The sequence below is a fragment of the Streptomyces sp. NPDC090798 genome (assembly GCF_044768965.1).
Lineage (GTDB): Bacteria > Actinomycetota > Actinomycetes > Streptomycetales > Streptomycetaceae > Streptomyces.
Window position 1 is genome coordinate 1 of record NZ_JBIVXA010000002.1, and the last position, 55,183, is coordinate 55,183.

General features: G+C 71.7%; 52 protein-coding genes and 2 pseudogenes (1 of these 54 cut by a window edge). 23 read left to right on the plus strand and 31 right to left on the minus strand.

Annotated elements, in window-relative coordinates; translation table 11 throughout:
• The 6 genes from ACIQTP_RS04190 to ACIQTP_RS04215 all read right to left on the minus strand — a co-directional run.
• A partial coding sequence (locus tag ACIQTP_RS04190; RefSeq protein WP_403396108.1) for an IS701 family transposase occupies nucleotides 1-671 on the minus strand: 671 nt, incomplete at its 3' end.
• A 101-nt stretch (nucleotides 672-772) separates the two neighbouring features.
• Nucleotides 773-2,698, minus strand: coding sequence for a ricin-type beta-trefoil lectin domain protein (locus ACIQTP_RS04195; RefSeq protein WP_403396110.1), 1,926 nt, complete (start codon nucleotides 2,696-2,698; stop codon nucleotides 773-775).
• 541 nt (nucleotides 2,699-3,239) lie between these two features.
• The gene (locus tag ACIQTP_RS04200; RefSeq protein ID WP_355431836.1) at nucleotides 3,240-3,617 is read right to left on the minus strand and encodes a toxin Doc; all 378 of its coding nucleotides are present in this window, start codon (nucleotides 3,615-3,617) and stop codon (nucleotides 3,240-3,242) included.
• Between the two features lie 3 nt (nucleotides 3,618-3,620).
• On the minus strand, nucleotides 3,621-3,866 hold the full coding sequence (locus ACIQTP_RS04205) for a hypothetical protein (RefSeq protein ID WP_168514408.1): 246 nt from the start codon (nucleotides 3,864-3,866) through the stop codon (nucleotides 3,621-3,623).
• A 183-nt stretch (nucleotides 3,867-4,049) separates the two neighbouring features.
• The gene (locus tag ACIQTP_RS04210) at nucleotides 4,050-4,679 is read right to left on the minus strand and encodes a hemerythrin domain-containing protein (RefSeq protein WP_403396113.1); all 630 of its coding nucleotides are present in this window, start codon (nucleotides 4,677-4,679) and stop codon (nucleotides 4,050-4,052) included.
• Nucleotides 4,676-6,301 carry an MFS transporter gene (locus tag ACIQTP_RS04215; RefSeq protein WP_403396115.1) on the minus strand — a complete coding sequence of 542 codons (1,626 nt, stop codon included), beginning with the start codon at nucleotides 6,299-6,301 and terminating at the stop codon, nucleotides 4,676-4,678. The genes ACIQTP_RS04210 and ACIQTP_RS04215 overlap by 4 nt, the downstream gene beginning before the upstream one ends.
• Nucleotides 6,302-6,474: 173 nt before the next feature.
• On the opposite strand from ACIQTP_RS04215, the gene sigJ reads away from it, so the two are divergent.
• Nucleotides 6,475-7,488: an RNA polymerase sigma factor SigJ gene (gene sigJ, locus ACIQTP_RS04220; protein WP_403396117.1), complete on the plus strand. Its 1,014-nt coding sequence runs from the start codon at nucleotides 6,475-6,477 to the stop codon at nucleotides 7,486-7,488.
• Nucleotides 7,485-9,032 carry a cytochrome bc complex cytochrome b subunit gene (locus ACIQTP_RS04225; protein ID WP_403396119.1) on the plus strand — a complete coding sequence of 516 codons (1,548 nt, stop codon included), beginning with the start codon at nucleotides 7,485-7,487 and terminating at the stop codon, nucleotides 9,030-9,032. Before sigJ ends, ACIQTP_RS04225 begins: the two co-directional genes overlap by 4 nt.
• On the opposite strand, the gene ACIQTP_RS04230 is transcribed toward ACIQTP_RS04225, so the two are convergent.
• Nucleotides 8,943-12,041 carry a glycoside hydrolase family 2 TIM barrel-domain containing protein gene (locus tag ACIQTP_RS04230; protein ID WP_403396121.1) on the minus strand — a complete coding sequence of 1,033 codons (3,099 nt, stop codon included), beginning with the start codon at nucleotides 12,039-12,041 and terminating at the stop codon, nucleotides 8,943-8,945. The two genes, ACIQTP_RS04225 and ACIQTP_RS04230, sit on opposite strands and share 90 nt — an antisense overlap.
• A gap of 254 nt (nucleotides 12,042-12,295) precedes the next feature.
• On the opposite strand from ACIQTP_RS04230, the gene ACIQTP_RS04235 reads away from it, so the two are divergent.
• The 3 genes from ACIQTP_RS04235 to ACIQTP_RS04245 all read left to right on the plus strand — a co-directional run bounded on the left by ACIQTP_RS04235 (nucleotide 12,296) and on the right by ACIQTP_RS04245 (nucleotide 16,604).
• The gene (locus tag ACIQTP_RS04235; protein WP_403396123.1) at nucleotides 12,296-14,680 is read left to right on the plus strand and encodes a SpoIIE family protein phosphatase; all 2,385 of its coding nucleotides are present in this window, start codon (nucleotides 12,296-12,298) and stop codon (nucleotides 14,678-14,680) included.
• 98 nt (nucleotides 14,681-14,778) lie between these two features.
• The gene (locus ACIQTP_RS04240; protein WP_403397242.1) at nucleotides 14,779-16,035 is read left to right on the plus strand and encodes an arsenic transporter; all 1,257 of its coding nucleotides are present in this window, start codon (nucleotides 14,779-14,781) and stop codon (nucleotides 16,033-16,035) included.
• A gap of 35 nt (nucleotides 16,036-16,070) precedes the next feature.
• A complete protein-coding gene (locus tag ACIQTP_RS04245; RefSeq protein WP_403396125.1) occupies nucleotides 16,071-16,604 on the plus strand; it encodes a universal stress protein in 534 nt (177 codons plus the stop codon).
• Here the strand turns inward: ACIQTP_RS04245 and ACIQTP_RS04250 are convergent.
• Complete coding sequence (locus tag ACIQTP_RS04250; protein WP_403396126.1) at nucleotides 16,525-17,490, minus strand: helix-turn-helix domain-containing protein; 966 nt, start codon at nucleotides 17,488-17,490, stop codon at nucleotides 16,525-16,527. The two genes, ACIQTP_RS04245 and ACIQTP_RS04250, sit on opposite strands and share 80 nt — an antisense overlap.
• A 64-nt stretch (nucleotides 17,491-17,554) precedes the next feature.
• Between ACIQTP_RS04250 and ACIQTP_RS04255 the strand changes: the two genes are divergently transcribed.
• Nucleotides 17,555-18,364 carry a phytanoyl-CoA dioxygenase family protein gene (locus ACIQTP_RS04255; protein WP_403396128.1) on the plus strand — a complete coding sequence of 270 codons (810 nt, stop codon included), beginning with the start codon at nucleotides 17,555-17,557 and terminating at the stop codon, nucleotides 18,362-18,364.
• 118 nt (nucleotides 18,365-18,482) lie between these two features.
• On the opposite strand, the gene ACIQTP_RS04260 is transcribed toward ACIQTP_RS04255, so the two are convergent.
• Both ACIQTP_RS04260 and ACIQTP_RS04265 read right to left on the minus strand, forming a co-directional pair.
• Nucleotides 18,483-19,406 (minus strand): alpha/beta fold hydrolase, encoded by a 924-nt coding sequence (locus ACIQTP_RS04260; RefSeq protein ID WP_403396130.1) that lies wholly within the window; start codon nucleotides 19,404-19,406, stop codon nucleotides 18,483-18,485.
• Between the two features lie 21 nt (nucleotides 19,407-19,427).
• Nucleotides 19,428-20,033 carry an NADPH-dependent F420 reductase gene (locus ACIQTP_RS04265; RefSeq protein ID WP_403396132.1) on the minus strand — a complete coding sequence of 202 codons (606 nt, stop codon included), beginning with the start codon at nucleotides 20,031-20,033 and terminating at the stop codon, nucleotides 19,428-19,430.
• Between the two features lie 355 nt (nucleotides 20,034-20,388).
• Here ACIQTP_RS04265 and ACIQTP_RS04270 point away from each other — a divergent pair, with 355 nt between their 5' ends.
• Together ACIQTP_RS04270 and ACIQTP_RS04275 are read left to right on the plus strand one after the other, a co-directional pair.
• Entirely contained in the window at nucleotides 20,389-21,189 is an 801-nt protein-coding gene (locus ACIQTP_RS04270; RefSeq protein WP_403396135.1) for an endo alpha-1,4 polygalactosaminidase, read from the plus strand.
• A 114-nt stretch (nucleotides 21,190-21,303) separates the two neighbouring features.
• Nucleotides 21,304-22,995 (plus strand): phospholipid carrier-dependent glycosyltransferase, encoded by a 1,692-nt coding sequence (locus ACIQTP_RS04275; protein WP_403396137.1) that lies wholly within the window; start codon nucleotides 21,304-21,306, stop codon nucleotides 22,993-22,995.
• Between the two features lie 10 nt (nucleotides 22,996-23,005).
• Here the strand turns inward: ACIQTP_RS04275 and ACIQTP_RS04280 are convergent, their stop codons facing one another.
• Together ACIQTP_RS04280 and ACIQTP_RS04285 are read right to left on the minus strand one after the other, a co-directional pair.
• Nucleotides 23,006-23,539, minus strand: coding sequence for a flavoprotein (locus ACIQTP_RS04280; protein WP_403396139.1), 534 nt, complete (start codon nucleotides 23,537-23,539; stop codon nucleotides 23,006-23,008).
• A gap of 55 nt (nucleotides 23,540-23,594) precedes the next feature.
• On the minus strand, nucleotides 23,595-24,053 hold the full coding sequence (locus ACIQTP_RS04285; RefSeq protein WP_403396141.1) for a nuclear transport factor 2 family protein: 459 nt from the start codon (nucleotides 24,051-24,053) through the stop codon (nucleotides 23,595-23,597).
• Between the two features lie 117 nt (nucleotides 24,054-24,170).
• On the opposite strand from ACIQTP_RS04285, the gene ACIQTP_RS04290 reads away from it, so the two are divergent.
• Nucleotides 24,171-24,752 carry a TetR/AcrR family transcriptional regulator gene (locus ACIQTP_RS04290; protein ID WP_403396143.1) on the plus strand — a complete coding sequence of 194 codons (582 nt, stop codon included), beginning with the start codon at nucleotides 24,171-24,173 and terminating at the stop codon, nucleotides 24,750-24,752.
• A 54-nt stretch (nucleotides 24,753-24,806) separates the two neighbouring features.
• Here ACIQTP_RS04290 and ACIQTP_RS04295 read toward each other — a convergent pair whose 3' ends face one another.
• A complete protein-coding gene (locus ACIQTP_RS04295; RefSeq protein WP_351693652.1) occupies nucleotides 24,807-25,001 on the minus strand; it encodes a ferredoxin in 195 nt (64 codons plus the stop codon).
• A gap of 19 nt (nucleotides 25,002-25,020) precedes the next feature.
• Nucleotides 25,021-26,208: a cytochrome P450 gene (locus ACIQTP_RS04300; RefSeq protein WP_402033161.1), complete on the minus strand. Its 1,188-nt coding sequence runs from the start codon at nucleotides 26,206-26,208 to the stop codon at nucleotides 25,021-25,023.
• Nucleotides 26,209-26,613: 405 nt separating this feature from the next.
• Here ACIQTP_RS04300 and ACIQTP_RS04305 point away from each other — a divergent pair, with 405 nt between their 5' ends.
• A complete protein-coding gene (locus ACIQTP_RS04305; protein WP_403396146.1) occupies nucleotides 26,614-27,243 on the plus strand; it encodes a LysE family transporter in 630 nt (209 codons plus the stop codon).
• Nucleotides 27,244-27,366: 123 nt separating this feature from the next.
• On the plus strand, nucleotides 27,367-27,810 hold the full coding sequence (locus tag ACIQTP_RS04310) for a nitroreductase family deazaflavin-dependent oxidoreductase (protein WP_403396148.1): 444 nt from the start codon (nucleotides 27,367-27,369) through the stop codon (nucleotides 27,808-27,810).
• A 165-nt stretch (nucleotides 27,811-27,975) separates the two neighbouring features.
• On the opposite strand, the gene ACIQTP_RS04315 is transcribed toward ACIQTP_RS04310, so the two are convergent.
• Complete coding sequence (locus tag ACIQTP_RS04315; protein ID WP_403396149.1) at nucleotides 27,976-28,962, minus strand: cation diffusion facilitator family transporter; 987 nt, start codon at nucleotides 28,960-28,962, stop codon at nucleotides 27,976-27,978.
• Nucleotides 28,963-29,073: 111 nt separating this feature from the next.
• On the opposite strand from ACIQTP_RS04315, the gene ACIQTP_RS04320 reads away from it, so the two are divergent.
• The gene (locus tag ACIQTP_RS04320; protein WP_403396151.1) at nucleotides 29,074-29,391 is read left to right on the plus strand and encodes a DUF4235 domain-containing protein; all 318 of its coding nucleotides are present in this window, start codon (nucleotides 29,074-29,076) and stop codon (nucleotides 29,389-29,391) included.
• 82 nt (nucleotides 29,392-29,473) lie between these two features.
• Here the strand turns inward: ACIQTP_RS04320 and ACIQTP_RS04325 are convergent, their stop codons facing one another.
• The 3 genes from ACIQTP_RS04325 to ACIQTP_RS04335 all read right to left on the minus strand — a co-directional run bounded on the left by ACIQTP_RS04325 (nucleotide 29,474) and on the right by ACIQTP_RS04335 (nucleotide 31,168).
• Complete coding sequence (locus ACIQTP_RS04325) at nucleotides 29,474-29,866, minus strand: VOC family protein (protein WP_402033170.1); 393 nt, start codon at nucleotides 29,864-29,866, stop codon at nucleotides 29,474-29,476.
• Between the two features lie 76 nt (nucleotides 29,867-29,942).
• Complete coding sequence (locus ACIQTP_RS04330) at nucleotides 29,943-30,404, minus strand: pyridoxamine 5'-phosphate oxidase family protein (RefSeq protein WP_403396153.1); 462 nt, start codon at nucleotides 30,402-30,404, stop codon at nucleotides 29,943-29,945.
• Nucleotides 30,401-31,168 (minus strand): TetR/AcrR family transcriptional regulator, encoded by a 768-nt coding sequence (locus ACIQTP_RS04335; protein ID WP_403397244.1) that lies wholly within the window; start codon nucleotides 31,166-31,168, stop codon nucleotides 30,401-30,403. Before ACIQTP_RS04335 ends, ACIQTP_RS04330 begins: the two co-directional genes overlap by 4 nt.
• Nucleotides 31,169-31,296: 128 nt before the next feature.
• Between ACIQTP_RS04335 and ACIQTP_RS04340 the strand changes: the two genes are divergently transcribed.
• On the plus strand, nucleotides 31,297-32,790 hold the full coding sequence (locus tag ACIQTP_RS04340; RefSeq protein ID WP_403396156.1) for an APC family permease: 1,494 nt from the start codon (nucleotides 31,297-31,299) through the stop codon (nucleotides 32,788-32,790).
• Between the two features lie 12 nt (nucleotides 32,791-32,802).
• A complete protein-coding gene (locus ACIQTP_RS04345) occupies nucleotides 32,803-34,461 on the plus strand; it encodes an amidohydrolase (protein WP_403396158.1) in 1,659 nt (552 codons plus the stop codon).
• A 61-nt stretch (nucleotides 34,462-34,522) separates the two neighbouring features.
• Here ACIQTP_RS04345 and ACIQTP_RS04350 read toward each other — a convergent pair whose 3' ends face one another.
• Nucleotides 34,523-36,244, minus strand: a complete 1,722-nt coding sequence (locus ACIQTP_RS04350) for a fatty acyl-AMP ligase (protein ID WP_403396160.1) — start codon at nucleotides 36,242-36,244, stop codon at nucleotides 34,523-34,525.
• Between the two features lie 348 nt (nucleotides 36,245-36,592).
• Here ACIQTP_RS04350 and ACIQTP_RS04355 point away from each other — a divergent pair, with 348 nt between their 5' ends.
• The gene (locus ACIQTP_RS04355) at nucleotides 36,593-37,906 is read left to right on the plus strand and encodes a PucR family transcriptional regulator (RefSeq protein WP_403396162.1); all 1,314 of its coding nucleotides are present in this window, start codon (nucleotides 36,593-36,595) and stop codon (nucleotides 37,904-37,906) included.
• Between the two features lie 3 nt (nucleotides 37,907-37,909).
• Here ACIQTP_RS04355 and ACIQTP_RS04360 read toward each other — a convergent pair whose 3' ends face one another.
• Nucleotides 37,910-39,502 (minus strand): oxidoreductase, encoded by a 1,593-nt coding sequence (locus ACIQTP_RS04360; RefSeq protein WP_403396164.1) that lies wholly within the window; start codon nucleotides 39,500-39,502, stop codon nucleotides 37,910-37,912.
• A 175-nt stretch (nucleotides 39,503-39,677) separates the two neighbouring features.
• On the opposite strand from ACIQTP_RS04360, the gene ACIQTP_RS04365 reads away from it, so the two are divergent.
• Together ACIQTP_RS04365 and ACIQTP_RS04370 are read left to right on the plus strand one after the other, a co-directional pair.
• Nucleotides 39,678-40,040, plus strand: coding sequence for a DUF1304 domain-containing protein (locus ACIQTP_RS04365; protein WP_054234260.1), 363 nt, complete (start codon nucleotides 39,678-39,680; stop codon nucleotides 40,038-40,040).
• Nucleotides 40,037-40,591, plus strand: a complete 555-nt coding sequence (locus ACIQTP_RS04370) for a TetR/AcrR family transcriptional regulator (RefSeq protein WP_403396166.1) — start codon at nucleotides 40,037-40,039, stop codon at nucleotides 40,589-40,591. Before ACIQTP_RS04365 ends, ACIQTP_RS04370 begins: the two co-directional genes overlap by 4 nt.
• A 20-nt stretch (nucleotides 40,592-40,611) precedes the next feature.
• On the opposite strand, the gene ACIQTP_RS04375 is transcribed toward ACIQTP_RS04370, so the two are convergent.
• Nucleotides 40,612-41,469, minus strand: coding sequence for a hypothetical protein (locus tag ACIQTP_RS04375; RefSeq protein WP_403396168.1), 858 nt, complete (start codon nucleotides 41,467-41,469; stop codon nucleotides 40,612-40,614).
• Between the two features lie 70 nt (nucleotides 41,470-41,539).
• Complete coding sequence (locus ACIQTP_RS04380; RefSeq protein ID WP_403396170.1) at nucleotides 41,540-42,496, minus strand: GlxA family transcriptional regulator; 957 nt, start codon at nucleotides 42,494-42,496, stop codon at nucleotides 41,540-41,542.
• Between the two features lie 69 nt (nucleotides 42,497-42,565).
• Between ACIQTP_RS04380 and ACIQTP_RS04385 the strand changes: the two genes are divergently transcribed.
• A complete protein-coding gene (locus ACIQTP_RS04385) occupies nucleotides 42,566-43,516 on the plus strand; it encodes an NADP-dependent oxidoreductase (RefSeq protein WP_403396173.1) in 951 nt (316 codons plus the stop codon).
• Between the two features lie 57 nt (nucleotides 43,517-43,573).
• On the opposite strand, the pseudogene ACIQTP_RS04390 reads toward ACIQTP_RS04385, so the two are convergent.
• Nucleotides 43,574-44,679: pseudogene (locus ACIQTP_RS04390) on the minus strand (NAD(P)-dependent alcohol dehydrogenase).
• A gap of 153 nt (nucleotides 44,680-44,832) precedes the next feature.
• Between ACIQTP_RS04390 and ACIQTP_RS04395 the strand changes: the two are divergent.
• Both ACIQTP_RS04395 and ACIQTP_RS04400 read left to right on the plus strand, forming a co-directional pair.
• Nucleotides 44,833-44,994 (plus strand): annotated as a pseudogene (locus ACIQTP_RS04395) (MarR family transcriptional regulator); the annotation flags it as partial.
• 164 nt (nucleotides 44,995-45,158) lie between these two features.
• Nucleotides 45,159-45,539, plus strand: a complete 381-nt coding sequence (locus tag ACIQTP_RS04400) for an anti-sigma factor antagonist (protein WP_403396175.1) — start codon at nucleotides 45,159-45,161, stop codon at nucleotides 45,537-45,539.
• A 44-nt stretch (nucleotides 45,540-45,583) separates the two neighbouring features.
• On the opposite strand, the gene tuf is transcribed toward ACIQTP_RS04400, so the two are convergent.
• Entirely contained in the window at nucleotides 45,584-46,777 is a 1,194-nt protein-coding gene (gene tuf, locus ACIQTP_RS04405) for an elongation factor Tu (RefSeq protein ID WP_403396177.1), read from the minus strand.
• Between the two features lie 114 nt (nucleotides 46,778-46,891).
• Nucleotides 46,892-47,845 carry a ribose-phosphate diphosphokinase gene (locus ACIQTP_RS04410; RefSeq protein WP_403396179.1) on the minus strand — a complete coding sequence of 318 codons (954 nt, stop codon included), beginning with the start codon at nucleotides 47,843-47,845 and terminating at the stop codon, nucleotides 46,892-46,894.
• Nucleotides 47,846-48,092: 247 nt separating this feature from the next.
• On the opposite strand from ACIQTP_RS04410, the gene otr(A) reads away from it, so the two are divergent.
• Nucleotides 48,093-49,949 (plus strand): tetracycline resistance ribosomal protection protein Otr(A), encoded by a 1,857-nt coding sequence (gene otr(A) / locus ACIQTP_RS04415; RefSeq protein ID WP_403396181.1) that lies wholly within the window; start codon nucleotides 48,093-48,095, stop codon nucleotides 49,947-49,949.
• 185 nt (nucleotides 49,950-50,134) lie between these two features.
• Nucleotides 50,135-50,797: a DUF4230 domain-containing protein gene (locus ACIQTP_RS04420; RefSeq protein WP_402033245.1), complete on the plus strand. Its 663-nt coding sequence runs from the start codon at nucleotides 50,135-50,137 to the stop codon at nucleotides 50,795-50,797.
• A gap of 15 nt (nucleotides 50,798-50,812) precedes the next feature.
• Here ACIQTP_RS04420 and ACIQTP_RS04425 read toward each other — a convergent pair whose 3' ends face one another.
• The 6 genes from ACIQTP_RS04425 to ACIQTP_RS04450 are packed head-to-tail and all read right to left on the minus strand — an operon-like array spanning nucleotide 50,813 to nucleotide 54,605.
• Nucleotides 50,813-52,594: a complex I subunit 5 family protein gene (locus ACIQTP_RS04425; protein ID WP_403396183.1), complete on the minus strand. Its 1,782-nt coding sequence runs from the start codon at nucleotides 52,592-52,594 to the stop codon at nucleotides 50,813-50,815.
• Nucleotides 52,594-52,941: a sodium:proton antiporter gene (locus ACIQTP_RS04430; protein ID WP_402033249.1), complete on the minus strand. Its 348-nt coding sequence runs from the start codon at nucleotides 52,939-52,941 to the stop codon at nucleotides 52,594-52,596. Before ACIQTP_RS04430 ends, ACIQTP_RS04425 begins: the two co-directional genes overlap by 1 nt.
• Before the next feature lie 45 nt (nucleotides 52,942-52,986).
• Nucleotides 52,987-53,727 (minus strand): MnhB domain-containing protein, encoded by a 741-nt coding sequence (locus tag ACIQTP_RS04435; RefSeq protein WP_403396185.1) that lies wholly within the window; start codon nucleotides 53,725-53,727, stop codon nucleotides 52,987-52,989.
• Nucleotides 53,724-53,981 carry a hydrogenase subunit MbhD domain-containing protein gene (locus tag ACIQTP_RS04440; protein WP_403396186.1) on the minus strand — a complete coding sequence of 86 codons (258 nt, stop codon included), beginning with the start codon at nucleotides 53,979-53,981 and terminating at the stop codon, nucleotides 53,724-53,726. Before ACIQTP_RS04440 ends, ACIQTP_RS04435 begins: the two co-directional genes overlap by 4 nt.
• Entirely contained in the window at nucleotides 53,974-54,426 is a 453-nt protein-coding gene (locus ACIQTP_RS04445) for a monovalent cation/H+ antiporter complex subunit F (protein ID WP_402034210.1), read from the minus strand. The genes ACIQTP_RS04440 and ACIQTP_RS04445 overlap by 8 nt, the downstream gene beginning before the upstream one ends.
• Complete coding sequence (locus ACIQTP_RS04450; RefSeq protein ID WP_402033255.1) at nucleotides 54,423-54,605, minus strand: hypothetical protein; 183 nt, start codon at nucleotides 54,603-54,605, stop codon at nucleotides 54,423-54,425. The genes ACIQTP_RS04445 and ACIQTP_RS04450 overlap by 4 nt, the downstream gene beginning before the upstream one ends.
• 229 nt (nucleotides 54,606-54,834) lie before the next feature.
• Here ACIQTP_RS04450 and ACIQTP_RS04455 point away from each other — a divergent pair, with 229 nt between their 5' ends.
• Nucleotides 54,835-55,183: the 5' portion of a VanZ family protein gene (locus ACIQTP_RS04455; RefSeq protein ID WP_403396188.1), read on the plus strand. It continues 233 nt past the right edge of the window; 349 of the gene's 582 nt are visible here — the first part of the coding sequence; its start codon is at nucleotides 54,835-54,837; its stop codon lies off the right edge, out of view.

Below are 55,183 nucleotides of genomic sequence, written 5' to 3' on the forward strand. Positions count from 1 at the left end.
CCGTTCAGGGCCAGGACATAGGACAGCCCTCGCTCCTCGAGACCGAGCCGGAACGGGGTGCTGACGCCGTAGCCGGCATCAGCGACCACGACTGGCGCCTTCAACTGCCAGTCGGCGAGTGTGTCCAGGAGGCCGAGCGCGAGACGCCACTTCTCCCGGTGCACCACGTCGTCGGGGACTCCCGCCCTGCGGCATCGGTCGGGCTCGTCCGTCCACTCACGCGGCAGGTACAACTGCCACTCCAACGGGCACGAGGCGGTGTCGGTGGCGGCATGGACACTGACCGCGACCTGGCAGTTCGCCCGTTTGCCGACCGCTCCGCAGTACTGGCGGGCCACCCCGGCCGACGCCTTGCCGCACTTGGGGAACGACACGTCGTCGATCACCCACACCTCGGGCCTGACAACTCCGGACAGCCGCTCGGCGATCCGCTGTCTGACCGGCAGCGGATCCCACGGCGACTGGTTCACGAACTGCTGCAGGGCCTGCATGTTCCCGTCCGGCAGACGCTCGGCCATCGGCTGGATCGACTTGCGCCGGCCGTCGAGCATCAGGCCCCGCAGATAGCACTCGCCCCACCGCTGCTGATCCCGCCGCGGAAACGACCCGAACACATCGGCAACGAACTCCGCCAACTCGCCCCGGAGCCGGTCCACTTCCCCCAACCTCACTCCGGGAAGCTGCCCACGATCAGCCGAGATCACTCAACGTAACGAAGCACTACTAGGCCCTGTCCGGCGGATCATGCCGCAGACGGGGCTTGGCGCGCTCGCTACAGCCCCAACCCCGCCACCAGGGAGGCGAGTTGCGTGGTCAGCGGCTGCGCCGGCTGGGGGCTCGTGCGGTCGCCGACGGTCACGGAACGGGGCTCGGCGGAGGACTCCGAGGGGGTCGTCGACGGGTCGGCCTGGCCCTCCGTCGGCGGCTCGCTGGGCGACGCGCTCGGCTCGTCGGCCGTGTCCCGCGGGGACGGCTGCTTGCTGACCGGCCGGGTCGAGGCGCTCGCCGTCCCCGCGATCGACAGCGACCCGGGGTCGGCCGAGGCGGAGTCGGTCCGCCACCGCTGCGCGTCGGAGCCGTCCCGGTCCTTGACCACGATGTCGGCGTTCGGATCGGTGGAACCGGGCGTGACCGCGAGTCCCTCGCGCGAGCGGGACAGCAACTCGCCCCGCACCGTGAGGTCGTAGCGCACGTCGCCGCCCCGCGCGGCGCTCTTCGGGACGCAGCGGTCCAGGGCGACGACACCGTCGTCGGCGTGCGAGTCGAGGCACAGCGCGGGGTCGGCGACGCTGCGCAGCAGGCCGTCGTTCTCGTACGACCACTGCTGGGTCCAGGCGGACGAGCAGACGGCCAGCTCGGCCTCGGCACCGACCTCGGCCTTGCCGCCCCGGATGTCGAGGCAGAGGTCGGCGGCGAGGTTGCGCAGCCGGGTCTGCTCGGTGCTGGTGGGCAGTCCGGCCGAGGTCGGGGGCGAGGAGCCGGCGGAGGGGCCCGGGGCGACCGGGCTGGGCGAGACGGTGTGGCTGCTGCCGACCCCGGTGGAGGCGGCAGGATCGGCGCCACCGTCGCCGTGGGACCACAGGCTGATGGTCAGCACGGTCACGAGCAGCACCGCCGAGGCCGTGCCCGCCCCCGTGAGCAGGACCTTCGAGTGCTTCTGCGCGATCTGGGCCAGCCGCCCGGGGGCGGGAATCTGCGCCAGCAGCCGATGCCGGCCGGTACTCCCAGGACGCTCACCGGTCCCGGGACGCCCACCGGAGCCGGGACGCTCACCGGCCCCGCGACGCCCGCCGCTACCCGCGCGTCCGCCGGCCCCCGCCCGTCCGCCACCGAACGCGGACTCCTCCTCGGGGCGCATCGCTTGCCGTACGCGCCCCGGGCGTGCGTCGAGGTAGCGTCGCGCGCCCCAACCGAGCACCGCTTCGGCGAGCAGAATCCCCAAGCCGCCCTCGAAATAGCCGAGTTGCTCGGCCGCGTGCCGGCAGTGGCGGCACTCCCCCAGATGCTGTCGGACATCCGGCAGCAAGGCGCCGCCACGACGAATCGGGACGTCCAGCAGCCGGTTGTAGAAGCCGCATTCCTTGCTCGGCGCGAGTTCCCGGTGGGCGCGCACACATCCGTGGCGGAATTGCTCACGGGCCTGCTCCAGAGCGGCCGACGCGGTGGCGAGGTCCAGGCCCGACAGACCGGCCGGTACGGAAATGTCCTCGGCCTCGACCTCGGTGTGCCACAGCAGGCACTGGGCGAGGGGCGGCAAAGCATGGAAAGAGCGCTCGGCGAGCTGCCGATTTTCGGCGGTCATGGACTGCGCCGCCCGCATACCCCGCCCCCCGGCGGGTTTCCTCAAATCCGGCAGAACACCGGATATCCGGCCCTCACCGGCCCACTCGTTGACGGTGTCCCGCACGGTCACGAGGAGTCGGGGGCGCAGGGCCGCTCCGGACTCGCCGCGTATCAGGCAGTCGAGCGCGTAGTGGAAGGAGGTCGCGGCGACCATCGACGCGACATTCGAGGAAGAGGCGAGGCAGATGGCCGCATAGTCGTAGGTCGGCTGCCAGTGCCGCGCCATCAGCAGGGCGACGGACTGCGTGGCCTCGCCCTCCGTCCGGCCTCTCAGCCGCGCGGCGAGGCTTTCGTCGGATTCCCCGGAAGCACCGCCGGGAGGATAGGACGGGCGAGGGGGGTGGGGGGTGGGCACAGAGCGGGTTCCTTCCACGGTGCAAGGTGGTGCACAGAATTTCCTTGGTCGCCGAAAAGGGAGCCCCTGCCTGGTGCACACCTTTTTGACGGAGCGCCGGGAAAATGGCCGCCGGCCCGGAATAATGAACACCGATTTCATACCCGGCCATTGACCCGCGCGGTAAGTTCACCCTCGCACAACACGCTCATGACCAACAAGGCACTTGAGCAACATCCGCATATTGAAAGATAGTCAGTAACTGCGCCAACTCACGTCACTCGCACCGGCTTTCGAAATTACCCGCACCACGTTCACGCGCCTCGCCAGGCACCACGTTCATACGCCATGTGCGCTCACACGCCCCGTGTGAACCGCGCGCTCGCTCCGGAGCCCGTCGCACGCTCCCGGCGCACGGAGCTCCGTAGTCCACTGGAACCCGGCCCTTCTCGGAGGCCCCGCGCAGGACGGCGGCTCTCCCGCGCGAAACCGGCCGCCGGCCCCGATCCTCCCGCCCTCGGCCGGCGGCCTCGGGGAGCGACAAGAGGCCACGCGGCCGGTCTCAGATCTGCCAGGAGCGCAGCCGGTCGGCCGCGCCGTAGACGTCGGCCTTGCCGGAGATCAGGTCACGGGCGAGATCGACGAGCGCCCCGTAGGGCGGGTCGATCCCCACACCGCTGACGAACATGTACGCCACCGCCGCCGAACAGGCGAAACGGGCGTTGGCGGCCGGTAGCGGCTTCAGCAGGGCCAGGGTGTGCAGGAGAGCGGCGGCGCGCCAGGCCGGGTCGGAGTCGACCCCGAGGCGGGGCGGGTCGACGCGGTGCCGGGCCACGGCGGCGACCAGGGCCGAGAAGTCGTTGACCGTGGGCTGGTCGGGCAGCACCTCTTCGTGGCGCTGCAACAGCCACGGCACGTCGATATGGATGACGGGAGCCATCGCTCAGGCGGCCCGTCCCTCGCCCCTCCTGGGAGGTTCGTCCTCGGGGAAGGCGGCCGCGAACTCGTCGGCGTGCGCCGTGAAGAAGCGGCGGAACACCTCCGCGCCCTCCTTCAGTGCCCGGTGCCGCACGATGTCGGCCGCGGCGGCCTCGCGCACCAGGGCCTTCATCGACGTACCGCGCTCTTTGGCGATCTGCCGGAGGTCCTCGAGTTCGCGGTCACTGAACTCCACATTCAAGGCTGGCATGCCGCCACGGTACCGCGAGGGTACTTACTCGTAAATATCACCTGCTCAAGAGGTATGCGCAGCGGTACCGCGAGCCGGTTCGGCGAGGCTGCTCGCGGGCTGGCTCCGCAGGCTGCCCGAGCCGGCCCGCGGGCCGCACCGTGAGGGCTCGCGCGCACCGTGAGGGCTCGCGCTTCCGGGCTCTCAGGCCCCCCACAGCCCGCGCCTGCGGTAACCCGCCTCCCAGAACAGCTTGTTGAGGACCCGTACGGGCGGGGGCAGCGCGCCGAGGAACCGGGCGCGATCGGCGGGCGGCGCTCCGTCGACGATCCACGGCACGAAGAGCGCGGCCCCCCGAACGCCCTGCGTCTTTCGGATGCGACCGGTGAACGCGCCCCAGTCCGCGGGCGTCAGCACCTCCCGGATGAGTGGCAGGGCGCTCTCCTCCTCATGGGCGAGGTGCTCGACGAGGTCTGACGCCAACGAGCGGACCAGCAGGGGGAGTTCGGCCGACCGGTCCTTCAGGGCCGCGTCGACGGCGGTGAGCTGGGGGTCGAGGAGGGCGTGCTCCGCCTCCATCTCGGCGAGGAGGGCGACGTCCCGGGGCCGGCCCGCGACCTTGCGCTCCACGCGCGGCCACAGATCGCTGTCCTCGGCGGTGTGGTGGATGTGCAGCTGATGCCTGAAGTTGTCCCAGCCCGCGCGGACCTGGGGGGTGAAGGCGGTGCCGTCTGCCGCCGCGTCGCCGAGGCGTTCCAGGTCGCGGCGGAAGGCGTCGTGGGCTGCGTACATGATGGTGAGGTCGACGGTGCCGGCCGCGGCTTCGGTGGTCATGAGGTCGCTTCCTCCAGTTCGGGTTCGTAGACGGGCAGGGCGTGCGGGTTGGCCGACGGGCCGCGGTGACGGCGTACGGCGAGACAGGCGAGCGCGCCGGTCAGCAGGACGGCGGCCGGGACCAGGACGGCGGGACCCATGGCGTGCACGAAGCCGTGGCCGAAGACCTGGGCGCCCAGCGCGCGCATGCGGTCGGCGATGTCGTGCGGTACGCCCTCCGGCAGCCGCGCCGCCTGCCGCGCGTTCACATCGGTCCCCGCCTGGGAGAAGCCACCGACGAAGCCGTCGCGGTACGCGGCGGGCAACTGTCCGGCGCGCTGTCGGGCCTGGTCGGTGAGCGAGGAGGCGAGCTGGGCCTGGAGCACGGCGCCGACGACGGCGCCCGCGAGCACCGAACCGACCTGCCGCAGCGCGTTGTTGACGCCGGACGCCGCTCCGGAAAGCTTCGCCGGTACGTTGCGCATGACCTCCGTGGCCATCGGTGCGAAGGTGCAGCCCGCACCCAGACCCGCGAGGAAGAGCGGGAAGGCGACCGCCGTCCAGCTCGACCCGACGTCGGCCGCGGCCACGATCCACACCAGGGCCGCCGTCCAGGCGAGCAGCCCGGTCATCAGGAGAAACTTGCCGCCGATCTTGTCCGCGAGGACTCCGGCGGGGCCGGCCGTCACGAACGAGCCGAGCGCGAGGGGCAGCAGCACGAGCCCGGACTTGAGCGCGCTGTAGCCGAGTACGGACTGCAGGTAGATCGTCAGCGGCAGGACCATCCCGACCACGCCGAAGGACACGGTGACGCCCACGAAGTTGATGAGGGTGAAGTTGTGGTCCTTGAAGAGTGAGAAGGGGACGAGTGGCTCGTCGCCCTGCTGGCCGCGCTCATGACCGAGGAAGGCGGCGAAGAGGAGTGCCGCGGCGCCGAACAGCGACCAGATCCAGGCGTTCCAGTCGTAGCGCTGCCCCTCCGTCAGACCGAAGGCCAGGCAGAACAGGGCTCCTGAGGCGAGCAGCACGCCCAGCGTGTCGAAGCGGTGGCGTACGGTGCGCCGTGAACCGGGGATGATCGCCGCGGCGAGGCCCAGCACCACGACCCCGAGCGGCAGGTTCACGAAGAAGATCCACCGCCAGTCGAGGTGGGTGATCAGCGCGCCGCCGATGATCGGGCCGAGGGCGCCGGAGACGCCCGCTACCACGCCCCAGACGCCCATCGCGGCGCCCCGCCGGTCGGCCGGGAACACCTCCGCGATGATCGACAGGGTCTGCGGCATGAGCAGCGCCGCCCCCAGGCCCTGGACCGCGCGGAACGCGATCAGCTGCGCCGGGTTCTGAGCGAGGCCGCAGGCGAGGCTCGCGAGGGTGAAGAGGGCGACGCCCGCGAGGAACAGGTTGCGTTTGCCGCGCAGGTCGCCGAGGCGGCCCGCGGTGATCATCAGGACGGCCAGAGCGAGGGTGTAGGCGTTGACGACCCACAGGATCTCGTCGAGGGAGGCGTCGAGGTCCCGGCCCATGTCGGGGATCGCGATGTTCACGATCGTGAGGTCGAGCAGGGTCATGAAGAAGCCCAGGGAGAGCGTGATGAGGATCGCCCATGGGTTGCCGTGCCACTTGTCGTGCCACTTCTTGAACACGGTGTCTGTCTCCTTGTGTCGAGGCATCGGACTCGCGTTCAAGAGGGCGTGGGCCTCGACCGGTGTGACGCCCGGCAGGCCCCGTGAGACGTACGTCACTTTTCACCCTCGGGACGTCACATTCGGGCCCGCTTCTCCCCTCGCAGTAGTGAGCGCACCAAGGGAGGCAAGTCATGTCCGAAAGCCCCGCGCCCGGGACGGACGACGGCGCGACGCAGGTGTTCGTCGACCACCGCGAGCTGCTCTTCGCGATCGTCTACAACATCCTGGGCAGCGTCGCCGACACCGACGACGTGCTCCAGGAGACCTGGCTGTCCTGGACGGGCCGCGCGCACCGCAGCCCGCTGGAGGGCATCACCAACCCGCGCGCCTATCTCGTACGCATCGCCGTGAACCACGCGCTCGCGCGGCGCGCCGCGATCACCCGCCGTCGCGAGACGTATGTGGGCCCCTGGCTGCCGGAACCGCTGCTCGACGAGCCCGCCCCCGAGGACTCGGCCGACGACCGGGCCCTGCGCTCGGAGTCGGTGTCGCTGGCGATGCTCGTGGTCCTCGAGTCCCTCACCCCACTGGAGCGCGCGGTCTTCGTCCTCAACGAGGTGTTCGGCTACGCGCACACCGAGATCGCGGAGGTCATCGACCGCAGCCCCGCGGCGGTACGCCAGCTCGCCCACCGCGCGCGGGAGCACGTGCACGCCCGTCGGCCGCGCTACCAGGCCCATCCGCGGGTCCGCCGGCAGGCGACCGAGCGCTTCGTCGAGGCCGCGCTCGGCGGGGACATCGCGGCGCTGATGGAGATCCTGGCACCGGACGTCACGGTGTGGACCGACGGCGGCGGGAAGGCCGCGGGCGGGCTGCGTCCGGTGCACGGCCGGGACAAGGCGGCGCGGCTGTTCGCCGGTTACGCCACCCGGCGCGGTATCGGCTTCGACCTCCGCTACCAGCGCGTCAACGGCGACGACTCCGCCGTGCTCTTCGCGGGCGAGTCGCCGTACGCGGTCATGGTCATGGACCTCACCGCGGACGGCGAGCGGGTGTCAGGCGTCTACATCGTCACCAATCCCGAGAAGCTCGCGCATGTGCGGCGCGACGAGGAGGACCAGGAGACCGGGGCCGACAAGGCCGGGGGCGAGGAGATCGGGGTCGAGGAGATCGGGGCAGGGGTCGCGGAGGGGGAGCGCGCATGACCGACACGGCCCACCGGCCCGCGAGCGCGTCCTCCGGCGAACGTGTCGCCGACTGGTTCGACGGCCGGCTCGGTGTGTACGCCCTCGGCAGGCGCTATCTGCGCAAGGTCTTCCCGGACCACTGGTCCTTCCTCCTCGGCGAGATCTGCCTCTACAGCTTCGTCGTGCTGATCCTCACCGGGGTGTACCTGACCCTGTTCTTCCACCCCTCCATGAACGAGGTGACATACCACGGCGGTTACGTCCCCCTGAACGGCATCCGGATGTCGGAGGCGTACGCCTCGACGCTGCACATCAGCTTCGACGTGCGCGGCGGACTGCTGGTCCGCCAGCTGCACCACTGGGCCGCGCTGGTCTTTCTCGCCGCGATGCTGACACACATGATGCGGCACTTCTTCACGGGCTCGTTCCGCAGGCCCCGCGAGGTGAACTGGGTGTTCGGCTGGACGCTGCTGCTCCTCGGTCTCTTCGAGGGCCTCTTCGGCTACTCGCTGCCGGACGACCTGCTGTCCGGGACGGGGCTCAGGTTCGTGGACGGGGCGGTCCTGTCGGTGCCGGTGGCCGGCACGTATCTGTCGTTCTTCCTGTTCGGCGGGGAGTTTCCCGGCCACGACATCGTGGCCCGCTTCTACTCGCTGCACGTCCTGCTGATTCCGGGGATCATGGCGGCGCTCGTCGTCGTGCATCTGATCCTCGTCGTGTACCACAAGCACACCCAGTTCGCGGGCCCGGGGAAGAGCGAACGCAACGTCGTGGGCACTCCGTTCCTGCCGGTCTACCTGGCGAAGGTGGGCGGCTTCTTCTTCCTGGTGTTCGGTGTCCTCGCGCTGATCTCGGCGGTCGCGACCATCAACCCGGTCTGGTCGTACGGCCCTTACCGCGCCGACCAGGTGTCGACGGGCGCCCAGCCGGACTGGTACCTGGGCTTCGCCGAGGGCCTGGTGCGCGTCATGCCGGGCTGGGAGATCAGCGTGGCCGGGCACACCCTCGTACTCGGTGTGCTGATCCCGATCGTCGTCTTCCCGCTGCTGCTGGTCGCCATCGGCGTGTACCCGTTCATCGAGTCGTGGGTCACGGGAGACCGGCGTGAGCACCATCTCCTCGACCGCCCGCGCAACCGGCCGATCCGTACGTCGATCGGAGCGGCGTGGATCAGCCTTTATCTGATCCTGCTCGCGGGCGGCGGCAACGACATCGTGGCGACGCGCTTCCATCTGTCGATCAACACCGTCACCTGGGCGGTGCGGATCTCCCTGTTCGTGGTCCCGGCCGTCGTCTTCGTGGCCACCCGCCGTATCTGCCTGGGGCTGCAGCAACGGGACCGGGAACTGGTGGCGCACGGCCGTGCGACCGGCGTCGTCAAACGCCTGCCGCACGGCGAGTACGTCGAGGTGCACCGCCCGCTCGGCCCGGCCGAACTCCACACGCTGACCGAGCACGAACACCGGGACCCGTCAGACCACCGGGACCTCCAGACGGCTGATCCGCAGCCCGCCCTCGGCGGCGCCCGGGTGTCCGCTCGCCATGAGGAGCCGCAGCCGTGAGCCGCGTACCCCGTCGAAGGTGATCACGGTCGGCGCGTCGGACGCGGTGGCCCAGTCGACGGCCGTTCCCCTCACCGGCACGTACCGCTTGCCGTCCCACAGCGCGACCTCGACCGAAGCGGGCAGTGTGTGCGTCGCGTCGACGGTGAAGGAAACCTCGACGCGGTCGACCGCGCGGGGACGGGCCCAGGCGACGGAGACCCAGTCCTCGGGGCGGGCCCCGCTGAAGGCGGGCAGCAGGGCCGTCGCCGACTTGTAGAAGGCGTTGGACCACCCCGTCGCCGCGTCGCCGTCGAGCATGGCGGCGGGCAGGGTGTCCGGGCGGCCGGAGTAACTGGCGTCCGCGAGCGGGTCGTTCGGGGCGCCGGGACCCGGGTCCGGCCGGAAGTCGGCGGGCGGGGTGGCCGCCTTCGAGCGTGCCGAGGTGGTGCGGACGGTGAGGGCGGCACCCCGCAGTCCCTCGCAGCGGGCCGTCACCTTCAGCGAGCCCGGCCGCGTGCCGGATCGTACGATCGCGAGTGCCTTGCCGTGGAAGGCCGTCCGGGTACTCGCCTGATAGCGCTCGGCGCTCTCCTCCCGGCCGTTGTCGAGCCCGGCGAGCGAGCCGCCGGCGACGTCGAAGGCGATCAGGTGTTCCGCGTCGGGCACGACCACACCACGGGCGTCGACGACCTCGGCCGTCACGAAGACCAGGGAACGGCCGTCGGCCGCGAGCGACTTGCGGTCGGGCGCGAGCCGTATCGCGTGCGGCGCCCCGGCGGTGCGCAGGACGTCCGTGGCGACCGTACGGCCGGCACGGCGCGCCACCGCCTTCAACTCACCCGGCTCGTAGGGCACTTCCCAGGTGAGGTGGAGCTTGCCCGCGCTGCCGTTCGGGCTCGTGTAGCTGCCCGGGTAGGGGCCCGAGGTGAAGGTCTTGTCGTCGCCGGTCGCCTCGGTGGTCTCCAGGTAGGTACGGCCGTCGGTGGTCGTCTTGGTGTCGAACTTCCTTGTGCCGAGGGACTTCCCGTTGAGGAGGAGCTCCACGGTGTCGACGTTCGCGTACGCCCAGACCTCGACCGTGTCGCCGGCCTCGTGGTTCCAGGTCATGGGTACCAGATGGACCATGGGCTCGCTCACCCACTGGCTCCTGAACAGGTGGTACATGTCCTTGGGGAAGCCCGCGGTGTCGACCGCGCCGAAGAAGGACGCCTTCACCGGGAACACGTCGTACGGCGTGGGCTCCCCGATGTAGTCGATGCCCGACCACAGGAACTCCCCCGCGAACCACTTGCGGTCCCGGTCCTTCTTGTGCCCGTACTCGCCGCTCATCGTCCAGGACGCCAGGTTGTTGTCGTACGAGGAGACCGCGCGCCGGCCCGGGGTGTGGTTCTCGCCGGTGTTGAGGTGCTCCGGCTCCTGATAGGTGGAGCGGGTCGAGGTCTCGGACGACGACTCCGACTCGAAGAGGAAGAGGTGCGGATAGGCGGCATGCAGGGCGTCCACCGACGTGGCGGTGTTGTAGTTGAGGCCGAGCCCGTCCAGCTTGGCGAGCATGAGGTCGGCCGCGGAGCCCTTCGTGGGCACGCGGCGGTATTTGTCCGACCCGATGACCAGCGGCCTGGTGTCGTCCGCCGCCTTGATCGCGGCGATGATCCGGTCCGCCATCGCGAGGCCCGGGGTGGAGGTGGAGTCGGGGATCTCGTTGCCGATGGACCACAGGACCACGGCGGGCGAGTTGCGGGCCGCGAGAACCATCTCGGTGGCGTCCTTCTCGCACCACTCGTCGAAGAACCGGCCGTAGTCGTACCTCGTCTTGCCGGTCCGCCAGCAGTCGAACGCCTCCACCATCATCACGATGCCCAGTTCCTCGCAGACCTGGATCATCTGCGGGGAGGGCGGGTTGTGCGAGGTGCGGAAGGCGTTGACGCCCATCGACTTCATGATGGTCATCTGCCGGCGCACGGCGTCGACGCTGATCGCGGCACCCAGCGCGCCCTGGTCGTGGTGCAGGTCGACGCCCTTGATCTTGGCGTGGACGCCGTTGAGGTGGAAGCCCTCGTCGGGGTCGAAGCGGAACGTGCGGATACCGAAGGGAGTGCGGCAGGTGTCGACCCTCGCGCCGCCGACCCGCAGTTCGGTCTCCAGTGTGTAGCGGTGGTCCGGAGTCGCGAAGTCCCACAACCGGGGCTCGACGACGGTGAGTTCATGGGTCTCGTCCGCGCGGTCGGCAACCGGGACCGTGGTGGACGTACGGGCCGCCGTACGGCCGTCGGGGTCGACGATCCGCGAGATCACCTGGACCTCGGCGGCGGCACCGGACTCGTTGACGACGGTCGTCCGCACCCGTACGACCGCCCGCTCCGCCGTGATGTCCGGCGTGGTGACATACGTGCCCCAGCGCTGGACGTGCACCGGTTCGGTGACCACGAGCCGGGCCTCGCGGTAGATGCCACTGCCCGAGTACCACCGGCTGCTGGGCAGTTGGTTTCGCACCTGCACCGCGATGACGTTCTCGGTGGTGCCGTCCGTGTGCAGCAGATCGGTGAGGTCGAAGGCGAACCCCGTGTAGCCGTAGGGGTGGCGGCCGGCCTCCTCACCGTTGCAGTAGACGTGCGAGTCCATGTAGACGCCGTCGAACTCCACGGAGATCCGCCGGCCGGCGAGGGCGGCCGGCAGCGTGAAGGTGGTGCGGTACCAGCCGAGGCCGCCCGGGAAGAAGCCGGTGCCACTGGTGGTGCCGTGCTCTGTTGTGGGGGTCTGTTCGATGCTCCAGTCGTGCGGAACGGAGACTTCCCGCCACGCCGAGTCGTCGTAGCCGGGCTGCGCTGCGCCCTCGTACGCGCCGGTGGGGTCGGTGATCCCACCCGGGTTGACCAGCGCGAAGCGCCAGCCGTCGCGCAGCTCGACCAAGCGGCGGCCCGCGGCGCGCTCCGGCGAGTCCGCCCAGGCGTCGGCAGCGCCCAGGAGCGATCCGGCCGAGGGTACGGCGGTTCCTGCGATCAATACCGATCTTCGAGTGACCGTCATGGCGGCTCTCCCTCATCAAGGGCCCACAAGTCATCACAACTGATCGTGAACAAACAGATTCTGACGGGGTGACACACAGCCCCGTCAAGGGTGCGGCACCCACTTCCGCCCCGCGCATCACATCGGCCGGAATCCGTCGCACCGATGTACCCCTGGGGCCGCCCGTGTGCCGAGTGCGGAACGCGCGTACGCACTAGGCTGGAACCCGAGTGACGCGCCTGTTCACTGTGAGTGTCCGCAATGGAGTGGCGACGATGAGCCCGGTCCACCCGCTCGACGAGGCTGCCACAGCACGGGCGGTCATCGACGGGAACGGCACCCTGCTCCGATGGAGCGAAGGGGCCCGCCGTCTACTGGGTCATGCCCCGGAGGAGGTCGAGGGCCGGCCGGCCGCCGATCTGCTGGCCGCGGACACGCCCCTACCTGCCGAACCGACCGGTAGCCGCTGGAACGGCAACCTCGACCTGCGCCACCGTGACGGACACACCGTCTCCGTGTGGCTCCTCGCCCACCGCAGGACTCCGCGGGACGGCGGCCCGGCCACCTGGCTGGTGGTCACCCCGCTGGAGGCCCGTGGCCCGCGCGCGCCGGACGACCCGCTGACGACGGCGGTACTGGCGCAGTCCCCGTGCCCGATGGCGGTCTACGACGACCGACTGCGCCTCTTCGGGGTGAACGACGCGATGGCCGACGTGATCGGCCTCCCCGAGTCCCGCATCCAGGGCCTGAGGTTCTCCGAGATCGGCGGCAAGGAGGAGAGCGAAGCCCTCGAATCACAGCTGCACGAGGTCCTCGTCACCGGAACCGGTCGTGACGTGGAGACTTTCATGCAGACCGGCGGCGAGTACCACGCGCACGCCTGGCTCGCCCGGATGGCCCCGCTCACCGACGCCGAAGGCCAGGTACGGGGAGTGTGCCTGGCCGCGCACGACTTCACCGAGCAGTACAACGCCCGGGAGCGGCTGCAGCTCGTCAACGAGGCCAGCGTGCGCATCGGCACCACCCTCGACGTCACCCGCACGGCCCAGGAGCTGGCCGACGTCTGCGTACCCGCCCTGGGCGACTTCGTCAGCGTCGACCTGCTGGACCCGCCGGAGCACGGCGGCGAACCCCACCCGGAGCCGCCGACCTTGCCGATCAGGCTGCGCCGCGCCGCCCACCAGTCGGTGAACCAGGGCTGCCCGGAGGCGGTCGTCAAACCCGGCCAGGTCGATGTCTACCCCGCCCGCTCATCGCAGGCGGCCTCCCTCACGACCTCCCGGACCATCGTCGCCCCCGACGACCACGCCACGCTGGCCGAGTGGCTCTCCTGGGACGAGGTACGCGGCGCCCGCATCGCCGAGTACGGCCTGCACACCAGCATGTCGGTGCCGATCAAGGCGCGGGGCCAGACCCTCGGGGTGGCCGTCCTCACCCGGTTCCGGCGCCCCGATCCGTTCACCCCCGACGACATTCTGCTGGCCGAGGAGGTGACGGCCAGGGCCGGCGTCTGCATCGACAACGCCCAGCGCTTCTCGCGCGAGCGCGAGACCGCCCTCGCCCTCCAGCGCAGTCTGCTCCCCCAGTCACTGCCCCGGACGGCCGCCGTGGAGGCGGCCTCCCGCTATCTGCCCGCCGCACGGGCCGGCGTGGGCGGCGACTGGTTCGACGTGATCCCGCTGTCCGGGATGCGGGTCGCCATGGTCGTCGGAGACGTCGTCGGCCACGGCATCCAGGCCTCCGCCACCATGGGACGGCTGCGCACCGCCGTCCGTACGCTCGCCGACATCGACCTCGCCCCCGACGAGCTCCTCACCCACCTCGACGACCTCGTCGTACGGCTCTCCGAGGAGGCCGGCGCCGAGGGCACCACCGGCGAGGTCGGCGCGACCTGCCTGTACGCGGTGTACGACCCGGTCTCGCGGCGCTGCGTCCTCGCCCGGGCCGGCCATCCCCCGCCCGTCATGCTCCCACCCGGCGGCGCGCCCCGGCAGATCGACCTGCCGGCCGGTCCGCCGCTGGGCCTGGGCGGACTGCCCTTCGAGTCCGTGGATCTCGCCCTGCCCGAGGGCACGGTGCTCGCGCTGTTCACCGACGGCCTGATCGAGAACCGCGAGCGGGACGTCGAGGCCAACCACGAGCTGCTGTGCCACGCCCTGGCAAAGTCCGCGGACTCCCTGGAAGGTGCCTGCCACGCCATTCTGCGGACCCTGCTTCCGGTGGGCGGGGCCCAGGACGACGTGGCGCTGCTGCTCGCCCGGACCCACGGGCTCGCGCCCTCCCAGGTGGCGACCTGGGACATTCCCGCCGACCCCGCCCTGGTCGCGCCGATCCGCAAGCAGGTCGTCGACCAGCTCGACGCCTGGGGGCTGAGCGCCGCGACGTTCACGGCCGAGCTCGTGGTGAGCGAGCTGGTCACCAACGCGATCCGGTACGGCGAGCCGCCCATCCGGCTGCGGCTCATCCACGACGCCGAGACCCTGATCTGCGAGGTCTCCGACAGCAGCCACACCGCGCCGCATCTGCGCCGGGCCAAGACCTACGACGAGGGCGGGCGCGGGCTGCTGCTGGTCGCCCAGCTCACCCAGCGCTGGGGCAGCCGTCACACGGCCGACGGCAAGACGATCTGGGCGGAGCTGACGCTCCTCGGGGAGTTCTGACGACGTCGGCGCAGGTCCGAAGGGGCGGTGAGCGGGACGGGGCGCGGCGTCTGATGTGATGGTCGGGCACCACGACTTGTGTCCCGGAGGACCGAACCCTGAACACCGCGCTCGCCGAATCCCTGTCCGTCGTCCTGCTCGTCGCCGTCCTCGTCTGCGCGGTGGTCCGCCCGTTCGGCTGGCCCGAGGCGGTCGTCGCGGCCCCGGCCGCCCTGCTGGTGATCGCCACCGGCGCGATCTCCTGGGACCACGCGAGCGCGGAGGCGGGTCACCTCGGGCCGGTGATCGGCTTCCTGGCGGCGGTGCTGGTACTGGCCAAGTTCTGCGACGACGAGGGGCTTTTCCACGCCTGCGGCGCGTGGATGGCCCGCTGGGCTGCGGGGCGGCCGGGGCGCCTGCTGACCGCGGTCTTCGCGCTCGCCTCGGCGATCACCGCGGTGCTCAGCCTGGACGCCACCATCGTGCTGCTCACCCCGGTCGTGTTCGCCACCGCCGCCCGGATGGGCGCCCGCCCGAAGCCACACGTGTACGCCTGCACCCATCTGTCGAACACGGCCTCGCTGCTGCTTCCGGTCTCCAACCTCACCAATCTGCTCGCCTTCACCGCGAGCGGTCTCAGCTTCACCCGGTTCGCCGCGCTGATGGTGCTGCCGTGGCTGGTCGCCATCGGGGCCGAGTACGTGGTCTTCCGGCGCTTCTTCGCCGGCGACCTGACCGCGGCCGTGCCCGAGCCGACGACCGGGGAGCCGCCGGAGCTGCCCCTGTTCGCGCTGGTCACCGTGGGCTGCACACTGGCGGGGTTCGTCGTCGCCTCCGCGCTGGGCGTGGACCCCGCCTGGTCCGCCGCGGCGGGGGCGCTGGTGCTCGCCGCCCGGGCCCTGCTGCGCGGGCGCGCCACTCCGCTCACCGTGGTGAGGGCCGCCGCTCCGGCCTTCCTCGTGTTCGTGCTCGCGCTGGGCATCGTCGTCCGGGCGGTGGTCGACAACGGACTCTCCGACGCCCTCGGGCATCTCCTCCCGGACGGCAGCGGACTGCCCGCGCTGCTCGGGATCGCGGCGCTCGCCGCCGTACTCGCCAATCTCATCAACAACCTGCCCGCGGTCCTGGTGCTGTTGCCGCTGGCCGCCACGTCCGGCGCCGGCGCGGTGCTCGCCGTCCTGCTGGGGGTCAACATCGGCCCCAACCTCACCTACGCCGGATCCCTGGCGACCCTGTTGTGGCGGCGTATCGTGCAGGAGCACGACCACGGCGTCGATCTGCGGGAGTTCACCCGGCTGGGTCTGATCGCCGTGCCTGCGGCGCTGGTTCCCGCCGTACTGGCACTGTGGTTCTCGCTCCACGTCATCGGGGGCTGAGCCGTCGCACACATGAGGGCCGGAGGCTGATGCTCATGCGGGTCGTCGTCTGGCTCGTCGAGGGGACCTGGCCGGCCTGCGTGGACGCCGTGCGCACGCACGCGCCGCGGGCGACCGAGGTCGTGCTGCTGCACGTCAGTGAACCCGGGGTGCCCGGACTGGCGCACGGCGCCTTCGCCGGGCTCCTCGGCCGGGGGCACGCCGAGCGCGATCCCGGGAACCGGCTGGAGGACCTCGGCGCCCGGTCGGCGGCGCGGCTGCTCGACGCGGCGGCCGAGCGCCTCGGCCGCGCCTGCACCCGTCAGGAACGCACCGGGCGCACGGAGCGTGAGGTGGTCGCCGCCGCCGAGGGCGCCGATCTGCTCGTGGTGGCCCGGGACGGCGACCGGGCCCGGCTCGGACCGCACAGCCTGGGCCGGGCCGGGCGGTTCGTCGTCGACCACGCGCCGTGCCCGGTGCTGCTGATCTGGCCCGAGGCCACGCCGGCCGTCACGACGATCCCGCCGCCTCCCCCGCATCCTCCGGATCCCCCACATCACCCACATCACCCACATCACCCGCACTCCTAGCAGTGCCCTTCCGGTAGGCGCCCGGTGGAGTCCCGTACCGCTGGCGGAAGACCCGGCTGAAGTGGAACGCGCTGGTGAATCCGGAGGCCACGGCCACCCGTTCCACCGGGAGCTCGGTGGCTTCCAGCAGCCGGGCCGCGTGCAGCAGCCGGGCCTCGCGCAGCACCCGCATCGGGGAACGGCCGAGCTGCTCGGTGAAGAGGTGGGCGAACCGCGACGGTGAGAGGGCGACCGCCCCGGCCAGCGAGCGGACGGTGTGGGGCGCGCCCGGGTCCGCGGCGATCACCGCCTCCGCGTGGCGGACGCGGGCGTCGAGATCGGGGCGGCGCCGCTCCGCCCGGGCGGCGGCGAGCAGCACGATCTCCTCCAGGGAGCACAGGGCCAGTTCCCGGGCGGCGGTGCCGTGCGCCACCGCGACCTCGCCCGGGGCGGGCTGCGCGCCCTCGGGCGGCGGCCCGTCCCCCGTCCAGCGGGCGTCGGCGAGCATCCGGCGGAACGCCGCTTCGATACGTTCCCGGGCGGCCGTGGGTCCGACGGCGTACAGGCCGTCGTCGAGGGCGTAGGGCCGCAGCCACCCGGTCCAGGACGGGCGGGCCTGGCAGTGCGCCCACCAGAACGCCCAGTGTCCGGCGCCGGGTTCGACGGCGTAGCGCTGCGGCACGCCGGGCCCCAGGACCACCAGGTCTCCGGCGTCGGCCGCCGTCCTGGCCGCTCCCTGCCGGAGCCGTCCCCGTCCGCCCGTCGTCCAGGTGAACAGCCAGCTGTCGCTGCCCCGAGGCCGGTTGACGCGGTAGCCCGGTCCCTGGTCGAAGCGCCCGACGGTCACCAGGCCCGGCGGCGGGGACGGGGCAGCAGGCTCGGGCAACTCCTCAGCACGCACGGGCATCCTCCCGGAAGGCTCGTCGACCTAGCGTGGAGCACCTGGGGCTCCGGTGAGAAGGGACGGTCGGATGACAGTCACGGAGATGAGCGGGCCACGGTGGCCGGACTTCGAGGAGAACGGGTTCGTGGTGGCGCGCGGCCTGTTCACCGGCGCCGAGATCGACGAGTTGTGTGCGGAGTTCGCGGCCCTGCATGCCGCCGGGCCGGTCCCGGGGCACTTCGAACCCCGGGCCACCGGGGCCGCAGGGCCGCCGGATCCGCTGGCCGCCCATCCACGGGTCATGCATCCGCACCGCATCAACGAGCTGTCCCTGCGTCGCCTCCTCGATCCCCGGTTGCGGCAGATCCTGGAGACCCTGCTCGGCGAGGAGGTCCTGGCGGCGCAGAGCATGTTCTATTTCAAGCCGCCCGGGGCACGAGGGCAGGCGCTGCACCAGGACAACTTCTATCTACGGGTCGAGCCGGGCACGTGCGTGGCCGCCTGGATCGCCTGCGACGCGATCGACCGGGAGAACGGCGGCCTGGAAGTGGTGCCGGGCACGCACCGCATGGACCTGTTCTGCCCTCAGGAGGCGGACGCGGAGCTGTCGTTCGTACGGGAGTACGTCCCGCCGCCGCCCGGTCTGGCGGTCGTGCCCGTCGACATGGCACCGGGCGACGTGCTGTTCTTCAACGGCAGTCTGGTGCACGGCTCCGGGCCCAACCGCAGCGCCGACCGCTTCCGCCGCTCCTTCATCGGCCATTACGTCGGCCGCTCCACTCATCGCATCGGCCGCCATTACCCCACGCTGACGATGGGCGGCGAGCCCGTCGCCCTGGCCGAGAGCGAGGGTGCGGGCCCGTGCGGCACGGAGTTCACCCCGGCGGCGCCGCACTGATGTCATTCCCCCGGCTCGGGCAGCGCGTCGCGGAGTTGGGCGCGGGAGGTGATGCCGAGCTTGGGGAAGATCCGGTAGAGGTGGAAGCCGGCCGACGATCCACTCGTCGCCCGGCGGGTCATGAGCGGGCCCCGGGGAGCGCGTCGGAGGTGAAGGCGAGAAGGGCATGGGCGACCGCTCCGGGGCTCTCCAGGAGCATCTCGTGCGTACCGTCGATCCCGACGACCCGCACGGTGGGCCGGCGCGCGGCAAGTTGGGCGAGATCCCGGGCGAGCCCCTTCCCGTACGCCGTCATCAGTTCGTCGAACCAGGGCAGGCCGGGGGCGGGCGGTGCGGGTCGCGCGGCCCGGCCGAGCAGCAGTGGCCGCCGCGTCCTCGCGAAGGCGTCGAAGAGGTCGAAGAGGTCGAGTGCGTCGACGGCGGCCAGCATCTCCAGCACGTGCGCGCGTTCGGGGCGCACCTCCAGCCGTCCGTCGGGTGCGGGCCGCACGGTGCGCAGCAGACCGGCCTCCAACAGCTCGTAGGGGATGCCCAGTTGGTCGGAGAGAGCGCGCTGCTCGGCGAGCAGGTCCTTGAGGCCGTCCGCCGGAAGCGGTCCGCCGGACACCGTCGCGGCCGCCGACTCCCGCACCTGGGTGAGGCGCTCCCCGACGTACGCCGGGTCGAGGCCCACGTACTGGTCGGGGCGGCCCCAGCCGTATCCGTCCAGGTTCACCGCGCCGGGTGTGACGCCCGGATGCTCCAGCGCGTACAGTACGGCGATCATCCCGCCGACCGAGTGCCCGACGGGCAGCGCGCCGGGCAGGTCGTACCGCTCGAGCACCCCCTCGATGTCGTCCAGTACCCGGGGCAGACTCCAGGTCCCCGACGGTGAGAGACCGTGTCCGCGCAGGTCCACGGCGAGCACCCGGTGCCGGGGGACGAGGAGGGGAGCCACGGCGGCCCAGTCGGCGAGCGTGCGCCTGGCTCCGTGCAGCAGAAGCAGGGGTGGGCCGTCACCACCGTGGTCGTGTACGGCCAGTTCGATGCGGTCTCCGGTCATGTCCAGACAATACGGCGTGGGTCAGGGCTCCAGGAGCAGATTGAGCGTCGGCAGAGGGCCTCCCGGGAACTGTTGCAGCCGTCCGCCGGACGCCAGCGGGCCCAGGTTGATGACCGCCCAGCCCACCCGCTTCGCCAGCCGCGTGACGCGCTCGTTGGCCCCGGGGTGGTTTCCCGAGAGGAAGATCACCCGCCGTCCGACGAAGGTGCGCGGATCGGAGCCGAGCACCGCCGGTGTCAGTGTGTTGAACGCCTTCACCAGGCGCGCTCCGGGTACGAGTTCGGCGACGGCCTCGCTGGAGGTGCGGCCGTGGAGGTCGGCGACCTTGAAGTCGGGCGGTCCGAGCGGGTTGGTGGTGTCGACGACGATCCGCTCCTGCCAGTCGAGGACGTCCGCGGCGGCCACCGCCTCGCTCAGCCGTCGCCACGGCACGGCGAGGACGACGATCTCCTCTCTGGCCGACTCCGCGACGGTGGCGGGCATCAGGGCCGGGCCGATCGAGGCGGCGAGGTCCCGCAGCGACTGCGGGCCCCGGCTGTTGCTGATGACGACCTGCTCGCCCGCCGCCACGAACCGATAGGCGAGGGCCTGTCCGATGGCTCCGGCACCGATGATTCCGATGGGCATGAGGTGTCCCCTTCCTCGAGTTCCGCGGCTGCGACGAGAGAGCGACCGCCAGCATCACGCCGCAGGTCACAGCGGCGCTTCTGTCATGTGACCGGGCCGGGTCCGTGACCCGCGCGGGTGCCGCGGGGCCGGCCTTGACGCGGGTGTCGTCCAGGCGATTTGATCCTGAGGTGCCCAGGCGCCGTGCCGGGCACGCAGAGGTGCGCCCAGCCGGTAGCGGACACCGTTCGAGTCCGGCCAGAGTCGCCAGGACCGCGGGAGCGTCCGAGGCGGGGTCGTACCCGCGATCGATGGAGCCGACATTCCCGCCCAACGTGTTTCCCGCGTCACCGGCCTCGGGGCAGCCGCCGCCCTGGTGGCGCTCGCGACGCTGGTGAGCTGTACGACCGGGTCGGACGGGGGGACGCCACCCCAGCAGGGTACGGCCTCCCCGCGGAGCCCGGAGGCCGTACAACTCCCCCCGCGCCACGCGGGCTTCGACTACCAGATCGGCGGCGCCTATCCGCCACCGTCCGGCGTCCGCATCGTCAGCCGCGACCGCTCGGACTCGCCCGCGCCCGGCCTGTACAACATCTGTTACGTCAACGCCTTCCAGGCCCAGCCGGAGGAGTCGAAGGCGTGGCCGGCCGATCTGCTGCTGCGGAACGCGCACGGCAAGGTCGTCATGGACCGCGACTGGAACGAGGCGCTCCTCGACCTCCGCACGCCGGCCAAGCGCAAGCGGGTGGCCGCGCGGGTCAACCGGTGGATCGACGAATGCGCCGACAACGGATTCGACGCCGTCGAGCCGGACAACTACGACAGCTACACCCGCTCCGGCCGCCTGCTGACGGCGAACGACGCCACCGCGTTCATCACCCTCCTCTCGGCCCACGCACACGCCCGGGGGCTGGCCATCGGACAGAAGAACACCGCGGAACTGGCCGAGCTCAGGTCGCGGACCAAGCTCGACTTCGCGGTGGCCGAGGAGTGCGGCCAGTACGACGAGTGCGGCACGTACGCAAAGGCGTTCGACGACCGGGTGGTGGACATCGAGTACACCGACAGCGGTCTGCGCAAGGCCCTCGCGAGCTACGGGAACCGGCTGAGCATCGTGCGCCGCGATGTGCAGGTGTCGACGCCGGGCAGTGCGGAGTACGTCCGCCGGACGCGCTGACGGACGCTGTCCCGGCCCGGGAGCGGTCACCGTGCATACTCGCACCGAAGCCGGGTGGATTCCGGATGAGCGGGTACGCACGGAGCGGACGTATCAAAGGGCATGTCGACATCCATGGCCAGCAGGCAGGGCGACCGCCTGCCCACGAGCACCGCCAGACCGCCGGGCCGGTTCGATCGGCTCCGGCGGCACCGGCGGTGGCTGCTCGCGCTGGCGGTGGTCGCCCTGCTGGCCCAGATGGCGGTCGCGATGGTCACGGCGGCCGCACGGCAGACACCGACGATCGACGAGCCGGTGTACGTGGGCACGGCGGAGACCTATGTGCGGGAACACAGCCTGCGCTTCAACCCCGAGCATCCGCCGCTGGGCAAGCTCATCATCGCGACCGGACTGCTGTTCGCCCATCCGCACCTGGACGCCCACTTCGCCGGCGATCAGACGGCGCTCGGACGGCGGTTGTTGTACGAGTCGGGCAACGATCCCTGGCGGGTGATGCTGTGGGCGCGGCTGCCGGTGATCGTGCTGACGCTGCTGTACGGTCTGGTCGTCCTCGCGTTCGCCCGTGAACTGGTCGGCGCCGTTGGCGGGTTGGTGGCGCTCGCGCTGTACGCGTTCTCGCCCGACGTCATCACCAACGGCTCGCTCGCCACGCTCGACGTACCGGCGGCCGGATTCCTGCTGACGTCGGTGTGGCTGACGTGGCGGGCCCGGCGCCGGCGGCCCCTGCTGCACCTCGCCCTCGCGGGGGCGGCGCTCGGCGCGGCGCTCGCCACCAAGATGAGCACGCTGCCGGCGGTGCCGGTGCTGCTGCTCCTGGTGTTCTTCTCCTACTGGCAGGCACGCCGCACGCCCGGCCTGGGCCTGCGCGCGCAACCACGGCTCGTCGGCCTGGGGGTGGCGGTGGCGGCCGGTACGGCGCTGGTGGCGCTCGCCGTCGTGTGGGTGACCTACCTGGTCGTCGACCCGCAGCTGCGGTGGACGGCTCCCGCGAACCTCCCGGCCGTGCACGGTCTGCGCGGGCTCGTCATCGACTGGCTGCCGGTGCCTCGGCCGTACCGCGACGGGATGCGGATCCAGTTCGGCTTCGAGAACGACGTGTGGACCGGCTTCCTGTTCGGACGGCTCTACCACGGCTCGCTCTGGTACTACCTGCCGGCCGCGCTGCTGGTGAAGACACCACTCGGCATGATCGCGCTCTGGCTCGTGGGCCTCGCGGTGATGGCCGCCGTGCCCCGGCTGCGGCCCGCCGCCCCGTACGTCCTGCTCCCCCCGGCCGTCCTGCTGGCCGTGGCCATGACCGGATCCCGGGACCTCGGCGTCAGATACGCCCTCTTCGTCCCGGTGTTCCTGGCGGTGGCGGCGGCCGGGGTCGTCGCCCTGCGCCGGCGCTGGGCCCACCTCGTCACGGCGGCGCTGGTCGGCTTCGTCGCGATCAGTTCGCTGCGCGCGTTCCCGTACTACCTGCCGTACTCCAACGAGGCGTTCGGCGGACCCTCCCAAACCCATCTGCGGCTGCACGACTCGAACGTCGACTGGGGGCAGGACCTGGGCCGCCTGGCCGACCGTCTGTCCGAGCGGTATCCGGACGAGCGGGTCTGGCTGGTCTACAAGGGCAGTGGTGTGCCCTCGTACTACGGGATCGAGGCGGCCGATCCGCGCAAAGTGCCGCCGAGTGAGGTGCACGGACTGCTCGCCCTGTCGGACACCGCCGTCGCGAAGGCCGACGACCGTCTGGCGGCGCTGCTCGACGGCGCCACGCCCATCGACGACGTCGGCCACTCGATCACGATCTACCGTCGCCCGTGACCTCCAGACGTCACGCGCGAGAAGTGAGCAGGTCCAGGGCCCGTCCCCAGGGGAACTCGGCGCGCAGGCCGTCCTCCCCCGGCTCCCCGGAGTAGCGGTCGCCGAACCGGACACCCATCCCGCCCAGCCGCTCGACGCTCCCCCGGTAGGCGGGGTGTGCCGCCAGCGCGTCGCTCACACAGGGCAGTACGGCGATCGGGACGCCGAGGCCGTACGCCTCGTTCAGCGTGCCGAGCGCGAGGGTGTCGGATATGCCGGCCGCCCACTTGTTGACGGTGTTGAAGGTGGCCGGGGCGACGGCCACCGCGTCGGGGGCCGGGAAGGGGCGCGGGTCGCCCGGGGCTCGCCAGGCGGACCTGATCGGGCGACCGGTCTGCGCCTCGACCGCCGGCGCGTCGAAGAAGCCGAGCCCCTGCGGGGTGGCGATGACGCCGACCTCCCAACTCCGTTCCTGTGCCGTGGTGATCAGTTTGCTGACGTCCTGCGCGATACCGGCCGCGCACACGACGACGTAGAGGAAGGGCTTTTCGGCGTGTTCGGTCACGTGGGAACCCTAAGGGTTGCCCTGCCTTCAAGGCCCTGACGGCCAGGTGGAACCCCTAGCGAACCGGGAAGGAGTCCCCGCGTTCGGCTTCCGGCCGTGGGCCGAAGATCCGGCGCTCGTGTTCCTCGATCCGTACGTCGTTGATGCTGGCCTCGCGCCGGTTCATCAGCCCGTGCTCGTCGAACTCCCACAGCTCGTTGCCGTACGACCGCCACCACTGTCCGTCGGCGTCGCGCGACTCGTACTGGAAGCGGACGGCGATGCGGTCGCCGTCGAAGGCCCACAGGTCCTTGCGCAGGGCGTACTCCCGTTCGCGCGCCCACTTGGCGGTGAGGAGTTCGACGATCTCGGCGCGGCCGGTGACGAAGGTGTCGCGGTTGCGCCAGACCGAGTCCTCGGAGTAGGCGAGGGCGACCTTGTGGGGATCACGGGTGTTCCAGGCGTCCTCGGCGGCCTGGACCTTCTGTGCCGCGGTCTCACGGGTGAAGGGCGGCAGGGGCGGGCGGTCGTTCATGACGGGGTGTCCTTCCAGGTTCACGCGCGTCCGGTCGACGCAAGCGGAGAACGCACGTTCTCCCTCTCGGCTGCTAACGTAGAGAACGTTGGTTCTCTCGTCAAGGAGCAGCCCCGTATGGACAGCACGGCCGCCCGCGAACAGGCCCTCGCCGCCGCCCGGGAACAGGCGTTGGACGCCGCGGAGGAGCTCTTCTACGCCCGTGGCATCCAGACCGTCGGCATGGACGACATCCGCGGCGCATCGGGGGTCTCCCTCAAGCGGCTCTACCAGCTGTTCCCGGCGAAGGAGCTCCTGGTCGAGGCGTACCTCGAGCGGCGCGACGTGCGCTGGCGGCAGCGGCTGGCCGAGCACGTCGACGGGCACGGGGAGCCCGGGCGGCGGATCCTGGCGGTGTTCGAATGGCTGGGGCGATGGTTCGCCGAGCCCGACTTCCGCGGGTGCGCCTGGATCAACTCCTACGGCGAACTCGGCGCGACCTCGCCACGCGTGGTCGCCCAGGTCCGCGCCCACAAGGGAGCGTTCAAGGACTACCTGGGCGGCCTCGTGACCGCCGCGGGGCTTCCCTGCGCCCTAACCGACCAGCTGTTCCTGCTGGCCGAGGGCGCCATGGTCACCGCGGGCATCACACGGACCACGGAACCTGCCGAGCAGGCGAGCGGGGCGGCACGGGTGCTCATCGAGGCCCAGCAGCGTTAGGTCCGGTCCGGCGGGGACGGCCGATGTGAGCCGGCCGTCCCCGTCGAGTGGTCCTCAGCTCTCGGAGACGGTGATGGCGCCCACCGGGCAGGCCCGCGCGGCCTCCCGGACCAGCGGGTCGCCGCCGCCGTCCGCACGGCCGGGCAACAACGCGCTGAAGCCGTCGTCGTCCTGGGTGAAGACGTTCGGTGCGGTCAGCGCGCACTGTCCCGCGCCGATGCAGACGTCCTTGTCGATGGCGATCTCGATACTCATGGCCGCCAGCCTCTTACCAGGTCACGGGGAGTTCCAGCATCCCCTGGATCGTGTCTCCCGATTTGAAGGGGATTTCGTCCGCCGGCACGGCCAGACGCAGTCCGGGCAACCGGGCGAAGAGTGAGAGCAGGGCGATCTCCATCTCGGCGCGGGCGAGGTTCTGGCCGAGGCACTGGTGGATGCCGAAGCCGAACGCGACGTGGTGACGGGCCGAACGGTGCCAGTCCAGGGCGTCCGGCTCGGGGAAGGTGCCCGCGTCACGGTTGATGACGGAGGTCGAGAAGACCACGCCCTCGTCGGCGCGGATCGTCGCCCCGGCCACCTCGATGTCCTCGGTGGCCACCCGCAGCAGCCCGTCGGCGATGGACAGGAAGCGCAGCAGTTCCTCCACGGCGGCGGGCATGAGTGTCGGCTCGGCGCGCAGTTCCGCCAGCTGCTCGGGGTGGTGCAGCAGGGTGAACGTACCGAGCGAGATCATGTTCGCGGTCGTCTCGTGCCCGGCGACCAGCAGGATCGTCGCCAGGCTGATCAGCTCCTCGCGGTCCACCGTCCCCTCGCGCAGCTGTTCGTGGATGAGCTCGTCGAGGAGCCCGTCCCCCGGGTCCTTCCACTTGCGGTCGATCAGCGCCCCGAAGTAGGCCTCCAGTTGGTCGCGCGCGTCCTGGGTGTCCGCGGCGGCCGGGCCACGCAGCAGCCTGCGGGACTGCTCCTCGAAGAAGTCGTGGTCGGCGTACGGAACGCCGAGCAGCGCGCAGATCACCATCGAGGGCACCGGCAGCGCGAAGGCGCTGACCAGTTCGGTGGGCGGGCCCTGCCGCTCCATGGCGTCGAGCAGCCGGTCGACGGTCTCCTGGATGCGCGGGCGCAGGGCCGCGGTCCGTTTCAGGGTGAAGCTCGGAACGAGCATGCGGCGCTGGGTGTGGTGGGCGGGGTCGTCGAGCCCGAGCAGCGCGACCCGCCGGTTGCGGGACTGGGCGAACCGCTCCGTGGGCATCGGGAACGCCGGGCGGGTGCGGTCGGAGGAGAGGCGGGGATCGGTGAGCAGTTCACGGGCGGTGCCGTGCTCGGTGACGACCCACACGTTGCGCCCGTCGAACAGGGAGACGCGCGACAGGGGGCGCGCCTCGCGCAGGGCGTCGTAGGCGGTGGGCGGGTGGTAGGGACACGTACGGTCCTGGGGGAAGGCAACGGGTTCTGTCATGAGTGACCTCGCAAGCGATGGTTCCCTCTTGCCGATCTTCATTAGATGCCCCAGGCACCTATAGGAGCCACGCGAAGTTCGGCCAGATGCCCCGGACGGACCATCTGGCCGAACGCCGTCGCCGGTCGGGACGGCCGCCGGGCTCCCACGGGCCTCGGTCGCCGCCCGGGTGCCGTACGTACGGCGCGTATGTGGCTCGATCCAACCGCTACCCCCACGGTACACACCCGCCTTTGGTGGCTCGGTGACGTCCTCGCGTAATTCGCTTGCACGGGCGACCCGACGGCCCCAGGATCTGCCCATGCCCACGATCGAAGCCCTCCTGCCGCCGACCTCCGCCGCCGCTCGTCCGGTGCGGGTCCAGCAGCAGCCCGGCCGTCCGCGGAGGCCCTCGCTTCCCCGGTCGTGACCGCCGCGCTCGTCGCGGGGCTTCTCGCGGGCTATGGCATCGCCATGCCCGTCGGAGCGGTCGCGACCTATCTCGTCTCCCTCACCGCGCGTACCTCCCTGAGAACCGGCGGGAGCGCCGCGCTGGGCGTCGCGACCGCCGACGGGCTGTACGCCCTGATCGCCGCCCTCGGGGGCGCCGCGCTCGCCGCCGCGCTGCGACCGGTGCTCGTGCCCTTGCGCTGGGCCTCCGGTCTGGTGCTGTTCGCCCTGGCCGTACGCGGCGCGGTCGTCGCGCTGCGCCAGTACCGCGAACAGCGACTCGCGGCCCGGTCCGTACGGGACCCCGTGCGCCCTGCGCGCGCGTACCTGACCCTGCTCGGGATCACCCTCCTCAACCCCACCACCGTGATCTACTTCGCCGCCCTGGTCCTCGGCAGCCGGACGGCCGAGGCGGTGCGCCCCCTGGAGCAGGGGGTGTTCGTGCTCGCCGCGTTCGTCGCGTCCGCGAGCTGGCAACTCCTGCTCGCCGGCGGCGGCGCACTGCTCGGCCGGGCGCTGACGGGACGCCGGGGACGGCTGGTCACGGCGCTCGTGTCGAGTGCCGTGATCATGGTCCTCGCGGTAGGGATGCTCGTCGCCTCATGATGAGTGCGCGACCCGTGCCGACGCCGCCGTCACCCGCGGGTCGAGGTGCGGATGATTCGCGTCCGCCCTGGTGTTGAATCATGCCGAGACAGGATCAGCACGAGCGACGATGGGACTGAAGTCATGCCTCTTGAGGGTGAGTACGAACCCAGCCCGACGCAGTGGGTGCGCGACCAGGTGGAGCTGTACGAGGGCTCCGGCGGCAGCAAGGGGGCCACGCTGATGGACACGGGACTGCCGGTCATCATTCTCACGACCCTGGGTGCCAAGAGCGGCAAGATCCGCAAGACCCCGCTGATGCGGGTCGAGCACGACGGACGTTACGCGGTGGTCGCCTCGCAGGGCGGCGCCCCCAAGCACCCGGTCTGGTACTTCAACGTGCAGTCCGAACCGCACGTGGAGCTCCAGGACGGCCCCGAGCGCCAGGACATGACGGCGCGTGAGGTCACGGGTGAGGAGAAGGCCCAGTGGTGGGAGCGCGCGGTCGCCGCGTACCCCCCGTACGCCGACTACCAGAAGAAGACGGACCGCGAGATCCCCGTCTTCGTGCTGGAGCCGACGGACTGACCGACCCGGACAGAAGATCCGTCCGACCGACCCGGACAGAGTCTCGTCCGAGCCCGGAGAGAGTCTCGTCCGAGCCCCGGGCTGACATTCCGGCCGGCCGGCTCGGGCTGAGACTCCTTGGAAAAAACGGCGCGCATGATCCGTCGCGCGCCGGGCACCCGTGCCTCAGGCCCCGCCGCGCTCCCCCGTCGCGGCGGGGCTTTCCGCTGCCCTGTTCCCGCGCGCCGCGGCCTGTGCCGCGGCCGCGTCGGTGACGTCCAGGAAGATCTGGTCGGCCTCCGGGACGGTGTCGGCGACGGAGCGTTTGATGCGGACGGCGACCTCCTCGACCTCCTCGCTGTCCAGGCCCGGCACGAGGTCGATCCGGGCAGCGACCAGGGTCGAGTCGAGGCCGAGCTCCATGGTGAGCAGCGCCTCCACGCTGTCGATCTCGGGCTGCGCCTCCAGCAGGGCCCGGATCCGACGGCTCGCCTCCTCGTCGGCGGCCCGCCCGATGAGCTGTTCGCGCGCGTCCCGGCCGAGCCAGTAGGCGACGCACACGAGGAGCGCCCCGATGGCGAGGGAGGCGCAGGCCTCCCACACGACCTGGCCGGTGACCATGTGCAGCACCATGCCGGTGATCGCGAACGTGACACCGAGCACGGCGGTGCCGTCCTCGGCGACCACCGTACGCAGTGCCGGGTCACGCATCCCGTCCGCGCCGCCGCCCTGCCGCCGCACCTGGTGCAGCGCCCGGAGCAGGGAAGCTCCCTCGGCGAGCAGGGCGACTCCCAGTACCGCCAGTCCGGCCACATAGCCGTGGAAGGACTCCTCGGCGCCGTTCCTCAGCGCTTCGACGCCCTGGAAGAAGGAGAAGCAGCCGCCCATCACGAAGATGCCGACGGCCGCGAGCAGCGACCAGAAGAACCGTTCCTTGCCGTAGCCGAAGGGGTGCCGGCGGTCGGCGGGACGGCGGCTGCGGCGCAGCGCGGCGAGGAGGAACACCTCGTTCATGCTGTCGGCGACGGAGTGTGCCGCCTCGGAGAGGAGCGCGGGTGAGCCCGCGAGGAGGCCGCCCACCGCCTTGGCCACGGCGATCAGCAGGTTGGCGCCCAGGGCGACCAGCACGGTGACGCGGGTCCTGCGGTCCGACTTGTTCGGTTTCCGATTCACCTCCGCCGGTTTCCCCGGCGTGCCTGCCTCACACTTCGGCGTACGCCCACGCCCTCTATCCGGCGTCCGGATTCGGTGACACCGTCGGCCTCGACCAAGAAGGAGGACCAGGTGTCCAAGAAGGTGTCCAAGAAGTCGAGGAAACTCAAACTCCCCCTCGCCTACAAGCCCTTCGGCTTCGCGCTGGGCTGGGCGAGCGGCGCCCTGGCCGGGGTCGCCTTCCGGGCGACGTGGAAGGCGATCCGTCACGAGGAGGACGCGCCCGACGCCCTGGACAAGGACCGCGGCTGGGGCGAGGTGCTGCTCGCCGCGGCCCTTCAGGGCGCTCTGTTCGCGGTGGCGCGCAGCGCCGCGGACCGTACGGGCGCGAAGGCCGTCGAACGTTCGACGGGGGTCTGGCCGTCCTCGGACAAGGGCGGGCGGCACTGAGGACGGCGGGCGGGGCTGAGGACCGCGGCCGGGACTGAGGACCGGCGACCCGCGCGAGACCGGCCTGGCGCGGGTCGGGCGGTCAGCCCTGTTTGGGTGTGGTCGACGGCAGGAGGCGCAGAGTGAAGGAGTGTCCGGACGGGTCGGCGTAGCCGCGTTCCTCGAACGGGCTCGACGGGTCGTTGGTCTCGATCGGGCGCCCGCCTAGGCCGACGATCCGGCGTTCCGCCTCGTCCAGGTCCGCCACCTGGAAGTCCAGGTGCACCTGGAGGGAGTTCTCGGGACGCGGCCAGCTGGGCGGCGTGGCCATCACATCGCGGCGGAACGCCATCCGGATGCCGTCGACGCCCCTGATCTCCACGCGGTTCGCGGTCGCGTCCGTCTCCTCGGCCTCGATCAGCTCCCTGTAGAAGGCGGCGAGCTTCTCGGGCTCGGCGCAGTCCAGCACCACGACGCCTGCGGTGACCAGTGCCATGTGTCCTCCGTACGGGTTCCGGGCGCGGGCGACGGCCGGCCGCCCGCTGTGTTCCCGGTTACCCCGTAGGGCGGATTCAGTCCGCCACGAGCCACTCCCCGTCGCGCATGAGCTCGCGCCCGGTGAGTTCGTCGGCCTCGCGCCAGGCCTGCACGCGCCACGGGGTGATACGGAAGTAGAGGTACGCCGTGGTGAGTCCGCGCGGGTCGAAGCCGGTCTTCTCGGCGAAGGCGTCGCCGGCTCCGTCCGGCAGCGCGGCGGGCTCCCACGCCTCGGCCGTTCCCTCGACGAGCACCACGTCGCGGGTCGGGCCGATACCCAGGCGCACCTTGCCGGTCGCGCGCAGGTTGCGGCCGGTCGCACTGGCGGCCGGGGTGGCGAGCAGCAGGGTCGTGCCGTCCCAGAGGAAGGACAGCGGGATCAGGTACGGCGTCTCCCCGGCGCCGTCGGCCGTGGACACCCAGCAGTCGACGTCGTTCTCCAGCCGGTGGAGGGTGTCGTGCTTGCGTTGCTTCGGGGAGCGGGCGGGCGGGTTCATGGGCGGGCAGTCTCCTGATCTTCTACTCGGGCGGGGGAAAGATCGGCGTGACCGGCATGATCGGCGACCTCTTCGAGGCAGGCCGCCGCCGCGGTCAGCAGCATGTCCAGCGCCGTCGGATAGGCGCTGCGGCGCATGTCCAGCAGCAGATGGCGGGCGGTCGCCGCGATGTGCGGGTGTGTGTCGGCGGGCAGCCGGGCGTACGTCGCGCGCCACACGTCCGCCTCCGCGTCGCGCGCGGCGCGCGGAAGCGCCAGGCTCGCCGCGTCGAGGGCGGCGAAGGCCAGGGACTGGTCGACGAAGGCATGGTAGATCCGCACCGCGTCCGGGTCCGGAAAACCGGCTCCGCGTAGCACGCCGAGGATGGTTTCGACGGCCTCGATCTCGTGGACCCGGCCGGTGACGCGGTAGGAGCTGAGCACCGCGGCCTGTGGATGCGACAGCGCCCCGGCGTGGATGCGCAGGCCGAGGTCCCGCAGGTCGGCGCGCCAGTCCCCGGCGGGGCGCCAGGTGCGCAGGGTGCGGCCGATGAGTTCGTCGGCGATGGCCAGGAGCAGGTCGTCGGTGTCGCGGAAGTACCGGTACAGGGCGGTCGGGTCGGCGCCTAGGGCGAGGCCGAGGCGGCGGACGGTGAGGGCGTCGGCGCCGTGCTCCTTGAGCAGCCGCAGCGCGGTCTCGACGATCAACTGCTCGGAGAGCACGACTCCGGTCTTGGTGGGGCGCCTGCGCCGCCGGGCGGCGGGCGGGACGACGCGGTCGTTCATGGACGTCATGGACTCTCCCTCCGGTGCGGGCACCTTATGTCAACGGCGTTGACCTGTTAAGGCCCGGGCAGTTTCATTTCCGGTCATCGGGCCGGAATCAGGCCCCCTGGGTGCGATCGGAGCAGGCCATGACGCAGCAGCCCTACGGTGCGGACCCCCCGTCCCTGCGCAAGTCGCTCGGCGTCGTGGACAGCGTCGCCATCGCCGCCTCCAGTACGGCGGCGACCACCAGCATCGGCATCGGGCTGGGTGTGACGGCCGGCGTGGTCGGGCTGCGTCTGCCCGCCATCATGCTGCTGGCCTTCCTGCCGATCCTCGGGATCGCGGGCGCCTACAGCCGGCTGAACCGGGTCGAGCCGAACGCGGGCAACGGCTATGTGTGGGTGGGCCGTTCGCTCACCCCCTGGCTCGGCTTCCTCGTCGGCTGGGTGAACATCGTGGCCACGGTGGCCTTCCTCGCGTACACCACGGCCGTGACCGGCTCGGCGATGCTCCAACTGGCGGGTGAGGCCGGGCTGCACAGGGTGGCGGGGCTGGTGCTGGACCCGGGTTCCACCGCGCAGACGACCGCGGTGGGCATCGTGGTCCTCGTCGCCGTCACCCTCACCGCGGTCACCGGGGTCAGGACCGCGGCCCGGCTGCAGAGCGGGCTGCTCGTCTTCGAGTACGTCGTGCTGCTGGGCTTCTGCGGCTACGGCATCGTCACCGGTCCGCACCCGTTCCGGCTGAGCTGGTTCGACCCGTTCGCGATTCCCTCGGCGTCGGCGCTGGCGCAGGGGCTGCTGCTGTCGGTGTTCTGCTACTGGGGCTTCGAGGCGGCGTTCACCGTGAACGAGGAGGTGCGCGACCCGCGCGACGCCTCACGGGCCGGGCTCATCACGCTGGTCACCATGCTGGGGCTGTTCCTCCTCGGCTCGGTCGCCTTCCAACGCGTGCTGTCCGAAAAGGAGTTGGCCGGGCACGGCGCGCAGGGGCTGGCGTTCTTCGGCGACCGGCTCGCCTCGCAGCCGCTGGCCGCGTTGCCGCTGGTGGCCCTGATGTTCTCGGCCGTCGCCTCGCTGCAGGCCGGGGTGATCCCGACGGCTCGCGGGATGTTCGCGATGAGCCGGGACCGTACGCTCGGACCGGTGTGGTCCAAGGTCAACGCGCGGTACGGGACTCCGGCGACCGGCACGCTGCTGATCGGCGCGCTGGCGACGGTGGTCGCCGCCCTCGCCCTGGTGATTCCCCGTCTCGCCGACATGATCATGGCGACGGTGAACGCGGTCGGGATCGTCGTCGCGCTGTCCTACGCGCTCACCGCCCTCGCGGCCGCCGCCCGCTTCCGGGGCCTGCTGCGGGAGGACTGGCGGCAGGGGGTACGGGCCGTGGTCCTGCCCTCCTTGAGCGCGGCGGCCCTGCTCACGCTCGGCGGCTATCTCGCCTGGTCCTTCTACACCTCCACCGACCACTTCGAAGTCAGCGCGGACAACGGCTGGTTCCTTCTGCTCACCCCCGCCCTGATGATCGCCTCCGGTTTCCTGGCCGCCGCGTGGGCGAAGTGGGTCCGCAAGTCCCCCTACTTCCGTACAGGACACGGCACCGACGCCGACGCGCCCCAACTGCTGGCCACATCCAACTAAGGAAAGAAGCACATGCACGCCGATCTCCTCTTCACCGGCGGCCCGGTTCTCACCCCCGAGAGCCGCGAGGGTCCCAAGGGTCCCGAAGGCCGTGGCGCGACAGCCGTCGCCGTCACCGGCGACCGGATCACCGCCGTCGGAAACTCCGAGGTCCACGACCTGATCGGCCCGAGGACGGAGGTGGTCGACCTGGCGGGTCGGCTGCTCCTGCCGGGCTTCCAGGACGCCCACGTCCACCCGGTCCCGGCGGGGCTGGAGCTCAGCCGGTGCGATCTCACGGGGGCGAAGACCGCCGAGGAGACCCTCGCCGCCGTACGGGCCTACGCCGACGCGCACCCGGAACAGGAGTGGATCACGGGCGGCGGCTGGTCCATGGAGGCCTTCGCGGGCGGTACGCCGACCAAGGAACTGCTGGACGCGGTCGTGCCGGACCGGCCGGTGTACCTGCCGAACCGGGATCACCACGGCGCCTGGGTCAACAGCCGCGCCCTGGAGCTCGCGGGTGTCACCCGGGACACGCCCGACCCGGCCGACGGGCGGTTCGAGCGGGACGCCTCGGGCGAGCCGAACGGGATGCTCCAGGAAGGGGCCATGCAGTACGTCGGGCGGCACACTCCCCGGGCCACCGCCGCGGACCGGCTCGCCGCGCTGCTGCACGCCCAGCGGGAGCTGCACGCGCTCGGCATCACCGCCTGGCAGGACGCGCTGGTCGGCGCGTTCGTGGGGATGGACGACCCGTCGGACGCCTATCTGACGGCGTCCCGCGACGGTTCGCTGACCGCACGCGTCGTCGGCGCGCTGTGGTGGGACCGGGAGCGCGGGGCCGAGCAGATACCCGAACTAGCCGAACGGCGGGCCGCGTTGAGCCACGGCCGGTTCCGCACCAGCAGTGTCAAGCTGATGCTCGACGGCGTCGCCGAGAACGGTACGGCCGCGCTGCTCGACCCCTATCTGGACCGGTGCGGCTGCGCCACCGCCAATCGGGGGAAGAGCTTCATCGATCCGGCTCAACTGCCCTCCTACGTGACCGAGTTGGACGCACTCGGTTTCCAGTGCCACTTCCACGCGCTGGGCGACCGGGCCGTACGCGACGCCCTGGACGCCGTGGAGGCGGCGCGGAGGGCCAACGGGCCGAGCGACACACGTCCGCACCTCGCCCATCTCCAGGTGGTGCACCCCGACGACGTACCCCGCTTCGCGCGTCTCGGTGCCACGGCCAACATCCAGCCCCTGTGGGCGGCGCACGAACCGCAGATGGACGAGCTGACCCTGCCCTTCCTCGGGCCCGAACGGGCCTCCTGGCAGTACCCGTTCGGGGCGCTGCTACGGTCCGGGGCGAGGCTCGCCGCGGGCAGCGACTGGCCGGTCAGCAGCGCCGACCCGCTCCAGGGCATCCATGTCGCGGTGAACCGGGTGGCCCCGGACGGGACCGGGCCGGTGTTCCTGCCCGCCGAGCGCATCGACCTGACGGCCGCCCTCATGGCGTACACGGCCGGATCGGCGTACGCCAACCATCTCGACGACACCGGGAGCATACGGACCGGGGCGCTGGCCGATCTCGTGGTGCTGGACCGCGACCCCTACGCCGGTCCGCCGGAGGAGATCGCGTCCACGAGGGTCGCCCTGACCTACGTGGGGGGTGAGCGCGTCCACACGGCGTCGGGGGCCTGACTCCTCCTGCGGCAGTACGAGTGCCGTCCGGCCTCCGGGCGGTACGCCGTACGCGTGGGGCTCACCGGGGATCGAACCCGCCGTCGAGGAAGCGGGCCCGGCAGGCCGCGCGGGCCACCTTGCCGCTGCTGGTGCGGGGCACGGAGCCGGGCGGGACGAGCAGCAGCGCGGCGAGCCGCAGTCCGTGGCGGGCGAAGACCGCGGCGCGTACGTCGCGTTCCCGCGCGCGGATCTCTTCCTCGGCGGGGTCGGTCTCGTGGCGGTGCTCGGCGACCACGACGAGTTCCTCACCCGTGTCGTCGGCGCGGGTCACGCCGAAGGCGGCCAGCCGGTCCCGGCGGACGAGGTCCACGGCGCTCTGGACCGTCTCCTCGATGTCCTGGGGGTAGTGGTTGCGTCCGTCCACGATGATCACGTCCTTGAGGCGGCCGGTGACCAGCAGCCGTCCCTCGTGCAGGGCGCCGTAGTCGCCCGTGCGCAGCCAGCCCTCGGGGTCGCGCAGGGTCCGGTCGGCGCGCTTCCAGTAGCCGCGCCCGATGTTGGGCCCGCGCAGCTCGATCTCGCCGACCCGCCCCTCGGGCAGCGCGGCGCCCTCGGCGTCGACGACGCGCACCTCCTGGCCGACGGGCGCGCCGCAGGACACGAGCACGGCCGCCGTGTCCGCCGGGGCCTGTGCGCTCTCGATCCGCCCCTCGGCGAGCGCGCCCGCGTCGCACGCCACCGTGGTGGGCTGCGCCGTGGGCGCGTCCGCCGTCACGAACACGGTGGCCTCGGCGAGTCCGTACGCGGGGCAGTGCGCCGCCGGGTCGAGGCCCGCGGGTGCGAAGGCGGCGCGGAAGCGGTCGATGGTGCCCGGCCGCACCGGCTCGCCGCCGTTGATCAGGGCGCGTACGCGGTCGAGGCGCAGCTCGTCGGCCACGGCGGGGTCGGTGCGGGCCACGCAGTAGTCGTACGCGAAGTTGGGGGCGGCGCTGATCGTGCCGTCGTACGCGCCCAGCAGGCGCAGCCAGCGCACGGGGTTCTCCAGGAAGGCCACCGGGTCCATCAGGACGGAGGGGAAGCCGCCGACGACGGGCGCGGCCACGCTGAGGACCAGGCCCATGTCGTGGAAGAGGGGCAGCCAGCCGACGGCCGTGGTGGCGCCGGGGGCGTCGAGGTGGTCGACGAAGGCGTCGATGGCCTGGCGGGCGTTGGCGACGACGTTGGCGTGGCTGATCATCACACCGGCGGGGTCCCGGGTGGAGCCCGAGGAGTACTGGAGATAGGCGATGTCCTCGGGGACCGGCGCGGACTCGACCTCGTCGAAGGCGAAGCGCTGGAGAGGGAGCCGGTCGACGGGGACGACCGGTACGGCGGGCAGCGCGTGGTCCAGGGCGAAGGCGTCGACCGCGGTGACGGTGGCCGAGTCGGTGAGCAGACAGCCGGGTTCGCAGTCGGCGAGGACGGCCGCCAGTCCGCCCGCGTGACCGGGGAGCCGGGGGCTGAAGAGCGGTACGGCGATCACGCGTGCGTAGAGGCAGCCGAGGAAGGCCGCCACGTAGTCGAGTCCTTGGGGCAAGACCAGGGCGGCCCGGTCGCCGGGCGCGGCGAGTGTCACCAGCCGGTCGGCGACGGCGCGGGCGCGGGCGTCCATGGCCCGCCAGCCGAGGGTGCGGTGCTGTCCCGGGGACGCGGTGTCGGGGAAGTCGACGTGGCTGAAGGCGCGTTGTTGCGGGCGGTGGCGGGCCCAGTGCCGCAGGTGGTCCGTCAGTGGGGCGTCGGCGGGCGGCCGGGCGGGGGTCATGAGGCGGCTCCAACTCGTGTGGGTGGTGCGGCAGTTGTCGGGTGGGGCGGTCGAACGACGGGGACGGGCCCAGCGTCCGCCGAGGGGTGCCGGCCGGGTTAGACGACGTGCTGACAGTTCGTCACCCGGCTTCTGTCAGTCGGCTGACAAAGACCGGGCCTCGATGCGGCGCCCGGAGCGAAGCCACGGGGGCTCCGGGCCGTCGACCGTCCGTGCCACCGAGTCCCTGCTGTCCCCAAGTGACAATCCACACACCCGCGTCTGTCCGCCGTTGATGGGGCGCGGCTCCTTACTTGCCGGTATCGTCTCCGAGCCCCCGACCGCCGCCCGCACAAGGGAGCCGCAGCGATGACCGGATTCCGCGCCTTGGAGGGCGAGGACGCGGGCCGCAGAGCGGTCGAGGCGACGGACGCCGTGGCGGACGCGGTGGCCGCGGTGGCCGCGGTGGCCGCCCAGGAGACGCGCGACGAGCCCAACAGCCCCTTCAAGGCGATCCCTTCGGGCCTGCACCACCATCTCCGGCCGTTCTTCACCGACATCAGGGAAGAGGTCGTACGGGCGATCAAGACCGAGATCCCGGAGTACGCACGCCCGGCGGACGACACGTACATGCAGGTCGTGCAGCGGGGTGTCGAGCACGCCCTGCAGGGGTTCCTGGAGCGGATGGCGCAGCCGGACACCGACTGGGAGCCGGTGAAGGAGACCTACCGGCGCATCGGGCGGGGCGAGGCGGACGAGGGGCGCAGTCTCGACTCGTTCCAGTCCGCGCTGCGGCTCGGCGCGCGGGTGACGTGGCGTCGGATCAACGCGCTGGTCGACGCCGAACTGCTGCCGCGCAATGTGCTGGCCGCGTTCGGCGAGGCGCTGTTCCTGCACCTGGACGAGATGGCGGCCGCGACGACCGCGGGCTACACGGAGGCCCGGCTGCACCGGGCGGGCGAGTTACAGCAGCGGCGGGCCCGGCTCCTCGACCTGCTCACCGCCGATCCGCCAGCGTCGGCCGAGGCGATCAGCGAGCTCGCGCACACCGCGGGATGGCCGGTGCCGAGGGCGCTGGCGGTGGTCGCGATCGACCGCGGGCCGCGGCCCGCGGCGGCGGCCCGGCCCATCGTGCCGCCGGAGTTCCTCACCAGGTTCGACGTCCAGCCGGCTGTCCTCGTCGTGCCGGATCCGGAGGGGCCGGGGCGGGCGCGGGCGGTCTCCGGGGCACTGCACGGGTTACGTACGGCGATGGGGCCGACCGTGGCGCTGCACGAGGGAGCCCGGTCGCTGCGCTGGGCGGCCGAGGCACTGGAGCTGGTGCGGCGGGGCATCCTGCCCGACACGGAGATGGTGCGCTGCCAGGAGCACCTGGCCACGCTCCTCCTCTTCCGGGACGAGGCGTTGGTGGACGCGATGGCCGAACGCCGGCTGAGCCCGCTGGACCGGATCCGCTCGCCCCAGCGGGAGCGGCTCGCCGAGACGCTGCTGACCTGGCTGCAGAGCGGCCACAACGCGAGTGAGGTCGCGGCGCGGCTCGCCGTGCACCCACAGACGGTGCGCTACCGGATGCGGCAGCTGGACGAGTTGTTCGGCGAGCGGCTCCACGATCCGACGGCCCAGTTCGAGATGCAGCTCGCGCTGCGGGCGCTGACGCTGCGGCGGGCCGCCGGGGCCCGGTGACGGTCATGCCCTGCGGAGTGTGCGGTTGGCGCCCGCGGCGGCGGTCGTCGCGAGCAGCCAGCCGAGGCAGACCAGGACCGCGGCCGCCCACTGGAGTCCGCCGCGCGGGCTGAACGCCTCTTCCTGTCCGAAGTCGACGAGCGGCAGCACCAGGTCGAAGGTGTAGATGGCGGCCTGGAAGCGGGGTGGCTTGCCCGGGTCGACGGGCTGCGGGGGCCAGCGGGTGAAGAGCAGGATCCCGCTGAGCACGATCGCGCACAGCCACCACACGGCGCGCATCGGCAGATAGCCGTAGCCGACGGTGATGTCCTGGAGGCCGCTCCACACCCGCCCCGGCCACGGCAGGGTGGTGCGCAGCCGCCGCTGTTTGGCGAGCAGAACCGTACGGGCGTCGCCGTCGTGCCCGTGCTGGCGGTAGGCGGCAGCCAGTTGCTCGTAGGGCTGCGGGGTGAAACCCTCTGGGTCGCGGGCGAGCAGTGGAAGCCGTTGCGCGGCGGGGAGTTGGGGCAGCAGGCTGTCGTAGACCACGCCCTCCATGCGCAGCGCCGTGGGCCAGCTGTCCGGGGTGCCGCTCAGGACGGTGACGCGGGTGTGGCTGAGGTCGACGGTGCCGCGTACGGGTGCGCGGAAGCGCATGTCGAGTTCGGAGGCGGTGGAGCGGCGGCTGAGGAGGGCGGGCTGTCCGGCGGGGGCGTCGATGAGCCCGTCCTTGAAGCAGAACCGGCTGCGTACGGTGATGCTGCTCATGGAGAGCCGACCGCGTGCGGTGAAACCGTCGCAGAGGTTGAACTCGGCGCCGACGTCTATGCCGTGGGCGCGCAGCGCGGGCCCGTGCTCCGCGGTCATCGAGGCGTTCTCGAAGAGCGCGCCGCCGCCCACCCGGGCGTCGCACAGATCGACCGTACCCTCGGCGACGAGGCCGCCGCGGCAGTTGAGGTCGCCCCCTATGTGCAGCCGGTTGGCCTTCAGCGCCATCCCGGACGGGTTGCGCAGTTCGGCGCGCTTGAGCACCACGCTGCCGCGTACGGAGGTGTCCCGCAGATCGGTGCAGCCGTCGACGCGCAGGCCCGAACCGGCCTGGATGTCCCCTCCGACGGTGGCGCACAGCAGTTGCAGCGCGCCTTCGCCGCGGCGTTCGCCGTGCCCGGTGAGCCGGCTGTCCTCCAGGTGCAGGGTGCCGCCGATCGAGGCGCCGTAGAGATCGATGGGTCCTTCCACCCGGCACCGGGTGAGCTCGCACTGCCGGCCGATCGTGACGCCGACCGCGGAGAGGCCGGGCAGTACGCAGTCGCGTAGTTCCAGCGCCCCCAGGGAGGCGCCGTCGAGGCAGGGGACCTGCTCGAAACGGCAGGAGCGCAGCCGTAGAGTCCCCGCGACGACCGCCTCGGCCAGGTCGAGACGACCGGTGATCCGTACGTCCCTGAGCCTGAGCCTCGGCAGGTGGCCCGGTTCGGCGGGCGGCGGCGCGAGCAGCAGCCGGCGTACCACCGACGCCCGGACCTCGCCCCCGTCCGCGTACCACTCCCCCCTGCGGAACGCGGCCCACATGCCCCGCTCACTCCCGCTCCAACCACCCGGCGCGAGGCTGCCCGACACGTCAACTCCCCCTCCGGCAACGGAAAACGCAGCATCGCTACCCCGGGGGGCGCGCGGGGCAACCTGAGGCGCCCCGTGACTTGCTGGACAGTTGTCCAGCTATAGTGGACACCTGTCCAGGAGACGTCTGTCCAGGGACACCGTGGACAACCGGGTACGAGGGAGCTTGCTGACGATGGAGACGGTCGCGAACGTGCTGGTGGGCCTGGTGGCCGCGCTGCACGCGTACATACTCGTGATGGAGATGTTCCTGTGGGAGAAGAAGCCGGGGCGCGGCCTGCACGGCTTCGACCCGGAGATGGCCCGGGCGACCGCGCCGATGGCCGCCAACCAGGGGCTCTACAACGGGTTTCTCGCGGCGGGCCTGGTGTGGGGTCTGATCGCCGCCGATCCGACCGGGTTCCGCGTCCAGGTCTTCTTCCTGGTGTGCGTCGTGGTCGCCGGGGTGTACGGAGCGCTCACCGCCAACCGCCGCATCCTCTTCGCGCAGGCCCTGCCCGGCGCGCTCGCCCTGGCCGCCGTCCTGCTCGCGCGGTGACGCCCGAGGACCCGCGGGCCGCCCGCACCCGCGAGAAGCTGCGCCGGGCGCTCCTCGCGGAGTGCGCCGAGCACCCGCTGGAGGAGGTCGGTGTCGCCGCGCTGGTGCGGCGGGCCGGCGTCGGCCGGGCCACCTTCTACGTGCACTACGCCGACCTGGAGGCGCTGGCCGTCGACGCCTGCGCCGATGTCGTACGGGAGGCCGTGGAAGCGCTGCACGCGTGGCGCGGGCGGCCCGACCCGGTGTCCGCGCCGCCCGCGCTGCTCGCGTTCTTCGCCGACCTCGCCCCGCACGCCGGCCTCTACCGCGCGCTGCTCAGCCCAGGCGGGGGCGGCCCGCTCGGGCACGTCCTCCATCGCGACCTGCGCGCCCGCAGCCTGGCCGAGCGCACCTTCGCGGGCGCCGCGGACGCCCCGCTGGTGGCCTCCGCGGTCGCCGCCACGTTCGCGGGGGTCCTCGCCGACTGGCTGCACGGACTGCTGGAGGGAACCCCGGAGGAAGTCGCGGACCAGGTCTGGCAGTTGCTGGTCGCCCTGCACATGAGCCGCTGACGCCGCAGGTACGGTTCACTTCACTTGCAGCCCACCGTTTCCCTCGTCGCGGGCCATGCCTCCACCCCGTCGGGCGTGCGGACGTAGGCCGTCATCCTGTCGGGCGTCAGCCAGAGTTCCCAGTCGCCGTGGCGGTATCCGGTGTCGTGCGCACCGGCGGGCATGCGGACGTCCCCGTCGTACGCGGCGGTGAGCAGCCCGTTCCCCAGCACACCGCGCGGATCGCGTGCGTACATCCTGCCGTCCTTGCCGTCGCCCGTCGACAGGAAGTGCGCGCTCTGCCAGCCGCAGTGCTCGGCACCCTTCGAGCTGCTCAGCACGGTGGTGGGCACCCGGTGACCGGTGCGATCGGTCCAGATCTCGAACTCCATCGAGTCGGTGAAACTCGCCGGGAGTTCGGCCGGATCGCAGGAGGCACTGGTCTCCGGGCCCCAACCGGGGCGCTGCGGCTGGTCCTTGGCGACCACCACGGCGACCTTGGTCCTGCCGTCGACGTCGTACGAGAAGAGGACGCGGTCGCCTTCCCTGCGCTCGATCCGGTAGCCGTGGTCGGGGACTTGGGGCTGTTCCATGTCGAAATACGCGCTCAGCCCCTCCTCGGGTGTCGTGCCGCCGTCACCCTTGCTCCACGCCCCGCCTCCGCTCCCTTCGAAGATCTCGCCGTCGCACTCCAGCGCCCGGCCCGCCGCGCCCGAAGCCGCCTCGGCCTCGTGCGCACTACCGTCGACGCTCTCCCTGAACGGCACGTCCAGCCGCCCGGCGTACGGCGTTGCCGGGGGCGTACCGGTGACGACCAGGTCCTCGCGCACCCCGTCGTCGTCACACCCCACCGCCATCAGTCCCACCAGCGTCACCGCCGCCGCGATCCCTCTGCGCATCCCCGCCCCCTGTTCGACGAACGCCCACTGTCCGTCCTCCGACGCACGAAGGACGGTGATCGTTCGTCGCTCAGCGAGCCGCTTGGAACGTGCGCCGATAGGCCCCCGGCGAGACGCCGATCGCCGCGTTCAGGTGCTGGCGGAGCGAGGTGCCCGTCGCGAAGCCGACCTCGCCGGCGATCTGGTCCACCGAGAGGTCGCTGGACTCCAGCAGATGGCGGGCCCGGACGACGCGCTGCTGGATGAGCCAGCGGCCGGGGCTCATGCCCACCTCGTCGTTGAAGCGGCGGGCGAAGGTACGCAGGCTCATGCGGGCGTGGCCGGCGAGATCGGCCAGGGTCAGCGGGTCACCCAGTCGGGCGAGGGCCCACCCACGGGTCGCCGCCGTGCTGGTCGCCGCCGTGTCCGGCACGGGCTGCTCGATGTACTGGGCCTGACCGCCGTCGCGCCAGGGCGGCACCACACAGCGCCGGGCCACCTTGTTGGCCAGCTCGCTGCCGTGGTCGCCCCGCAGGATGTGCAGGCAGACGTCGACGCCGGAGGCGGCACCGGCGGAGGTGAGGATCGTGCCGTCGTCCACGAAGAGCACGTCCGCGTCCAGGGACACCCGCGGGAACAGGCGCCGGAAATCGTCGGCCAACTGCCAGTGCGTGGTCGCCCGCCGCCCGTCCAGGAGACCGGCCGCCGCCAGCACGAACGCGCCCGTGCAGATGGAGACGATGCGGGTGCCCGGGCGGATGAGGGCGAGCGCGGCGGTGACCTCGGCGGGGAGCTCCGCGGTCACGGCGGCCGGGTCCATGGCGGGGATCACCACGGTGTCCGCCGTGCCCAGCACCTCGGGACCGTGCTCGACGGTGACCGAGAAGTCCGCGTTGCAGCGCACCGGACGACCGTCGACGGTGCAGGTCAGCACCTCGTACCGGCCGTCCGCGGCGCCGAAGATCCGGCTGGGGATGCCCAGCTCGAAGGGGTAGACACCGTCCAGTGCCAGGACGACCACGCGCTCCACACGCTTCACTCGGCTCATGGCACGATCTTATCGAAGGTTGGCAATCTTGCCATTTCGCGGAGCGCGCCGGCCCGGCACGCTGTCTTCATGAGCACTGCGAACACGATGCGCGCGATCAGTCAGGACGTCCTCGGCGGGCCCGAGGTCCTCAAGGAAGTGGAGACGCAGCGGCCGACACCCGGGCCGAGCGAGGTACTGGTGCGGGTGCGGGCGGCCGGGGTCAACCCCACCGACTGGAAGCACCGGGCGACGGGCGGGTTCCTGGGGCAGCCGCCCTTCGTCCTGGGCTGGGACGTCTCCGGAGTGGTGGAGGCCGTCGGGGTCGGCGTCACCCTGTACGAGCCCGGCGACGAGGTCTTCGGCATGCTGCCCTACCCGTTCGGGCACGGCTCGCACGCCGAGTACGTGACCGCGCCGACCCGCGCCTTCGCGCCCAAGCCGGCCGGGATCGACCACACGGAGGCGGGCGCCCTGCCGCTGGTCTCCCTGACCGCCTGGCAGGCGCTGGTCGACACGGCAGATCTGCAGCCGGGGCAGCGGGTGCTGATCCACGCCGCGGCAGGCGGTGTCGGGCATGTGGCCGTACAGATCGCCAAGGCGCGCGGCGCGTATGTGATCGGCACGGCGAGCGCGGGCAAGCACGAGTTCCTGCGCGGCCTCGGCGCCGACGAGCTGATCGACTACCGGGAGACCGACTTCACCGAGGCGGTCCGGGACGTCGACGTCGTCCTGGACACGATCGGTGGCGAGAACACCTTCCGTTCGCTGCGCGTGCTGCGCGAGGGCGGGATCGTGGTGTCGATCCTGCCGATGGGGCCGGAGGAGCTCTACAAGGAAGCCGCGGCGCTCGGTGTGCGGGCGGCGCGGATGCTGGTGGAGGCCGACCAGGCGGGCATGCGGGCGGTCGCGGACCTCGTCGACGCGGGCAAGCTGCGCGCGACGATCGCCGGGACGTTCCCGCTGGCCGACGCCGCCGAGGCACACACGCTCGGCGACACCGGCCGGACCACGGGGAAGCTGGTGCTCACGGTCGACTAGAAGGCAAGCACGGGTTGTCGGCCAGAAGGCCGGTGCGGACCAGAAGGCCGGTGCGGACTAGAAGGTCAGTACGGGCTTGATCGTCTTGCCCGCCTTCATGTCCCGCACCGCCTGCTCGATGTCCGCGAACGGATAGTGGCTGATCAGGCGGTGCAGCGGGAGCCGCCCCTCCTTCACGAGCCGGACCAGCGCGGGGATGAAGGTCTGGGTCTCGCTGTCGCCCAGGGTGAGGCCGACGATCCGCTTCCCGGGGATCAACCCGTTGACGTCCAAGGCGACTTCGGTACCGAAGGGCGGGGCGCCGACCACGACCAGGGTGCCGCGCGCGGCGAGCGCGTCGGCGCCCTGGCGCAGTGCGGCGACGCTGCCGGTGGTCTCGACGACACCGTCGGCGCCATGACCGTCCGTCAGCACCGCGACAGCCTCGCCGAGATCGGCCTCGCCCGCGTTGATGGTGTGGGTGGCGCCCAACTCCGCGGCCAGGGTGAGGCGTTCGGCGACCCGGTCGACGGCGATGATCCTCGTGGCGGGGGTCAGGGCGGCGGCCATCACCGCGGACAGGCCGACCGCTCCGGCGCCGAGCACGACGAGGGTGTCGCCGAGCCTGGGCTTCAGCACGTTGCAGACCGCCCCGACCCCGGTCTGCACCCCGCAGCTCAGGGGGCCGACGGACTCCAGCGGCACATCGGGGTCGACCTTCACCAGGACGCGCTCGGCGACGAGCGCCCGCTCGGCGAAGGAGGACTGCCCGAAGAAGTGCCCGCCGAGCGGGACCCCGGCACGGCTGATCGTGCTGGTGCCGTCGGGACGCCGGCCGCCGATGAGGTTCAGCGGCAGCCAGGTGGCGCAGTAGGCGGGGTGCCCGTCACGGCAGTTGTGGCAGCCGCCGCAGGAGGTGAAGGACAGGACGGCAGGTCGCCGGGGGCGACACCGGTGACGTCCGGTCCGACGGCCTCGACGACACCCGCTCCCTCGTGGCCGAGGACGCCGGGCAGGGGGAAGGGCAGACCACCGCTCGCCACACCGAGGTCGTTGTGGCACAGGCCGGTCGCCACCATACGGACGAGGACTTCGCCGGAGCCGGGCTCGTCGAGTTCGACGTCGGCGAGCGTGAACGGCGCGCCGCCGGACTCGACCACGGCCGCGCGGGTGGTGGTGGACATCGTACGAACTCCTTCTCCTTCACGGTGCGCGGCTCAGCCGAGCGAGACGACGACGGACTTGACCTTGGAGTAGGCGGCGAGCGCCTACTCCCGGCCGAAGCCGGAGTCCTTGACCCCGCCGAAGGGGATCGCGGGGTCGAGCATCGCCCCGGGCGCGAACTGCTGATCCTGCTCACCGACGAGGGGCGCGAGCTGCTCGCTCGGTTCGCCGACGCGGTGCGTGAGCTGGAGGAACGCATGGTGCGCGATCTCAGTGCGCACCAGACGGATCAGTTCCGCCAGGCACTGTCCAAGGCGTGGCACGCACTGTCGTGATCCGCGTGGCCGATCCGGGGGACGACTCCCCATGCAAATCGCAGACATATGTCAATCGAACATGCTGAAATTCACTCCAACGAGGGTAACTTGCAGAGCAGGGAACGGTTTTGCGGGCCCTGCCGCCAGGAGTGGGTCAGCAGCCGGTTGGAGGCGATGTCGCCGTGACGCACGACCCCGCACCGCCCACCCGACATCTGCGCGTCCGCCTGGACCGGGGTCACACGGTGCTGGAGTTCCACGGGGAGATCGACATCCTCGCGGCGCTGGAGATCACGCCGTACCTGGACACCGTGACGGGGCACCCGGAGCCGCGGATCGTGATCGACCTGCGGCCGGTGGACTTCTTCGACTGCTCCGGGCTGCGCCTGCTGTACCGCGCCAGGAGCCGCGTTCTCGACCGTGGCGGCCGGCTGCACCTTGTCTGCACCCGGCCGCTGACGCTGCGCGTCCTCAAGGTGACCGGCCTGGCCCAGCTCCTGCCGCCCTCGGCGTCGCTGGACGCGGCGCTGGGGCAGCCGGAGGCCACGTCGGGCACGTTATGACCGCTGCCGACCGCACGGTGCGACCTCGGCCGGCTCCCCCTCGCTCACTTCAGGATCCTGGTGACCTGCCCCGCCCCGACCGTCCTGCCGCCCTCCCGGATGGCGAACTTCAGGCCTTCCTCCATGGCGATGGGCTGGATGAGCTGCACGTTCATGGTGGTGTTGTCACCCGGCATGACCATCTCCGTGCCCCGGGGAAGGGTCACGACACCCGTCACGTCCGTCGTCCGGAAGTAGAACTGCGGCCGGTAGTTGTCGAAGAAGGGCGTGTGCCGTCCGCCCTCGTCCTTCGACAGGATGTAGGCCCGCGCCTCGAACTGCGTGTGCGGGGTGACCGAACCCGGCCTGATCACGACCTGCCCCCGCTCCACGTCGTCGCGCCTGACCCCGCGCAGCAGCAGTCCCACGTTCTCCCCCGCCCGGCCCTCGTCGAGGAGTTTGCGGAACATCTCGATGCCCGTGACGGTGGTCTTCGTCTTCTGCTCGTGGATGCCGATGATCTCGACCTCGTTGTTGACCTTCAACACCCCGCGCTCGATCCGGCCGGTGACGACCGTGCCGCGACCCGTGATGGTGAAGACGTCCTCGATCGGCATCAGGAAGGGCCGGTCGACGTCCCGGACCGGTTCGGGCACGAACTCGTCGACGGCCGCGAGCAGTTCGAGAACGGAGGCACTCCACTTCGGGTCGCCCTCCAGCGCCCTGAGCGCGGAGACCTGGACGACCGGGACGTCGTCACCGGGGAACTCGTACTCGGTGAGCAGCTCACGCACCTCGAGCTCGACGAGTTCCAGGATCTCCTCGTCGTCGACCATGTCCGTCTTGTTGAGCGCGACGACGATGTACGGGACGCCGACCTGCCGGGCGAGCAGCACATGCTCCTTGGTCTGGGGCATCGGCCCGTCCGTCGCCGCGACCACCAGGATCGCGCCGTCCATCTGCGCGGCCCCGGTGATCATGTTCTTGATGTAGTCGGCGTGCCCCGGGCAGTCGACGTGCGCGTAGTGCCGGGCTTCCGTCTGGTACTCGACATGGGCGATCGAGATGGTGATGCCGCGCTGGCGTTCCTCGGGGGCCTTGTCGATCTGGTCGAACGGCGTGAAGGGGTTCAGGTCGGGAAACCGGTCGTGCAGAACCTTCGTCACGGCCGCCGTGAGCGTTGTCTTCCCGTGGTCGATGTGCCCGATGGTGCCGATGTTGACATGCGGCTTGGTCCGCTCGAACTTCGCCTTCGCCACTGCGAGCCCTCCTGATCACCTGGGTGACGCCGAGCGTTGCTGCGCCGCTTCCTGGCTGGGGGCCGAGCGATGTGCGGAGCGGTGAACGATGTCAGGAAGTGTCGCTCTTCCTGTTTATTCGTTCTGGGGCGCGTCGAACAGGGCGCTGACGGACTCACCGTTGTGAATGCGGCGCACCGCCTCGGCGAGCGCGGGGGCGATGGACAGGACGCGCAGCTTCTCGGTGTGCTCCTCGTCCGGCACCGGCACGGTGTTGGTGCACACGATCTCCAGGACGTCCTCCTGCTCGCTCAGCCGCTTGAGCGCGCCCGCCGCGAACAGCCCGTGGGTGCAGGCGACTCGAATGGATCTCGGCCCCAACTCCCGCAGTCGCTCCAGGAGTTCGAGGACCGTACTGCCCTTGGCGATCTCGTCGTCAAGCACGATGACATCGCGCCCGGTGATCTCGCCGATGACGGAACTGATGCTCACCCGGTCGTCGGCGAACCGCTGCTTGGCGCCGGCGGCCACCTGGGCGCCGATCAGCCGTGCGAAGGCCGCCGCCTCCTTGGCGTTGCCCAGGTCCGGCGACACGACCGTCGTACGCGACAGATCGTGACCGCGGAAGTGCGCGGCGAGCTCCCGCAGGGCGTGCAGATGGTCGACCGGCACCGAGAAGAACCCGTGGACCTGCGGGGAGTGCAGCGTCATCGCGAGGACGCGGCTGGCCCCGGCCGCCACCAACAGGTCGGCGACCAGCCGCCCGCCCATGGAGATCCGCGGCATGTCCTTCTTGTCCGAACGTGCGTACGAGTAGTGCGGCATGACCACCGTGATGCGCCCGGCGGAGGCACCACGTGCCGCGTCGCACATCATCAGCAGTTCGACGAGGTGCTCCTGCACGGGGGTGACCAGCGGTTGCACGAGGAACACATCACGCTCACGACAGTTGGCCTGGAGCTGGACCTCCAGGCAGTCGTTGGCGAACCGGCTGACCCGGGTCGGGCTGAGGGGCACGCCGAGATGGGCGCAGACCTCTGCCGCCAGCTCGGGATGGGCACTACCGCTGAACACGGCGATGTCACGCACGACCGCTCCTCGCAAGATCGATCCGGGTGCGCCGCCGGTCGGCATGATCGACCCGGGATGCGTGCCTCATGCTACTGGGCCCGGCCGGGTACTCCCACCGGGGGAAATTCGGTTGCGGACGGTCACGGGGCATGCGCCAGGATGGTCCCGCCAGCGCCCCCTCACCCACGGGAGAACGACATGCGCCGATTCCTCGGAACTTCTCAGCGCCCCCACCGGACGACTGTTCCCGAGGACTCGACCACGCATGGACACTCTGAACATCGGCATTCTGGCCCACGTCGACGCGGGTAAGACCAGCCTCACCGAGCGGCTGCTCTTCGACGCCGGCGCCATCGACCGGCTCGGCAGCGTCGACGCCGGTGACACCCGCACGGACGACGGGGAGATCGAGCGCCGACGCGGGATCACCATCCGCTCGGCCGTCGCCGCCTTCACCGTCGGCGACGTGCAGATCAACCTCATCGACACCCCCGGGCACGCCGACTTCATCGCCGAGGTCGAACGCGCCCTGGAGGTCCTGGACGGCGCCGTGCTGCTCCTGTCCGCCGTGGAGGGCGTGCAGGCACAGACGCGCGTCCTGATGAAGACCCTGCGACGGCTCGGGCTGCCCACCCTGATCTTCGTCAACAAGATCGACCGGGCGGGTGCGCAGGAGGCGGGGCTCCTCGACGACATCCGGCGCCGCCTCACGCCGTACGTCGTCCCGCTCGCCGGTGTGCGCGGCCTCGGCACCGCGCGTGCCAGAGCCGTCCCGCGCCCGCTGGACGAGACGGCGGCCGGCACGCTCGCGGAGGTGGACACGGACATCCTCGCCGCGGTCGTGGACGGCCCTCCGCCTACCCCGGACGACCTGGAGGCCGCGCTCGCAGCGCGCACCGCCGACGGCTCCCTGCACCCGGTCTTCTTCGGGTCCGCCCTGGGCGGGCAGGGGGTGGCCGAGCTGGCCGAGGCGCTGAGCCGGCTGATCCCACGCCCGACGGCCCCCGCGTGCGCAGAGCCACAGGGCACGGTCTTCGCCGTGCGCCCCGGGCCCGGCGGCGAGCGTACGGCGTATCTGCGGCTGTACGGCGGCGAAGTGACGCTCCGTCAGCGGCTCGTGTTCACCCGGCGCGAGGCCGACGGGCGCACCACACAGGTCCCCGGCAGGGCCCGGGAACTGGAGGTCGTGGGACGGCCGGAGGCGGCCACCTTGACCGCGGGCAACATCGCCACGCTCCGGGGCGTCCGCGGCATCCGCGTGGGCGACCGGCTCGGTGAGGCCACCGACCGTGCGCCCCAGTTCGCGGCGCCGACCCTGGAGACCCTCGTCCGGGCCCGGCACCCCGACCGTGCGGCCCCGCTGCGCTCGGCCCTCCTCGCGCTGGCCGACCAGGACCCGCTGATGCACGCCCGGCCCGCCGCGTCCGGCAGCACCGCGCTGCTCCTCTACGGCGAGGTGCAGAAGGAGGTGCTGGCGGCCACGCTCGCCCAGGACTTCGGCATCGAGGCGGACTTCGAGCCGAGCCGGGTGCGGTTCCTGGAACGGCCGGACGGTACCGGCGAGGCCTGCGAGGAGATCCAGCGGCACGGGCACGTCGGGTTCTGGGCCACGGTCGGGCTGCGGATCGAGCCCGGACCCCACGGCTCCGGCGTCGTCTTCACCTACGAGACCGAGCTCGGCGCCCTGCCCCGCGCCTTCCACCAGGCGATCGAGGACACGGTCCACGCGACCCTGCTCTCCGGCCGGCACGGACTACCGGTCACGGACTACCGGGTCACGCTCGTCCGTTCCGGATTCGCCGCGCCGCTCAGCACGGCCGCCGACTTCCGTGGTCTCACCCCGGTCGTGCTGCGGCGCGCGCTGGAGTGGGCGGGGACGCGGGTGTACGAGCCGTACCACGCCTTCGAGGTGGAGCTCCCGCTCGACGCGCTGGCGCCGGTCACGGCTCGGCTCGCCGCGCACGGCGCACGGTTCGGGGAGACGACCGGCGGCCGGACCTCCTGGCTCGTCACCGGCGAGCTGCCGGCCCGGCATGTGCGGGAGGTCGAGCTGCGGCTGCCGGGGCTCACCCACGGGGAAGGGGTCTGGTGGTCCCGCCCGTCGGGGGACTGCCGCGTGTAGTGCGGCAGAAGCGGTACGGCGGGCGGACGCGGCGCTCCTTCGGCGTACGGCGAAGTGCGCAGGCCGCTGTCGCCGGAGCGGACACGCTCCGGCCCGCGCTCCCTGTCAGCGACGTCAATCCGCCAACAGGGCGGCCTAGTAAATGATTCGGGGGGCATTCGGTGAGCAGGAAGGAGGACCGTCGAATGACGACGTCCATCAAGCGCCTGCCCAAGCGCATGCCCGCGTGGGCCAAGGTGATCACTGCCGTCGTGCTGGTGCTCGTGGTGCTGTTCGCCGGGCTGCGACTGGCCGTTCTGCCGGGGCTGCGCGACCTGTTCGGCACCCAGACGCACGACCGCTCCGGACCAGCCCTCCTCAAGTCGATCCAGGACATGAGCCGTTACGACGCCGCCTCGGGCAACTTCCAGGTGGTGGTGGACCTGGAGAAGGACGCCAAGTACCTGCCCGACGCGATCCGCGGCACCCGCACGCTGTACGTGGGGGCCGGCACGGTCGAGGCGTACGTCGACCTCGGTTCGCTCGCCAAGAAGGACGTGACGGTCGACTCCGACCGCACCACGGCCACCCTGCGGCTGCCGCACGCGTTCCTCGGCAAGCCCGCACTCGACACCGACCGTTCGTACGCCGTCTCCAAACAGCGTGGGCTGCTGGACCGGCTCGGCGACTTCTTCTCCGACAACCCGGACAGCGAACAGGCCGTGCAGAAGCTCGCGGTCAAGCACATCGGCGAGGCGGCGAAGGACAGCGAGCTCACCAAGCGTGCCGAGGAGAACACCACCGGCATGCTCGACGGCCTGCTGCGCTCCCTCGGCTTCAAGGAGGTGAGCGTGAGCTACGGCGCCTGAGCCGGGCTCCGGCGGTCAGCCGCTCAGGATCCCCGGCGACGCCAGGGCCCCCAGGAGCGTCGCACCCGCCAGCAGCCAGGCCACGTAGTCCCCGATGTGCCCGGACTGCAGGCGCCGCAGCGGCCGGACCCAGGGCTGCTCGCCGAGAGCCGTCGGGCGCAGGACGGCGAGCGCGGCGACACCCACGGCGAGCCCGGCCGAGGTCAGATCGAGAAGCACGCCGACGAGGGTCCAGTGGGGCGAGACCATCGCCCCACCGGGCCCCGCCTCGCGCACGGCGTGCCCCACCGCTTCGGCGAGGCCGGGCGCGACACCGACGGCGAGGGACCCGGCGATCAGCAGCGCCGGGACCACGGTCATCGTGTCCGGCACCCGGCCGAGCCGGTGACGGGTCTCGGGTTCCTCGCCGGTGCCGGTGGTCTCGTACGAGGAGTTCCCCTTCGCGGACTGGTCGTCGGAAGACGGCTTCGGCCCGAGTCCGAAGAACACCCGCGCGGCGACCCGCAGCGCCGCGCCCGCGGTGACCGCCGACACGGCGACGAAGAGAACGGTGAACCCGCCGCCGACCGCCTCCTCGGTGACCGCCTTGCCCAGTCCGGTACCGAAGGGCGGCAGCCCGGCGAGACCCAGTGCTCCCAGCACGAACAGGACGCCGACCCCGCGCAGTTGCCGGGCGCGACCGTGCAGCGCGAGTTCGTCGACGGATCCGTAGCGGTCGAGCAGGATGCCCGTGCAGGCGAACAGGGCGGCCTTCACCCCCGCGTGCCCCAGGACGTACAGCGCGACCCCGGCGTCCGCCTCGGGCGTGAGAGAGCCGATGCCGATGAGGAAGAGCCCCATGTGGGCGACGGTCGAGTACGCCAGCAGCCGCTTCACATGCCGCTGGTACCAGCACATCACCGCGCCGACCACGCCGGTCAGCGCACCGAGCACCAGCAGGGCGCGCTCCAGGTCGGGCGCCGGGATCCCGCCGGGCCCGGAGAAGACCGTTCCGTACACCCGCCACACACCGTACGCGCCGAGTTCGACCATCACCCCCGACAACAGCATGCACACGGGTGTCGGGGCGACGGCGTGCGCGTCGGGCAGCCAGAAGTGGAAGGGCACGGCAGCGGCCTTGACCAGCAGCCCGGTCAGGACCAGCACGAACGCGGCGAGGGTCAGGGCGTCCGGGCCGCCGTGCGCGTCCAGCCCCCGGCCGATCTTCGCCATGGCGAGCTCACCGGTGCGCGCGTACAGCAGCGCGATGCCGAGCAGCATCGCGTAGGCGCCGAGGGAGTTGACGATCCCGAAGGTCAGCGCCCCCTGCACGGCTTTCGCCTCCTCGACGCGATGGCCGGTCAGCGCGTACGCCACCACACCCATCAGCTCGAAGAACACGAACGCGTCGAACAGGTCGCCCGCGATCACGAAGCCGCACATGCCGCCCTGGAAGAGCAGCAGCAGCGCGGGGAACGAGCCCGCGTGACGGCGCGGCGGTTCCTCGAAGTAGCGCCAGGAGTACGCCAGTGCCGCCACGGTGAGCAGCGAGGCGAGCGTGGCCATGCCGAGCCCGGCGCCGTCCCCGACGAGGACGATCCCGACACTCTCGCCCGCCTTGGGCACCCATCCGCCCACCCATGTGACCAGGGGTGGCGAGGAGTGCAGGAGCAGCACGATCGCGAGCGCGGCGGTGCCCGCCGAGACGGCGCAGGCCACCGTCTCGGCGGCGGCGCGCGGGAGCCTGCGGCCCCCCGCGACCAGCAGTGCGGCCCCGAGCACGGGGACGGCGACGAGCAGCGGCAGCAACTGGTTCATCAGCCGCGCAGCTCGGAGAGTTCGTCGGGGTCGACCGTGCCGTGGCGTTTGGAGATCTGCAGGACGAGGGCGAGCAGGACGGCGGTGACGGTGGCTCCGACGACCACGTCGGTGAGGGCGAGGGCCTGCACGACCGGGTCCACCAGGGGCCGCGACCCGGGCTTCAGGTCGGAGAAGACGGGCGCGGTGCCGCCGTCGCGGTAGCCGACGGCCAGCAGCAGGACGTAGGTGGCGGACTGGCAGACCGCGAGGCAGCCGACGGCGTGGATGAGGTTCCGGCTGGTGGCGATGCCGTAGCAGCCGACCAACAGGATCCACACGGCGACGAGATAGGGCAGTACGGACATCAGGATCGGCTCACCTCCCACTCGCTTCTCTGTTGGCTTCTCCGCTCACTTGCCGTTCTCCTCCTCGATCTCGACGGCCTGGTCCAGGAAGCGGGCGAGCAGGACGACCACCGCGCAGGCGACCTCCATACCGATGGCCGCGTTCAGCAGGGGGACGGTTCCGCCGGAGGACAGCGTGTTGAACGTGCCGTACGGGAGCAGGGTGTTGGCGAGGAACGCCGTACCGCCCAGCAGTCCCGCGAGGCCCGTGACGACGTAGGCGCAGGCGGCGAGCGCGTCACCGGCCTCGTACAGGCCGACCGGCCGGACACGCTCGAGGGCGTGGTAGTCGGCGCCGAGGTAGAGCAGGTGGAGGGCGGTCGCGGCGACCACCCCGCCCTGGAAGCCGCCGCCGGGACTGAGCTGTCCGTGCCCGATGACGTACAGGCCGGTGAGAAGGGCGACGGGCAGCACGATCAGCGCGTAGCGGCGTACGGGGAGTGCCACCTGTGCGGGTCGCGGACGGGCACGCCGCTCGTCGCGGGTCTGGCGCAGCAGCACGACCGTACCGAGCACGGCGGCGAAGAGGATGCTCATCTCGCCGAGGGTGTCGAAGGCGCGCTGGTCGAAGTTGACGGAGGCGATGGTGTTGGCGGTGCGGCGGGCCAGCGAGGCGCGGACCACCCGTTCCCCGTACGGATGACGGGTGCCGCCGAAGCCGGGCAGTCGCAGGCAGGCGGCGACCAGGAGCGCCGCGAGGCCCGCGCCGCCCACGGCCAGGATCCACAGCCGCGCCCGCCGGGTCACCGGCGCTCCTCCTTCCGACCTCGGCGCCGGACCTTGCGCACCGAGAGCAGGATCAGCAGGGGAGTGAGGGCGGAGCCCACCGCCAGCTGCGAAAGACCCACGTCGGGGGCCTGGAGCACGGTGAACAGGACGGCGAGGGCGACCCCCATGACGGCCAGCACGAGTGCCTGGCGCACGGGGTCGCGATTCACGACCGCGGCGGTCGCGGACGCGGCGACCAGCAGCAGGGCGATGACGATCAGCGGGTCATCCACGGCCGCTCCCCGCGAAACCGCCGGACAGCGCCCGCGACGCCACCAGGTTTCCGCCGATCAGCAGGGCACCGATCACCAGGAGTTTCAGCATGGCCCGGCTCGGGCCCGTCACCACGCACAGCGCGACGACCACCGCGGCGCCGAACCCCGCGACCGCGTAGGTCGGCCCCCAGGCCTGAGGCGGATCCTTCTCCAGATCCTCGACGAGAAGGCGGGCGAAGACGAGGGTGCCGACGGGGCCCAGGAGAGCGAGGACCAGCGCCAGATCGATGTACGACGGGCGACCGTAGCCCTGGGCGAGAAGCAGCAGGACGGGGCAGGCCAGCGAGGTGGCGAGGTTCTGCGCGACGACCCGGCGGCGCAGCGGTCCGGTGGCGACACCCCACACCGTGGCCCCCACTCCCCCGGCGAGTGCGGCGGTCGCCGCGACGGTCCAGCCGTTCACCATGCGCCCACCGCCCGCCGGGCACCCCGGGCCGCCAGTGCGCCGACGGCCGCCGCGGACGCGCCCACGATCCGTTCGAGTGTGTCCACCGCGCCGATGAGGACGAGCCACAGCAGCGCGAGGGCGAGCCACCACGCGAGGATCTCGAGCAGGTCCCGAAGCAGCGAACGCCGGTTCATGCGCGGACCTCCCGGGACTTCGGATCGACATTTCCGGATATTCCTCCGTTACGTCATCCAAGCACCGTCGCTCTCGCGCACGGCGCACGGCACGCGACGGCCCGGCCTCCGAGTGCCCGCGGAACGCTCCTTCATGACCACTTTCTTCAGTCGCGCGGGGCTCGGCATCGAAGGACGCTTTGCGGGTAACCGCCCTTACCTGGAGAGCCGTTGAAACCGGGAGAATCGAATGGTCCGTACGGCGTCAATCTTGAGCACCCTGCGCACCACCGGCACAGCGAAATCCGGTCGACGGCCATCGGTACCCACGCAGGAGCGCAAGGCGCTCCCGCTGCCCGTGCGGCTGCTCGTGATGCTGCTGGCCTTCGTGGCCATGGTGGCGTTCGCGGTCGCGCTGGCCCGGCTGACCCTGGAGCCGTCACCGGCGTCGAAGGCGCTGATCCACACCAATCTGCACCCCGGCAGTTCTCTGCGGGCGTATCTCGACCAGCCGGCGCTGCGCGACGCCGTGAAGCAGATCGGCGGAAACGTCCTGCTCGGTGTGCCGTTCGGCGTGCTGGTGCCGGTGCTGATTCCGA

What these genes read in the sequence shown, in the direction of transcription:
- ACIQTP_RS04250 (WP_403396126.1), bottom strand. Translation starts at nt 17,490, where the DNA reads ATGCCCGTGCGTGCTGAGGAGTTGCCCGAGCCTGCTGCCCCGTCCCCG.
- ACIQTP_RS04355 (WP_403396162.1), top strand. Translation starts at nt 36,593, where the DNA reads ATGACCGGATTCCGCGCCTTGGAGGGCGAGGACGCGGGCCGCAGAGCG.
- ACIQTP_RS04290 (WP_403396143.1), top strand. Translation starts at nt 24,171, where the DNA reads ATGGACAGCACGGCCGCCCGCGAACAGGCCCTCGCCGCCGCCCGGGAA.
- ACIQTP_RS04450 (WP_402033255.1), bottom strand. Translation starts at nt 54,605, where the DNA reads ATGAACCGGCGTTCGCTGCTTCGGGACCTGCTCGAGATCCTCGCGTGG.
- ACIQTP_RS04300 (WP_402033161.1), bottom strand. Translation starts at nt 26,208, where the DNA reads ATGACAGAACCCGTTGCCTTCCCCCAGGACCGTACGTGTCCCTACCAC.
- ACIQTP_RS04335 (WP_403397244.1), bottom strand. Translation starts at nt 31,168, where the DNA reads ATGAACGACCGCGTCGTCCCGCCCGCCGCCCGGCGGCGCAGGCGCCCC.
- ACIQTP_RS04230 (WP_403396121.1), bottom strand. Translation starts at nt 12,041, where the DNA reads ATGACGGTCACTCGAAGATCGGTATTGATCGCAGGAACCGCCGTACCC.
- ACIQTP_RS04245 (WP_403396125.1), top strand. Translation starts at nt 16,071, where the DNA reads ATGCGGGTCGTCGTCTGGCTCGTCGAGGGGACCTGGCCGGCCTGCGTG.
- ACIQTP_RS04330 (WP_403396153.1), bottom strand. Translation starts at nt 30,404, where the DNA reads ATGAACCCGCCCGCCCGCTCCCCGAAGCAACGCAAGCACGACACCCTC.
- ACIQTP_RS04365 (WP_054234260.1), top strand. Translation starts at nt 39,678, where the DNA reads ATGGAGACGGTCGCGAACGTGCTGGTGGGCCTGGTGGCCGCGCTGCAC.
- ACIQTP_RS04420 (WP_402033245.1), top strand. Translation starts at nt 50,135, where the DNA reads ATGACGACGTCCATCAAGCGCCTGCCCAAGCGCATGCCCGCGTGGGCC.
- ACIQTP_RS04345 (WP_403396158.1), top strand. Translation starts at nt 32,803, where the DNA reads ATGCACGCCGATCTCCTCTTCACCGGCGGCCCGGTTCTCACCCCCGAG.
- ACIQTP_RS04275 (WP_403396137.1), top strand. Translation starts at nt 21,304, where the DNA reads ATGGCCAGCAGGCAGGGCGACCGCCTGCCCACGAGCACCGCCAGACCG.
- ACIQTP_RS04225 (WP_403396119.1), top strand. Translation starts at nt 7,485, where the DNA reads ATGACCGACACGGCCCACCGGCCCGCGAGCGCGTCCTCCGGCGAACGT.
- ACIQTP_RS04325 (WP_402033170.1), bottom strand. Translation starts at nt 29,866, where the DNA reads ATGGCACTGGTCACCGCAGGCGTCGTGGTGCTGGACTGCGCCGAGCCC.
- ACIQTP_RS04200 (WP_355431836.1), bottom strand. Translation starts at nt 3,617, where the DNA reads ATGGCTCCCGTCATCCATATCGACGTGCCGTGGCTGTTGCAGCGCCAC.
- ACIQTP_RS04255 (WP_403396128.1), top strand. Translation starts at nt 17,555, where the DNA reads ATGACAGTCACGGAGATGAGCGGGCCACGGTGGCCGGACTTCGAGGAG.
- ACIQTP_RS04265 (WP_403396132.1), bottom strand. Translation starts at nt 20,033, where the DNA reads ATGCCCATCGGAATCATCGGTGCCGGAGCCATCGGACAGGCCCTCGCC.
- ACIQTP_RS04285 (WP_403396141.1), bottom strand. Translation starts at nt 24,053, where the DNA reads ATGAACGACCGCCCGCCCCTGCCGCCCTTCACCCGTGAGACCGCGGCA.
- ACIQTP_RS04385 (WP_403396173.1), top strand. Translation starts at nt 42,566, where the DNA reads ATGAGCACTGCGAACACGATGCGCGCGATCAGTCAGGACGTCCTCGGC.
- ACIQTP_RS04375 (WP_403396168.1), bottom strand. Translation starts at nt 41,469, where the DNA reads ATGCGCAGAGGGATCGCGGCGGCGGTGACGCTGGTGGGACTGATGGCG.
- ACIQTP_RS04350 (WP_403396160.1), bottom strand. Translation starts at nt 36,244, where the DNA reads ATGACCCCCGCCCGGCCGCCCGCCGACGCCCCACTGACGGACCACCTG.
- ACIQTP_RS04425 (WP_403396183.1), bottom strand. Translation starts at nt 52,594, where the DNA reads ATGAACCAGTTGCTGCCGCTGCTCGTCGCCGTCCCCGTGCTCGGGGCC.
- ACIQTP_RS04235 (WP_403396123.1), top strand. Translation starts at nt 12,296, where the DNA reads ATGAGCCCGGTCCACCCGCTCGACGAGGCTGCCACAGCACGGGCGGTC.
- ACIQTP_RS04310 (WP_403396148.1), top strand. Translation starts at nt 27,367, where the DNA reads ATGCCTCTTGAGGGTGAGTACGAACCCAGCCCGACGCAGTGGGTGCGC.
- ACIQTP_RS04260 (WP_403396130.1), bottom strand. Translation starts at nt 19,406, where the DNA reads ATGACCGGAGACCGCATCGAACTGGCCGTACACGACCACGGTGGTGAC.
- ACIQTP_RS04205 (WP_168514408.1), bottom strand. Translation starts at nt 3,866, where the DNA reads ATGCCAGCCTTGAATGTGGAGTTCAGTGACCGCGAACTCGAGGACCTC.
- sigJ (WP_403396117.1), top strand. Translation starts at nt 6,475, where the DNA reads ATGTCCGAAAGCCCCGCGCCCGGGACGGACGACGGCGCGACGCAGGTG.
- ACIQTP_RS04380 (WP_403396170.1), bottom strand. Translation starts at nt 42,496, where the DNA reads ATGAGCCGAGTGAAGCGTGTGGAGCGCGTGGTCGTCCTGGCACTGGAC.
- ACIQTP_RS04210 (WP_403396113.1), bottom strand. Translation starts at nt 4,679, where the DNA reads ATGACCACCGAAGCCGCGGCCGGCACCGTCGACCTCACCATCATGTAC.
- ACIQTP_RS04430 (WP_402033249.1), bottom strand. Translation starts at nt 52,941, where the DNA reads ATGTCCGTACTGCCCTATCTCGTCGCCGTGTGGATCCTGTTGGTCGGC.
- ACIQTP_RS04340 (WP_403396156.1), top strand. Translation starts at nt 31,297, where the DNA reads ATGACGCAGCAGCCCTACGGTGCGGACCCCCCGTCCCTGCGCAAGTCG.